Genomic DNA, 55126 nt, shown 5'->3' on the forward strand with positions numbered 1-55126 from the left:
GAAAGATCCAGGACGGCGACAAGCTCGCCGGACGACACGGCAACAAGGGTGTGGTTGGCAAGATCCTCCCCCAGGAGGATATGCCCTTCCTGCCCGACGGAACCCCCGTGGACTTCATCCTGAACACCCACGGTGTGCCGCGCCGTATGAACATCGGTCAGGTCCTGGAGACCCACCTCGGTTGGCTGGCCTCGGCCGGTTGGTCGGTCGACCCCGAGGATCCGAAGAACGCCGAGCTCGTCTCGACCCTGCCGAAGGACCTCTATGAGGTGCCCGCGGGATCCCTGACCGCTACCCCGGTGTTCGACGGTGCCTCCAATGAGGAGCTGGCCGGTCTGCTGGCCAACTCCCGACCGAACCGCGACGGCGACGTCATGGTCAACGACGACGGCAAGGCCACCCTCATCGACGGCCGCTCCGGCGAACCCTACCCGTACCCGGTCTCCATCGGTTACATGTACATGCTGAAGCTTCACCACCTGGTGGACGAGAAGATCCACGCCCGTTCAACCGGCCCGTACTCCATGATCACCCAGCAGCCGCTCGGTGGTAAGGCGCAGTTCGGTGGACAGCGTTTCGGTGAGATGGAGGTGTGGGCGATGCAGGCATACGGTGCCGCCTACACCCTGCAGGAACTCCTGACCATCAAGTCCGATGACGTCGTCGGACGAGTCAAGGTGTACGAAGCCATCGTCAAGGGTGAGAACATCCCGGATCCGGGTATCCCCGAGTCCTTCAAGGTTCTGCTCAAAGAGCTGCAGTCGCTGTGCCTCAACGTGGAGGTCCTCTCCGCAGACGGTACCCCGATGGAGCTCGCCGGCGACGATGACGAATTCGACCAGGCGGGTGCCTCCCTCGGCATCAACCTTTCCAGGGATGAGCGTTCCGACGCTGACACCGCATAACAGACCGCTACAACCCACAAGCTCAAGTATTCAAGCCATACATCCTTCGGACGCCCGTACGGGCGGTACCGGAGGGAAAGGGAGTTTTACGTGCTCGACGTAAACGTCTTCGATGAGCTCCGCATCGGCCTGGCCACCGCCGACGACATCCGTCGTTGGTCCAAGGGCGAGGTCAAGAAGCCGGAGACCATCAACTACCGAACCCTGAAGCCGGAAAAGGACGGTCTGTTCTGCGAGCGCATCTTCGGTCCCACCCGCGACTGGGAGTGCGCCTGCGGCAAGTACAAGCGCGTCCGTTACAAGGGCATCATCTGTGAGCGCTGCGGCGTCGAGGTGACCAAGTCCAAGGTTCGCCGTGAGCGCATGGGCCACATTGAGCTCGCCGCCCCGGTGACCCATATCTGGTACTTCAAGGGTGTTCCTTCCCGCCTGGGCTACCTGCTGGACCTGGCGCCCAAGGACCTCGATCTGATCATCTACTTCGGTGCGAACATCATCACCGGTGTCGATGAGGAGGCCCGCCACAGCGATCAGTCGACTCTCGAGGCGGACATGCTTCTGGAGAAGAAGGACGTCGAGGCCGACGCGGAGTCCGAGATCGCCGAGCGCGCTGAGAAGCTCGAGGAGGATCTCGCGGAACTCGAGGCCGCCGGTGCCAAGGCCGATGCCCGCCGCAAGGTGCAGAACGCCGCGGACAAGGAGATGCAGCACATCCGCGAGCGTGCGCAGCGTGAGATCGACCGCCTCGACGAGGTCTGGCAGACCTTCATCAAGCTTGCCCCCAAGCAGATGATCCGCGATGAGAAGCTCTACGACGAGCTTGTCGACCGCTACGAGGACTACTTCACCGGCGGCATGGGTGCCGAGGCCATCGAGACCCTGATCCGTGGCTTCGACCTCGATGCCGAGGCCGAGGAACTCCGCGTGATCATCAACGAGGGCAAGGGTCAGAAGAAGATGCGCGCCCTCAAGCGCCTCAAGGTTGTCGCGGCCTTCCAGCGTTCGGGCAATGATCCGGCCGGCATGGTGCTCAACGCCGTGCCTGTGATCCCGCCGGAGCTGCGCCCGATGGTCCAGCTCGACGGTGGCCGTTTCGCCACCTCGGATCTCAACGATCTCTACCGTCGTGTGATCAACCGCAACAACCGTCTCAAGCGCATGATCGAACTCGGTGCCCCCGAGATCATCGTGAACAACGAGAAGCGCATGCTGCAGGAGTCCGTTGACGCGCTCTTCGACAACGGTCGCCGTGGCCGTCCGGTCACCGGACCGGGCAACCGTCCGCTGAAGTCCCTGTCCGACCTCCTGAAGGGCAAGCAGGGTCGATTCCGCCAGAACCTCCTGGGTAAGCGTGTCGACTACTCGGGTCGTTCGGTGATCATCGTCGGTCCGCAGCTGCGTCTGCACGAGTGCGGTCTGCCCAAGCTGATGGCTCTGGAGCTGTTCAAGCCCTTCGTGATGAAGCGACTGGTGGAAAACGAGTACGCCCAGAACATCAAGTCCGCCAAGCGCATGGTGGAGCGGCAGCGTCCCGAGGTGTGGGATGTCCTCGAGGAGGCCATCTCCGAGCACCCCGTGATGCTCAACCGTGCACCCACCCTGCACCGTCTGGGTATCCAGGCCTTCGAGCCCGTGCTCGTCGAGGGTAAGGCCATTCAGCTGCACCCCCTGGCCTGTGAGGCCTTCAACGCCGACTTCGACGGCGACCAGATGGCCGTCCACCTGCCCCTGTCGGCGGAGGCCCAGGCCGAGGCGAGGGTTCTGATGCTCGCATCGAACAACATCCTCTCCCCGGCGTCGGGTAAGCCCCTGGCCATGCCCCGTCTGGACATGGTCACCGGGCTCTACTACCTGACCCTGGAGAAGGGGCGTGAGGAGTTCGGCGGCCAGGGTGCCTTCGAGGAGGCCACCGACAGTGCACCGGAGAAGGGCGTCTACTCATCCCTCGCCGAGGCCATCATGGCCTACGACCGTGGGGTCCTCGGACTCCAGGCACCGGTTCACATCCGTTTGAACCATCTGCGTCCCCCGACCGATCTCGAGGCCGAGCTGTTCCCGGAGGGCTGGAACCAGGGTGAGACCTGGCTCGCGCACACCACCCTCGGTCGCGTGATGTTCAACGAGCTGCTGCCGTGGAACTACCCCTACCTTGAGGGCGTCATGGTCCGTAAGGGCGGTGGCTCCAACAAGATCATGCTCGGTGACGTGGTCAATGACCTCGCGGCGAAGTATCCGATGATCACCGTCGCCCAGACGATGGACAAGATGAAGGACGCCGGCTTCTACTGGGCCACCCGTTCCGGAGTCACCATCGCCATGTCCGACGTGCTGGTTCTCCCCAACAAGGAGGAGATCCTGGATCGCTACGAGGTCGCGGCGAGCCAGATTGAGAACAAGTACGGCAGGGGTAAGTTGACCGGCCGTGAGCGCTATGACCGTCTGGTCGAGCTCTGGAAGGACGCCACCGACGAGGTCGGCGAGGCTGTGGAGAACCTCTACCCCGATGACAACCCGATCCCGATGATCGTGAAGTCGGGTGCCGCGGGTAACATGCGCCAGATCTGGACGCTGGCGGGTATGAAGGGCATGGTGGTGAACTCGAAGGGTGACTACATCACCCGACCGATCAAAACCTCCTTCCGTGAGGGACTGACGGTGCTCGAGTACTTCAATAACTCCCACGGTTCCCGCAAGGGCCTGGCCGATACCGCTCTGCGTACCGCGGACTCGGGCTACCTGACCCGCCGACTCGTCGACGTGGCGCAGGATGTCATCGTCCGTGTCGAGGACTGCGGTACCCGCCAGGGTGTCCGCGTCCCGGTTGCGGCCGAGGTCCTGGATTCCACCGGAGCGGTGTCCGGCTACACCCGCCACGAGTTGATCGAGACCTCGGTCTCCGGTCGTGTTCTCGCAGGCGATGCCACCGACGCCGCGGGCAACCTCCTTCTGTCCGCAGGTACGGATCTCAATGAGCTCAACATCGATCTGCTCGTCGACGCCGGCGTCAGGGATGTCAAGGTTCGTTCGGTGCTGACCTGCCAGACCCCGACAGGTGTCTGCGCGAAGTGCTACGGCAAGTCCATGGCGTCGGGCAAGCAGGTTGACATCGGAGAGGCTGTGGGCATCGTCGCCGCACAGTCGATCGGTGAGCCCGGCACCCAGCTGACGATGCGTACCTTCCACCAGGGTGGTGTCGGTGGTGACATCACCGGCGGTCTGCCCCGTGTGCAGGAGCTCTTCGAGGCGCGTGTTCCCAAGAACCGTGCACCGATTGCGTCCGTCGACGGTACCGTCCACCTCGACGACGAGGGCAACTTCTACACCCTGACCATCGTTCCCGATGATGGTTCGGACAACGTGGTCTATGAGAAGCTGTCCAAGCGTCAGGGCCTGGCATCGGTGCGGGTGCCCATGGAGTCGAACCCGGGTGCGTTTATCGAGCGCACGCTGTCCGAGGGAGACCATGTCACCGTGGGCATGCGACTGCTCCGTGGCGCCGCGGATCCGCACGACGTGCTCGAGATCCTCGGACGCCGCGGTGTCGAGCAGCACCTCATCGATGAGGTGCAGGCCGTCTACCGGGCACAGGGTGTGGCCATCCACGATAAGCACATCGAGATCATCATTCGACAGATGCTGCGTCGCGGTACCGTCATCGAATCCGGTTCCACCGAGTTCCTTCCGGGCACCCTGGTGGATCTCTCCGAGGCGAAGCTGGCAAACTCCGAGGCAATCGGAGCGGGCGGCCAGCCCGCGGAGCTGCGTTCGGAGATCATGGGTATCACCAAGGCTTCGCTGGCGACCGAGTCGTGGCTCTCGGCGGCCTCCTTCCAGGAGACCACCCGAGTGCTCACAGACGCCGCCATCAACAAGCGCTCCGACAAGCTGATCGGCCTGAAGGAGAACGTGATCATCGGTAAGCTGATCCCGGCCGGTACCGGAATCTCCCGTTACCGCAACATCTCGATCAAGCCCACCGAGGCGGCCCGCAACGCCGCCTACTCGATCCCGACCTTCGGTGAGTCGATCTATGGTGACGACGGCTTCGGTGAATTCACCGGCGCCTCCGTCCCGCTGGACGAGGCCTACTAGAAAATGGTGGTCCTTCTCCGGTTCTGAGCAACTGGTCTGCTGGAAGCACAGGGCCCGGCGCCTTTCCTTGAAAAAGGAAGGTGCCGGGCCCTGTGCCATGTCCGGAACGTTGCTGTTCCGTCTGTGGAACACCACCTAGGTGACCTGGAGATAGTTTCCGTAGGAGTCGACGCCGCGGGCGTTCTGGATCACCAGTTCATGGCCACGCTCGGCTACCTCGGCGCGCAGCCGGGAAAGATGCCGGTCCACGATGCCACCGGGCCACACGGTGGTGCGGACCTGCACCGCCACCCCCGAGGAGCCGATGATATCGAGTGTTTCCCAGGCCGCGAGCGCGGCCCGCGGGGTGCATCCCGCGACGCCCGGCATGTCCCCGGGCAGTCCCTTGATATCCAGGCCGATCCAGTCCGGCCTGGTGTCGGCGGTCTCGAGCAGCCCACGCATTCTCCGTGGTGCATAGCCACAAGTATGCAGGCCGACACTGAAACCGTGGTCGTGCGCGGCCGCGATCGCGGCCGGCAGGGCGGCGTGTGCGAGCGGCTCACCTCCGGTGATGACCAGGGCGTCGATAAGCTGTCTTCGTCTTTCCATCAGCTCAAGGGCCCGGGACATGGTCGATTCCCCCTCCCCGAATTCCTGGAGGCCGGGGTTGTGGCAGTAGACGCACCTCCACGGGCACCCCTGTGTGAACACGCTGACGGTCAGCCGGCCCGGCCAGTCGGTGGCGGAGAACGGGATGATTCCGGCCAGGGGCAGGTCATTGCACGAGGGACTCCGAGAAATACCTGCGTTCATGGAACTCACCCCTCTTACCGGTGTTGAAACTGGATACCGGGCGGAAATACCCCATGACGCGGGTCCACATCTCGGTCGGGGAGCCGCAGTGCGGGCACAGCGGGTGTTCACCCGAGAGGTATCCGTGGGCGGGACAGATGGAAAAGGTCGGGGTGATCGTGATGTAGGGGATACGAAAGTTTTCCAACGCCCGGCGCACGAGGCGGGCACAGCTCTCCCCGGAACTCAGCGCCGCACCCATGTAGAGGTGCAGCACCGTGCCTCCGGTGTACTTGCCCTGCAGGTTCTCCTGCGCGAACAGCGCCTCGAAGGGGTCCGGGGTGTGGGCCACCGGAAGTTGGGAGGAGTTGGTGTAGTACGGCTCCTCCGCGCTTCCGGCCTGCAGGATCCCCGGATGGCGGGCGCGATCCTCCCGCGCGAAGCGGTAGGTTGCGCTTTCCGCCGGCGTTGCCTCGAGGTTGTAGAGGTGCCCGGTCTCCTCCTGCGCCGTGACCAGCAGTGAGTTGACATGGTCGAGCAGGCCGGCGACCAGCTCGTTGCCCCTGGGATCGCTGAGATCGAAGGCATCCCCGCTGAAATTCCGCACCATCTCGTTGCACCCGTTGACCCCTACCGTGGAGAAGTGGTTCTCCAATCCGGGGAGCCACCGTCTTGTGTAGGGATAGAGGCCCTTGTCCAGCAGCTTCTCGACGCACGACCTTCGTCGTTCCAGGGTGTCCACGGCAAGTGCGGTCAGGTGCGTGGCGGCGCGGAGCAAGCCCGCCTCATCCCCGGGGTTGAGGTACCCCAGCCGGGCGCAGTTGAGGGTGACCACCCCGATCGACCCGGTCTGCTCCGCGGAGCCGAAGAGTCCGTTGCCACGCCGTAGCAGCTCTCTGAGATCGAGCTGGAGCCGGCAACACATCGAGCGGATCATTCCCGGGTCCAGATCCGAGTTGAGGAAGTTCTGGAAGTAGGGCAGGCCGTACCTTGCGGTCATGGTGAACAGGGAGCGGGCGTTGGGGGAGTCCCAGTCGAAATCATCGGTGATGTTGTAGGTGGGAATGGGGAAGGTGAACGGCCGGCCCACGGCGTCCCCGCGGGACATCACGGCGATGAACGCCGCGTTTATCATCTCCATCTCCTTGCCCAGGTCCCCGTAGGTGAAACTGACCGGTTCACCGCCGATGAAGGGAACCTGGTCGCGGAGATCACCGGGGCACGACCAGTCGAAGGTGAGATTGGTGAAGGGTGTCTGGGTGCCCCACCTGGAGGGGACGTTGAGGTTGAAGATCAGTTCCTGGAGGAGCTGCTCCACCTGGTGATAGTCGAGGCCGTCCAGTCGGACGAAGGGCGCCATGTAGGTGTCGAAGCTGGAGAACGCCTGGGCACCGGCCCATTCATTCTGCAGGGTGCCAAGGAAGTTGACGATCTGCCCGCACGCCGTGGAGAAATGCCTCGGCGGGCCGGAGGAGATGGCTCCGGCCACGCCACCGAAGCCCTCCTCCAGCAGTTGGCGCAGCGACCAGCCGGCGCAGTAACCGGCGAGCATGTCCAGGTCGTGGATGTGGATGTCGCCGTTGCGGTGCGCCGCCCCCGCCTCATCGCTGAAAATGTGGTCGAGCCAGTAGTTGGCCATCACCTTGCCGGAGGTGTTGAGGATCATTCCCCCGAGTGAATAGTCCTGATTGGCGTTGGCGTTGACGCGCCAATCGGAGCGCTCGAGATACTCGTCTATGGTGTGGGCCGGATCGAGAAGATGTGCCATGCGTTCGACCATAGCTTTTAATTACATATTTGTAAGCATGATCCTATTGTCTGAAGAATCACAACATATGGCGGGAACTTACCCACAGTCACCCATATCTGGTGTTCCAGCATCGTAGGGCAGTGGGGATCGCTGTCCCGCGGAAGCCACGGGAAGTGATGTCCGACAAGCGGTTGTGTGAAAAGACTCTGCCCACCAGTTTTCAACGCCACCTCCCGATCAGGCGGAGGCCGCCGGGATGCGGGGTTGGTCGGGGCGGCGCGGGTGCCGGATCATTCGAAGAGGGCGCCAGGGACCCGCCCGGCGGTGGCACACCGCGGGTGGACCCACCACAGCCTAGTTGTAGTCCCTGGGCCTGGTCACCACCGATACCCCGCCCATCAGTGCCACGCCGCTGACCTGAACGGTGGGCGCATCGGCGGGAAGGCTCCCGGGCTGGACCGTGGCGGTCTTATCCACCGACGCCTCGAAGGCGCCCATGATCCCGACCCCATCACAGCGCACCCTCACGCCCTCCGGCACAATGATCTCGATACCGCCCATCAGGGCGAAAGCGGTGATGCGGATCTCCCCGCTTTCAAAGGTCGCCTCCCGCAGATCGATGACGTTGCCCCCCATCACGGTGATGGAGGAGTGGCTGCTCGGACACAGCCAGTTACCGGCTCTCGTTGCACCGCCCATCAGCGACAGCGACAACCCGGAACCGCCGGGCTGTCCGGTGATGCGTGAGCGGATCAGGGCCACGGCCCCCGAGGCGGTGCCCGCTCCGGGTGTTGCGGTTCCAGGTGTTGCGGTTCCGGGGGCCTGCAGGGCGAAGTGGCTCGGCGATGCGTCGAGCCTGACATCGGCGATGAGATCCTGCAGCTCATCCATGAACCGCGCGGAATAGGCGAGGGTGGATCGTTCCTCGAACTCGACGAGGGTGAGCTGACCGCGCGACAGCGCCGCGCTCAGCTCGCCGACCGTCGCGTTGCGCAGGTCATCCGTTGCACGCTTCCGGGGGGCACCTGCCCCGACTGTATCTGACATGATCCCCATCGTAGAGGAGTCGGACGGGTCGGCGTTTTGGAGTTCGGGGGCGGAGACTGGTAGTGTCCGTTAACGAGTCCCACTTACGTAGTTGGGAATTGACGGCCACCTCGCCTGCACGCGCTGGTACCGCCCCTGGGAATCCGGGATGCGGTGGCGCATGTGAGCTTCGGGTAGGTGTCTGTGACGTGCGGCAGGGCCCCGGAAAAGAGCCCCTATTTTTGCGCGTCCAGGTACTTTTTCCCGTATCGCGCGCCATCGAAGAACTCATTTCGTGTTCGCCTCTCGGGGCGTTACGCGGCCGATTTTACAGAACAACTCCGAAATAAGGATGGTTCATGCCAACTATTCAGCAGCTGGTCCGCAAGGGCCGCCACGATAAGTCCGCCAAGGTGGCTACCGCGGCACTGAAGGGATCCCCTCAGCGCCGTGGCGTGTGCACCCGTGTGTACACCACCACCCCCAAGAAGCCGAACTCCGCTCTGCGTAAGGTCGCCCGTGTGCGCCTGACCTCGGGCATCGAGGTTTCCGCCTACATTCCGGGTGAGGGCCACAACCTGCAGGAGCACTCGATGGTGCTCGTCCGCGGTGGTCGAGTCAAGGACCTCCCGGGTGTCCGTTACAAGATCATTCGTGGCGCACTCGACACCCAGGGTGTCAAGGACCGCAAGCAGGCCCGTTCGCGCTACGGCGCCAAGAGGGGATAAGAAGAATGCGTAAATCAGCAGCTCCCAAGCGTCCCGTCGTCAAGGATCCGGTATACGATTCCGAGCTCGTGACCCAGCTCGTGAACAAGATCCTCCTCGATGGCAAGAAGTCCACCGCCGAGCGCATCGTCTACGGTGCCCTCGAGATCTGCCGCGAGAAGACCGGCACCGAGCCGGTCGGCACCCTCGAAAAGGCTCTGGGCAACGTTCGCCCAGACCTTGAGGTCCGCTCCCGCCGTGTCGGTGGCGCCACCTACCAGGTGCCCGTCGAGGTTCGCCCGAACCGCGCAACCACCCTGGCCCTGCGTTGGCTCGTGAGCTTCACCCGCCAGCGTCGCGAGAACACCATGACCGAGCGCCTCGCGAACGAGATCATGGATGCCTCCAACGGCCTCGGTGCTTCGGTGAAGCGCCGCGAGGACACCCACAAGATGGCAGAGGCCAACCGCGCCTTCGCCCACTACCGCTGGTAGTTCCAAACGACATGAATGCCCATTCGCCAGTTTCACTTGCATGTTCGCACGATCGATCACCCAGCGATCCCGCGGTGCCGGAGTGGAAAGCGGCGGCTGGGCATTTGGTCTCACAGGCAGCGTACGTGACCCGGTGCTCCTTTCAGACTGCAGCTTCGCGGGCAGTGTGTTACACAGGACTGCCAGGGGTGGCTGACAGAGCAGCCACTGCCAGCTACGCTACTTAATGGCAAAATGTAACGAGAGAAATATCCGTCGGTGTCTCATCGCGCCCCGGGCAGCTCCGACCACGGTCGGGATAGTGCCGAGGGTTCCGATAGGCACCACAACCAACAAGTTGGGGTACCACTGTGGCACAAGAAGTGCTTAAGGACCTGAAGAAGGTCCGCAACATCGGCATCATGGCCCATATCGATGCCGGTAAGACCACGACCACCGAGAGAATCCTCTTCTACACCGGCATCAACCGTAAGGTCGGTGAGACCCACGACGGTGCATCCACCACCGACTGGATGGAGCAGGAGAAGGAACGCGGCATCACCATCACCTCCGCCGCGGTGACCTGTTTCTGGCATGAGAACCAGATCAACATCATTGACACCCCCGGTCACGTCGACTTCACCGTCGAGGTTGAGCGCTCCCTCCGCGTGCTCGACGGCGCAGTCGCCGTCTTCGACGGCAAGGAAGGCGTCGAGCCACAGTCCGAGCAGGTGTGGCGCCAGGCAGCCAAGTATGACGTCCCCCGTATCTGCTTCGTCAACAAAATGGACAAGCTCGGTGCTGATTTCTACTTCACCGTGGGCACCATCGAGGACCGCCTCGGCGCGAAGCCGCTGGTCATGCAGCTGCCCATCGGCGCAGAGGATGAGTTCGACGGTGTCGTCGACCTTCTGCAGATGCGCGCGCTGACCTGGCGCGGAGTCACCCCGATCGGTACCGAGGCCACCGTCGAGGAGATCCCAGCCGACCTTCTCGAGCGCGCCGAGGAGTACCGCGAGAAGCTCCTGGAGACCGTTGCGGAATCCGACGAGGAACTGATGGAGAAGTACTTCGGTGGCGAGGAACTCACCATCGACGAGATCAAGGGCGCCATCCGCAAGATGGTCATCAACTCCGAGATCTACCCCGTCTTCTGTGGCACCGCGTACAAGAACAAGGGTGTTCAGCCTCTGCTCGACGCCGTCATCGATTTCCTGCCCAACCCGCTGGACATCGGCGAGGTCCACGGTGTGAGCATGTCCGACGAGACCGTCGAGCTCAGCCGCAAGCCCTCCGATGACGAGCCGCTGTCCGCACTCGCGTTCAAGATCGCGGCACACCCCTTCTTCGGCAAGCTGACCTTCGTTCGCGTCTACTCCGGCAAGGTCGAGCCGGGCGAGCAGGTGCTCAACTCCACCAAGAACAAGAAGGAGCGCATCGGCAAGCTCTTCCAGATGCACGCCAACAAGGAGAATCCTGTTGACATCGCGCACGCCGGTAACATCTACGCCTTCATCGGTCTGAAGGACACCACCACCGGTGACACCCTGTGCTCCATCTCCGATCCGATCATCCTGGAGTCCATGGACTTCCCGGATCCGGTCATCGAGGTCGCCATCGAGCCCAAGACCAAGTCCGACCAGGAAAAGCTCGGCGTGGCCATCCAGAAGCTCGCCGAGGAGGACCCGACCTTCACCGTCCACCTGGACGATGAGTCCGGTCAGACCGTCATCGGCGGCATGGGTGAGCTCCACCTCGACGTCCTCGTCGACCGCATGCGTCGTGAGTACAAGGTCGAGGCCAACGTCGGTGAGCCGCAGGTCGCCTACCGTGAGACGATCCGCAAGCCCGTCGAGCACCTCGACTACACCCACAAGAAGCAGACCGGTGGTTCGGGTCAGTTCGCGAAGGTGATCATCTCCATCGAGCCCTACGCACCCGCACCCGAGGATCTTGAAGAGGGCGAATCCGCCACCTACAAGTTCGTCAACGCCGTCACCGGTGGCCGCGTGCCGAGGGAGTACATCCCCTCCGTCGACGCAGGTATCCAGGACGCCATGCAGTACGGCTTCCTCGCGGGCTTCCCGCTGGTCAACGTCAAGGCCACCCTGGAGGACGGCGCCTACCACGACGTCGACTCCTCGGAAATGGCCTTCAAGATCGCCGGTTCGCAGGCGTTCAAGGAAGCAGTGGCCAAGGCGAAGCCGGTCCTGCTGGAGCCGATCATGTCCGTCGAGATCACCACGCCCGAAGAGTACATGGGTGAGGTCATCGGCGACGTGAACTCCCGCCGTGGCCAGATCGTGTCCATGGAGGATCGCGCCGGCGCCAAGCTGGTCAAGGCCAAGGTGCCGCTGTCGCAGATGTTCGGCTACGTCGGTGACCTGCGCTCCAAGACCCAGGGACGTGCCAACTACTCCATGGTCTTCGATTCCTACGCGGAGGTCCCCTCCAGCGTTGCGGCGGATGTCATCGCCGAGCGCAACGGAACGGCCTCCTAGGTTTTCCCAGGGAGTCCGCCCCCACCGCGCCCGTGCCCGGTGGGAACCGCATCCCGTGTCTCCTCCGTGTCAGTCGGAGCAGGGGGTGTGCGGGGTGGCGGCCCGCTGGATGCATCCGCGCGAAGCGGGTGCCTCCAGCTGGCCGTTACCCCGCGAATGTCCACAGGGTAACTGGTAGTTTGATAATGAACGCCGGTGCCCCTAGGATCATGTAACTGGCACATTTTGTAATGAACCTGAACCGTTTTCAATCAGTCTCCCGGGCTGGTCGCGCGGTGAGGGCAAAACCAATTCGTGGCTGCGAAAGTCGTAGCCACCACGAAGTCCAGGAGGACATACAGTGGCAAAGGCGAAGTTCGAGCGTACCAAGCCCCACGTAAACATCGGCACCATCGGTCACGTTGACCACGGCAAGACCACCACCACCGCGGCTATCACCAAGGTTCTGGCTGACGCCTTCCCGGATCTCAATGAGGCTTTCGCCTTCGACGCCATCGATAAGGCTCCCGAGGAGAAGGAGCGTGGCATCACGATCAACATCTCCCACGTGGAGTACCAGACCGAGAAGCGCCACTACGCACACGTCGATGCCCCGGGCCACGCCGACTACATCAAGAACATGATCACCGGCGCCGCTCAGATGGACGGTGCAATCCTCGTGGTCGCCGCCACCGACGGCCCGATGCCGCAGACCCGTGAGCACGTTCTGCTTGCTCGCCAGGTCGGCGTCCCCTACATCCTCGTTGCCCTGAACAAGTGCGACATGGTTGATGATGAGGAAATCATCGAGCTCGTCGAGATGGAGGTTCGTGAGCTTCTCGCTGAGCAGGACTACGACGAGGACGCCCCGATCGTTCACATCTCCGCACTCAAGGCTCTCGAGGGCGACGAGAAGTGGGCAAAGCAGATCCTGGAGCTCATGCAGGCCTGCGATGACAACATCCCGGATCCGGTTCGTGAGACCGACAAGCCCTTCCTCATGCCCATCGAGGACATCTTCACCATCACCGGCCGCGGCACCGTCGTCACCGGTCGTGTCGAGCGCGGCAGCCTGAACGTCAACGATGACGTTGAGATCATCGGTATCAAGGAAAAGTCCACCGCCACCACCGTCACCGGTATCGAGATGTTCCGCAAGCTCCTCGATTCCGCTGAGGCCGGCGACAACTGTGGTCTGCTCCTCCGTGGCATCAAGCGCGAGGACGTTGAGCGCGGCCAGGTTATCGTCAAGCCCGGCGCCTACACCCCCCACACCGAATTCGAGGGTTCCGTCTACGTCCTGGGCAAGGACGAGGGCGGCCGCCACACCCCGTTCTTCGACAACTACCGTCCTCAGTTCTACTTCCGCACCACCGACGTTACCGGTGTTGTGAAGCTGCCCGAGGGCACCGAGATGGTTATGCCCGGCGACAACGTCGACATGACCGTCACCCTGATTCAGCCCGTTGCCATGGATGAGGGCCTGCGCTTCGCTATCCGCGAGGGCTCCCGCACCGTTGGCGCCGGCCGCGTCACCAAGATCATCAAGTAATGATCTGATGAGGACGGCGTCGGGACAGTCTGAACACTGAACCGCCGCCTTCCCCCCTTGAAGGGCCCGGAGAAGAAATTCTCCGGGCCCTTTTTCGTGTCTGCCCGCGTCGCCGCCAGCCGAAGGCGTGGTTTAGAGTTGAGTTCCATGAAAGATCCCACCCGAATCCCGTTCGTCATCGCGGAGCTGCAGGCCACCTGGGAGGGGCAGCCCGATGTCTCCCTGAGCACCCTTTTCGGGATGCTGGCGAACCGCGGGATCGGTTGGGGGTCTGAGGACGAGGAACTCGTGGCCGCCCTGCGGGAGATGCGTGGCCGGAACCCCGCCATGATCTCAGGGTATTCGCGTCTGGCCGCCCCGACACCCGTTCAGGCCGTCACGGCCAGGTACGTCATCGACACGATCTCCCCGCAGCACCGGATCACCATTGATCCTTTCCGCGTCTGCGTCCGGGGCGTCGATGGCTCGGGTGAGCCGCTCCAGCCGGGGGTCTGGCCCTATAGTCGGGTCAGAAGGGCTGCGGTGGGTTCACCGCTGCTCCTGATCGATTCCGAGGGAATTGATCACCGCCTCGGCGTGGTCACCGCGATTACCATGGTCGATGAGCACCCCACGGAAAGCATCGACTCCCTCGAGCCGATGCGGCGCCCGGAAATCGGGGACAGGGTGTTCCACATCTCCTTCAGCGATGGCGCCTGCGCACTACTGGACCACGGGTTGACCAGGTTCACGGTGGATCGGCGCCGAATTGATCGCCGGATCCGACCGTGGGACAGGCTAATCAGGTTGAGCGTGGGGACGACGCTGCTCATGGAGACGGCCGGGCGGCGATGGGAACTCGGCGAGGTCACCCGGATCATCAGCCTCGAGTATCCCTGATCCCCGAACGTGCCGCCTGCAGCACGGTTTTCGGCCCTGGCGTCGACACGCATCCGGTGCGCACCCCGCCGTGGCGCAGGTGGTTCTAGTCCAGTCTGGCGAGGTGGATTCTGAATACGGTGTCAAGGTCCAGGTCCCCGACGGCCGAGCGAATATCGGACTCCGCCTGTTCGATGGCGGGAATCAGACCGGCGACGTCTACCGTGCCCTGGGCGTGGATGGTCAGCTCCATCGTCGGGCGACCGCGGTCAACCCACACCCGGTGGGAGACGCTGTTGATGTGGGTGAAGGGATCATCGAGGGTCTCAGCCACCGCCCGGGCGATCTGGTTGACGTTGTAGGCGATCAGGCCCTGCGCTGTCGACGCGTCGGAAACCACCCGCGAGATGCGGTGGCGGCGCAGGTTCGCCGTGATGATCGCCGTGGCGGCGAAAATGGATACGATGACCACCGCGAGCGCGGCGAGGACGAACCAGTCCTGGTCATAGGCGCTCAACCACAGTTGATTGTTGATCCGGTCGGCCAGCCGTTGGGAGTGCGGCTCATTGAAGAACAGTCCGATCGACCACGCACCACCGAGCAGCGCGACGATCCCGAGCAGTGCGACGATCAGGCGGTCGATTGAGGAGAGAAGCCGGCTCATCGCGCACCACCTTCGCGCCGCGGCGAGCCCAGGGTCACGCTGACGGTCGGAGCCGGTGAGATCAGGGTACCCAGGGGTTCGACCGCCTCCAGGACTCGGCGACTGAGCTCGGGGTCGGTGGTGTCGCCGTAGACGGTGACCGTGATCTGGCGGGTGCGCACCACCGTCCGCGCGGTGGCGACACCCGGGACCCCCTCTGCGGCCGCGGTGAACATGCGCATCAGATCCAGGGGGCGCATGTACACCGGAACCCGGGAACTGATTCGCCGGTGGGTGCGGGTGCGGGGGCGGACGGAGATGTAGAGCAGGACAAGGCCGAGAACGGCCGAGGCGCATCCCAGCGGAAACATCCAGTACTGGTAGCGGGCATTGCCGATGATCTCGAGCACCGGCTCCACCCAGCTCTCCAGGGCGGTGGTGTCGGAGCCGAGAATGTAGAGCTCCCGCGCACCCATACAGGATACTGCGAGCAGCGCGACCCCGGCCAGGAGCGCCACCCACTTGGCAAGCGGGGTGGCGCGCGGTTCCCTGACCGCGGAATCCTCCGATCCTGTCATGGATTCACACCACCCTTCCCGGGACGGTGACAATGGGCCGAAGCCGGGGCGGCGGGGGCGCGGTGATGGAACGGACGGGATGCGGGTGCACCACGATCGGCGTCAGATCCCTGCTCGGTGCGGTGTCAACGGGGATGGAGGGCCCGGCCTCGATTACCGTGAGCCGACGCAGACGCGGAAGCCGGGGGCGGGCGTCGATGAGTGCGCGGGTCACCCTGGTGTCGGAGGGCACGACGGGTCCGACCACGACATTGACACGCAGTGCGGTGATCCCGGTCATCGCCCCAACCCAGTCGATGACCGCGGTGCGCACCGCCACCGCGACGTCGGTGACCGGTGCTGGCCATGAGACGGCGATGAAAGCCTCGATACTCGCGGTCCGGCCGTCCTCATCGATCTGCACGTCGCACCTGGGATAGCTCCTGCCCGCGATGCGCGAGGAACCGCGGGACATCCCGACGACGCCGGGAACGCTCGCCGTGGCGGCTGCGACGATTCTGTTCACGGCCCGCTCGGAGATCCTGATGCGGCCGGGACGGCGGGGTGCCTCCATCTATCTGCGCCCCCGCCCCGTGGCGTCGAAAAGCAGGCGCAGATCGATGCGGCCGTCGAGCTGCGCGCCGACCAGGCCGCCGACCCCGCCGAAAACCAGAGCGAACATCAAACCGATCCACCCGCCGAGAATGATGGCGAATGCCAGCGCCAGGCCGACGGCCAGTCCGACAACCGTGTAACTACTCATCACTGCCCTCCTGAAAAAATAACATCAACCGGCAACGCACATTGCTTGACGACGACCGACCTGGCACTGTCGGCCACGGTGACCAGCGGGGTCGGGGGAGAGGTGTGCAGCAGCGCCCGGAGATCCGCGATCAGATGCACCTCAACCCGCTCCGGCACCCCGCTGTGCGGGTCGCGAACCAGTTTCAATCCGTGGACCCGCTCAAAGGGGTAGTAGAGCGCAACCTCGCCGAAGGCGCCCCCGGACATGCCGGCGATGCCGGGAATGGCAAGGAGCCCGGCCACGATCCTGCGGGCCGCACCGAAAGGGAGGATGTCCACGGCGGTATCCATGGCAGGCTACTGGACCCGGGGGATGGAATCCGTCTCGGGCGACGCCGGCGGGAGCTCGACGTCCTCCTCGCCCAGGTCCAGGTGGACATCGTGGACGGTGACGTTGACCTCGGTGACCTCGAGGCCGGTCATCCTCTCAATGGCGAGGATGATATTGCGCCGGATCGCCTCCGCGAGCTCGTGGATGGCCACGCCGTACTCCGCGACGATCGCCACATCCACCGCCGCCTGACGCTCACCGACCTCCACGGTCACGCCCTGCTGGACATTGGGCGATCCGCTGAAGGAACCACGAATGGCACCGACCACACGGGCTGTGCCACCGCCGAGCGAGTACACCCCCGAGACCTCACGGGCGGCCAGGCCCGCGATCTTGGACACCACGACATCCTCGATGACGGTGCGTCCGTGTGCGGTCTGGAGGGACGAACCATCCGTGAACTGCACGGGATTGCCCTCGGGGTGGTCACCTGGGTGCTGGTTGTCGGACATTGATGCTCTCCTTGTCGTCGGTGAACAGCTTTTAAGGTCAATGGTAGGCCACAAGCGTGACGGTGGTTGCGGAACAGCGGGTGGCCACGGGGACCACCGGGGCCGCCGGTTGTCTTCAGCGAAGGTTTGTGGTTTACTGTTCAGGTTGCCTCAACATGGCGTTAGTTTGCGTGCCCGTACACCTGAGAAGATGGACGGTTGCCACGGAAGCTGTATGACGATCGATGGTGGGGCGAACATGACACCTTCATTGGGGTCGAGGAGGGAGACCGATTCAACCCCGTAGAGGTATCCACTGAAGTCGGGTGACCGGCGAAGGCGGAACCGGAGAAGGGGCATGGCAAATAAACAGCGGCAGTTACGTTAGGGCCACGCAATCAGCACCGGTCCCTTCCGATTTCCTGAATCACGTGCGGCGCCTTTATTTGTCCAGCGCCCGTGATCCATGTCAGAGACATTGACAGTCAGGTTAAACACTGGCGTTGCGCCCGAGCCCCGAGCCCGGACAACGTTATAGAGAAAGAATGAAGCGAATTCCCACCGCTCTCCGAAATGGAAGATGTGGGACGAGCGAGGAAGAGGATTAGCGTGGCGGGACAAAAGATCCGCATTAGGCTCAAGGCCTACGACCACGAGGCGATTGATGCGTCTGCACGCAAGATCGTCGAGACGGTCACCCGCACGGGTGCCCGAGTCGTTGGACCGGTGCCTTTGCCCACCGAAAAGAACGTGTACGCCGTTATTCGTTCTCCCCATAAGTACAAGGACTCTCGCGAGCACTTCGAGATGCGCACCCACAAGCGCCTGATCGACATCCTCGACCCGACGCCGAAGACGGTTGATGCCCTCATGCGCATCGATCTTCCGGCCAGCGTCGATGTGAATATTCAGTGATCGACGTAGAACTTGGCAGCGGAGAATAAATAATGAGTGAAAACGAGATCAAGGGCATTCTGGGCACCAAGCTCGGCATGACTCAGATCTTCGACGAGGAGAACCGAGTTATCCCGGTGACCGTCGTCGAAGCTGGACCGTGCGTGGTATCCCAGATTCGTACCATTGAAACCGATGGCTACAACGCCATCCAGATCGCCTATGGCGATATTGACCCCCGTAAGGTGAACCAGCCCCAGGCCGGACACTTCCAGAAGGCAGGCGTTACCCCCCGCCGCCACGTCGCCGAGATCCGTATGGACGACATCTCCGGCTACGAGGTTGGACAGGATGTGACCGTGGAGATCTTCAACGACGTTAAGTTCGTTGATGTCACCGGTACCTCCAAGGGTAAGGGCTACGCCGGCGCCATGAAGCGCCACGGCTTCGCCGGACAGGGCGCAGGCCACGGTAACCAGGCAGCACACCGCCGCGTCGGTGGCATCGGTGCTGCCTCGACCCCCGGTCGTGTGTTCAAGGGCAAGCGTATGGCCGGCCGTATGGGTAATGACCGCGTCACCACCCAGAACCTCAAGGTTCAGAAGATTGACGCCGATGCCAACCTCATCCTGATCAAGGGTGCGATCCCGGGCAACCGTGGCGGCATCGTTACCGTTAAGACCGCAGTGAAGGGCGGTGCACACGCATGACGAATCTGAAGCTGGATGTCCACACCGCCGACGGCAAGACCGACGGTTCCGTTGACCTGCCCGCCGAGATTTTCGACCGTGAGGTCTCCGTCGCACTGCTGCACCAGGTTGTCATCGCACAGCTTGCAGCAGCTCGACAGGGCACCCACTCCACCAAGACCCGCGCCGAGGTGCGTGGCGGCGGCCGCAAGCCGTTCCGCCAGAAGGGAACCGGTCGCGCCCGTCAGGGTTCGATCCGCGCCCCGCACTTCACCGGTGGTGGCATCTCGCACGGCCCCAAGCCGCGTGACTACTCTCAGCGCACCCCCAAGAAGATGAAGGCCGCCGCTCTCTGCGGTGCCCTGTCCGATCGTGCACGCAACGATCGTATCCACGTCATCTCCGAACTGGTGCCGGGCCAGACCCCCTCGACCAAGTCCGCAAAGGCTTTCATCGAGCGTCTGTCCGAGCGTAAGTCCATCCTGCTCGTCCTGGGCCGCGAGGATATCAACGCACACAAGAGCGCCAACAACCTGCCCGGCGTCCACATCCTGGTCGCCGATCAGCTGAACACCTATGACGTCCTCAACTCCGATGACATCGTGTTCTCCGTTGAAGCTCTCCACACCTTCATCAACCGTGCCACCGGTGCGGTAAAGGAGGAAGAGAACTAAATGGCTACCATCGCCAACCCACGCGACATCATCATCGCACCGGTCGTCTCTGAGAAGTCCTACGGCCTCATGGAGCAGAACGTCTACACGTTCTTCGTCTCCACCGACGCCAACAAGACTCAGATCAAGATTGCTGTCGAAGAGATCTTCGGCGTCAAGGTTGCTTCCGTGAACACCGTCAACCGCCAGGGCAAGCGCAAGCGCACCCGGTCCGGCTTCGGTGTCCGTAAGGCCACCAAGCGCGCCTATGTCACTCTTCGTGAGGGCAGCGACTCCATCGACATCTTCAACGGTTCCGTCGCTTAAGACGTCGATAGAAAAGGACACATTATGGCTATTCGTAAGTACAAGCCGACAACCCCGGGTCGCCGCCAGAGCTCCGTTTCCATGTTCTCGGAGATCACCCGTTCGACCCCTGAGAAGTCACTTCTGCGCCCCCTGTCCAAGACCGGCGGACGCAACTCTCACGGTCACATCACCACCCGTCACCGCGGTGGTGGACACAAGCGCCGCTACCGCGTCATCGACTTCCGTCGCAATGACAAGGACGGCATCCTGGCCAAGGTCGCGCACATCGAGTACGACCCGAACCGCACCGCCAACATCGCCCTGTTGCACTACTACGACGGCGAGAAGCGCTACATCGTTGCGCCGAAGGGCCTGAAGCAGGGAACCATCATTGAGTCCGGCGCCACCGCCGACATCAAGGTGGGCAACAACCTGCCGCTGCGCAACATCCCGACCGGTACCACCATCCACAACGTGGAGCTGAAGCCGGGCGCCGGAGCAAAGCTGGCCCGTTCCGCAGGTGCCTCCGTGCAGCTGCTGGGTAAGGAAGGCGCCTACGCCGTCCTGCGTATGCCCTCCACCGAGATCCGTCGCGTGGACATCCGTTGCCGCGCAACCGTCGGTGAGGTCGGCAACGCCGATCAGATCAACATCCGTTGGGGCAAGGCCGGCCGTATGCGCTGGAAGGGCTGGCGCCCGACCGTCCGTGGTGTCGTGATGAACCCGGTCGATCACCCGCACGGCGGCGGTGAAGGCAAGACCTCCGGTGGTCGCCACCCGGTCTCGCCGTGGGGCCAGAAGGAAGGCCGCACCCGCAAGCCGAAGCGTTACAGCGATGACATGATCGTCCGTCGCCGTCGCGCCAACAAGAACAAGAAGCGCTAAGAGGAGGTAACGAAGAATGCCACGCAGCCTTAAAAAGGGCCCGTTCGTCGATGAGCACCTCCTCAACAAGGTCGATGCTCAGAACGAAAAGGGAACCAAGCAGGTCATCAAGACCTGGTCCCGCCGTTCCACCATTCTCCCCGATTTCATCGGCCACACCTTTGCCGTCCACGATGGACGCAAGCATGTGCCGGTGTTCGTGGATGATGCCATGGTCGGCCACAAGCTGGGCGAGTTCGCCCCGACCAAGACCTTCAAGGGTCACATCAAGGACGATAAGAAGGGACGCCGCTAACGATGAGTGAGAACATCACCTCCGCACGCGCGACCGCCCGCTACGTCCGCGTTTCCCCGATGAAGGCACGTCGCGTCATCGACCTCGTCCGCGGCAAGTCCGTGTCCGAGGCACTGTCCATCCTCAAGTACGCTCCGCAGGCCGCTTCCGAGCCGGTCGCCAAGGTCGTTGCTTCCGCAGCCGCCAATGCTGAGAACAACTTCGGCCTGGATCCCCGCTCGCTGGTCATCTCCGAGGCTTACGCCGACGAGGGCCCGACCATGAAGCGATTCCAGCCCCGCGCTCAGGGACGTGCTTTCCAGATCCGTAAGCGCAGCAGCCACATCACCGTGGTCGTTGAGAGCCAGAAGGAAGGAGCCAACTAGTGGGCCAGAAGATCCACCCCCACGGCCTCCGATTGGGCATCACTTCCGACTGGAAGTCCCATTGGTACGCCGACAAGTCCTACGCCGACTACGTCGCCGAGGACATCAAGATCCGTGATTTCCTGTCAAAGGGCCTCGACCGCGCCGGCATCGCCGACGTTGTCATCGAGCGCACCCGCGACCGGGTTCGCGTTGATATCCACACCGCACGCCCGGGTATTGTCATCGGACGTCGTGGCGCCGAGGCCGACCGCATCCGCCGCGAGCTGGAGAAGCTCACCGAGAAGCAGGTCAACCTCAACATCCTCGAGGTCAAGAACATTGACGCCAACGCCCAGCTGGTGGCACAGTCCATCGCCGAGCAGCTGACCAACCGCGTGGCCTTCCGCCGCGCGATGCGAAAGGCCATCCAGTCCGCGATGCGCCAGCCGCAGGTCAAGGGCATCAAGGTTGTGTGCTCGGGTCGTCTCGGCGGTGCCGAGATGTCCCGCACCGAGCGCTACCACGAGGGTCGCGTTCCGCTGCACACCCTCCGCGCCGAGATCGACTACGGCACCTACGAGGCCCACACCACCTTCGGACGCATTGGCGTCAAGGTGTGGATCTACAAGGGTGACGTCGTCGGTGGCCGTCGCGAGAGCGAGATCAATGCACCCGCCGAGCGCCGTGGCCGCGGTGACCGCAACGCACGTCCGCGTCGTGGTGGTCAGCGTCGTCAGCGTGCTGAGCAGAAGCAGGAGGGCTAAACATGCTTATCCCTAAGCGCGTTAAGTACCGTCGCCAGCACCGCCCCACCCGTAGCGGTATCTCCAAGGGCGGCAACCGCATCACCTTCGGTGAGTACGGCATCCAGGCTCTCGAGCCGGCCTACATCACCAACCGTCAGATCGAGTCCGCACGTATCGCCATCAACCGCCACGTCAAGCGCGGTGGCAAGGTGTGGATCAACATCTTCCCGGACCGCCCCCTGACCCAGAAGCCGCTTGGCGTGCGTATGGGTTCCGGTAAGGGCCCGGTGGAGAAGTGGGTCGCCAACATCAAGCCGGGCCGTATTCTCTTCGAGATGAGCTACCCGGATGAAGCAACGGCTCTCGAGGCTCTGCGCCGCGCCGGCCAGAAGCTTCCCTGCAAGGTCCGTATCGTCAAGAGGGAGGATCAGCTCTGATGGCTATCGGTACCCCCGCACATGAGTTCCGTGAACTCAACGAGGAAGAACTGGTCACCCGCCTCTCCGAGGCCAAGGAAGAACTGTTCAACCTGCGTTTCCAGCTGGCCACCGGCCAGCTGACCAACAACCGCCGCCTGCGCACGGTCAAGCGCGACATCGCCCGCATCTACACTGTTATTCGCGAGCGCGAGCTGGGCCTGTCCGTCGTTCCGGGAGCTGAGGCTTAATTATGAGTGAGGCAATCGTGGACAACAAGGAACAGGGCGCCCGCAAGGTTCGCACCGGCTACGTGGTTTCCGACAAGATGTCGAAGACCATCGTCGTCGAGCTTGAGGACCGCAAGCAGCACGCCCTCTACGGCAAGATCATGCGTTCCTCCACCAAGGTGAAGGCACATGACGAGAACAATGAAGCCGGAATCGGCGACTTTGTTCGTATCGAGGAGACCCGTCCGCTTTCCAAGGACAAGCACTTCCGTCTCGTTGACATCATCGAGAAGGCCAAGTAGCGCCATTCCCCGACATTCAACCCCATGCACCGGTGCATTCCGGAGCATGGGGTTGTCTGCGTCAGCTACAGCAGGTACAGACGCATGTGACCGTCGACCGTGTCTGGCAGCTGCCCGCGGGCGGAGAGCCCGTCGTCATAGAAGAAGGTGAACCGGTAATGCTCGGTGACACCCTCGGCCGTGGCGCCCCCGGCATGCCCGAAGACGACGTCGATGTCACCGTCCCCCGACCGAGAAACCGCGGTGACCTCCCGCATCTCGAAGGGGGCCGGATTGGTGATGAGCTCGCCGTTGTGGAAGAGCACGACGGCCTCCGCCATCGATGAACCGGTTCCGGCGGGACCCTGCCCGCTGCCGTTGCTGCCCTCGATGACCACATAGCTCAGATCCGCGCAGGAATCATATCCGTTGTCCTTGATCTGAAAGTAGATGTAGTCGTCCGGTTCGGCGATGACATCCCCGGGGCCGGCCCCCAGGGTGCCAAGTGGGATCCGGCCCTGTTCGAGAAAGCGCCCGAATGCCGAGTCGGCCGGATTGTTGTTGCAGGTCGCGGACGGGTTGGTCGGTGCGGTCCCCGGTTCCGAGGTATCCGAAAGGGTGGGGGACGGCGTCCCGCGTCCATCGGAGCCGCCGCGGGTCTCGGTCACTGTCAACGTCGGTGGCACGTCTCCGTCTGATGAACCACCGTTGGTGGCGGAACATCCACCGAGTAGGAGGGCCGTGGCGGCGATCAGGGTGCCGCGGGCCCAGAGTCTGTTGACCATGGAAGGTCTCCTTACATGTCTCTGCTGGCATCCATGCTAACGGCCTTCGGCGTTTTGGTCATCGCAGTGGACGTGTGGTTAGATGTATAAGTTGTCTGTGTAGGTCGGGCGTAGGTGATGCTTTTCCGAATCACCCTCCCGAGACCCTTCGACCCGCGTTCGAGCGGAGTTCGTCGCCTGGTTCAATCCAGTGTATTCGGGCCAACGTTGTACAAAGACCACGTGTGTTCGGGACGGAAATCCAGCACACATTAATCCAGGTCAGGAGACCAGTAGTGATTCAGCAGGAATCGCGTCTGAAGATCGCCGACAACACCGGTGCACGGGAGATTCTGTGCATCCGGGTTCTCGGTGGATCCACCCGACGTTTTGCTGGCATTGGTGATGTCATCGTCGCCACTGTCAAGGAAGCAACCCCAGGCGGAAACGTGAAGTCCGGCGAGATCGTCAAGGCTGTCATCGTTCGCACCAAGAAGGAGACCCGTCGCGCTGACGGTTCCTACATCGCCTTCGACGAGAACGCTGCCGTTATCATCAAGAACGACAACGAGCCCCGCGGTACCCGTATCTTCGGACCGGTCGCTCGTGAGCTTCGTGAAAAGAAGTTCATGAAGATCGTTTCTCTCGCACCGGAGGTGATTTAAGTATGAAGGTCCACAAGGGCGATATGGTTCTGGTCATCTCCGGCCCCGACAAGGGAGCCAAGGGTAAGGTCATCGCGGCTTTCCCCAAGACCGACAAGGTCCTCGTAGAGGGCGTCAACCGCATCAAGAAGCACGTTGCTAACTCTGCACCCGAGCGTGGTGCCGAGTCCGGCGGAATCGTGACCCAGGAAGCCCCGATCCATGTCTCCAACGTCATGGTCATCGATTCGGACGGAAACGCCACCCGCGTCGGTTTCCGATTCGATGAGAACGGCAAGAAGGTCCGCGTCTCGCGTCGTAACGGGAAGGACATCTAATGACTGAGAACTACACCCCCCGTCTGAAGACCCGTTATCAGGAAGAGATCCGCACCAAGCTGCAGGATGAGTTCTCCTTCGCCAACGTGATGCAGATTCCCGGCATCACCAAGATTGTTGTCAACATGGGCGTCGGCGATGCTGCCCGCGACTCCAAGCTGATCAACGGAGCAATCGAGGACCTGACCGCGATCACCGGCCAGAAGCCGCAGCTGCGTCGCGCGAAGAAGTCCATCGCGAACTTCAAGCTCCGCGAGGGCATGCCGATCGGCGCGAAGGTGACCCTCCGTGGCGACCGCATGTGGGAGTTCCTGGACCGTCTGCTGACCGTGGCCCTGCCGCGTATCCGCGACTTCCGTGGCCTCTCCGACCAGCAGTTCGACGGCCACGGTAACTACACCTTCGGCTTGACCGAGCAGACCATGTTCTACGAAATCGACGTGGACAAGATCGATCGTCCCCGTGGTATGGACATCACCGTTGTCACCACCGCCGTGAACGACGATGAGGGTCGTGCCCTGCTGCTGCAGCTCGGCTTCCCCTTCAAGGGCGAGGACGGCTCCCGCCAGCAGGTCTAAGCACCTGTGTCCGACAAAAGATCCGCCATCCGGTCAGGATGGCGGATTTTTTCATCCCCCGGGATCTGCTAGAACTCCTCGTAGATGGCGGGGTCCTGGTTCTTGATGCGCCCGTCCGGGCGCCCGAGGCCGGTGATTGCCGCGACGTCGGCGTCGTCAAGCGTGATCGTGACGGCTTCCAGGTTGCTGCGCTGGCGCTGCGGGTTGGTCGAACGGGGGATCGGGACGATCCCGCGCGCGTGGTGCCAGGCCAGGACGATCTCGCCGGGGCCGACACCGTATTTCTTTCCGATCTCCCCGAGCAGGGGTTCGCTGAGCAGCCCGCGACCGCTGCCGAGCGGACTCCATGCCTCGGTGGCGATGCCGTGTTCGCGGTGCCATTCAACCAGGTCCACCTGCGGGAAATGGGGATGGAGCTCGACCTGGTTGACGGCGGGGAGTTCGCCGGTCTCGGCCCGCAGCCTGTCAATGTGCTCCGGGAGGAAGTTGGACACCCCGATGTTGCGGACCAGGCCGCGTTCGCGTGCGTCGATCAGCGCCTTCCACGCCTCGACGTAGAGTCCCTTGCGGGGGTTGGGCCAGTGGATGAGCAGCAGATCGAGATGGTCGAGTCCGAGGCGGTAGAGGCTTTCCTCGATATGTGTCCGGGCGAGGTCGAACTCCTGGTACCGACCGGGTAGCTTGCTGGTGACCATCAGCTCCTCGCGGGGCACGCCGGACGTGCGGACCGCGAGGCCCACCGCCCCTTCGTTCTCGTAGTTGTATGCGGTGTCGATCAGGCGGTAGCCGGTGTGGATCGCGGAGGTGATGGCCTCGACCCCGGCCGCACCGTCGAGGTGGACCGTGCCGAAACCGATGGGGGGAAGGGAAATCTGTGTGTGAACCATGACCGCCAGGGTAGTCACGGACGTCCCGGCCGTGCAGAGGCCGCCTCAGCTCAGATCACCATCCGGGGTCCGTGCCAACTCTCCTGCATAGTGGTTGAACCTGCCTCCGCGGAGAAATCCGGCGAGGAAGATGCCCGCCTCCCTGGCCGCGTCGATGGCGAGCGACGTTGCGGCCGACACCGCCACCACGCCGGAGATCCCGGCCATCGCAGCCTTCTGCACCAGCTCGAATGAGGCCCTGGAACTCATCAAGAGGATGGTGCCCTCCAGGGATGCCGCATCCCGCATGAGCATGTGCCCGATTGCCTTGTCCGCGGCGTTGTGGCGTCCCACATCCTCACGTACGACCAGCAATTCTCCATCGATGGTGGCTATCCCGGCCGCGTGCACCCCGCCCGTGCGGTCGAACAGCTTCTGGTGCGCGCGTAGTTTTCCCGGCAGCGTGATGATCATCCGCGGATCGGGCTGGATCGGCGCACCCGGACGCGTTCTTTTGTGCAGGATCTGATCGATGGAGGTGGTGCCGCAGATACCGCAGGCGGAGGAGGTGGGCAGGTTCCTCCGGATCGACAACAGGTTCAGTTCGCTCAGCGGACCTGCAGGGGTGACCTCGACCTCGAGGACATTGTAGGTGTTCGCGCCGTCGGGTCCGGTGGCACCGGCGCAGTAGCGCGCCGTGGACACCTCCGCCGCCTCCCCGATCACGCCCTCGGAGAGCAGCAGTCCGTGGACGAGTTCGATATCGTGCCCCGGTGTCCGCATCGTGGTGGTAAGCGCGGTGCCGTTGACACGGATCTCCAGGGGTTCCTCCACGGCTACGGTATCGGCGCGGGAGTCAACGCCGACCGCCTCATCATCCACGACCACCCGGGCCACACGGAGGTTCTGCGTGATTCTTCCCATGGGTTCAGGACTCCGGTGCCCTCTGCGCGACCATCTCCCGTACCCGGGTGGCGCGCGCGATCACCCCGGGGGCCAGCTCCCGCTTATCGACGCCGCCCGCCGCTGCGACACCGACCAGAAAGGCGGTCAACGGTGCACCCGGCCGGGAGGGGCCGTGGGCGACATCGCGGGTGAGTTCGAGCAGCGCGGGCACTACATCATCGAGCAGGCCCGGATCGATCCCGAACTCGGAGCAGACCTTCACCAGCCATTCATTCATGTGGTACATCTTCTCCGCCTCGCCGTGTCCGCTCACCCGGGTCTCCTTCATGATTCGACTGTGCTCCCAGCACCGATGCCGACCAGCCTACTTTCGTGCACGCGTGCCCCTGGGCTCCAGACGGACGAGCACCGATTTGGACACCGGCGTGTTGGACTTTTCGGCAACACTGTCCAGTGGCACCAGAACGTTGGCCTCGGGGAAGTAGGTGGTCACGCAGTCACGAGCGGTATCGTATTCCACCACGCGGAAGTTGGGGGCGCGGCGTTCCCCGTCCTCGAAGACGGAGACGATGTCCACCAGATCGCCGTCGCGAAGGCCACGTTGCCGGCAGTCCGCCGGATTGACAAAGACCACGCGCCGGCCGTTGCGCACCCCGCGGTAGCGGTCATCGAGCCCATAGATCGTGGAGTTGTACTGATCGTGGGAGCGCACGGTGTTCATCAGGAAATAGCCCTCCGGCAGATCGATGACGCTGGTGTCGTTGACGGTGAGCCGTGCGCGTCCCGTCGGGGTGTTGAAGATCCGTTCACGGGGCCCGTTGGGCAGGAGGAATCCTCCCGGGTTCTCGATGCGCCTGTTGAAGTCATGGAAGCCGGGGATCGTCGCCTCGATGTGATCACGGATGACGGAGTAGTCATCGATCATCGGCTGCCAGAAGTCATCGCCGAAGGTCTCGCGACCGATGGAACCGATGATCTCACATTCCGATTTCAGGTTGAGATCCCTGTTGGCCGTGCGCCTGCCGGTGGAGGCGTGCACAGCACCTGCGGAATCCTCCACGGTCACGCTCTGGATCCCCGATTTCCTCCGGTCCAGATCGGTTCGGGCCAGGACGGGCAATATCAGGGATTTCTCCCCCGGCCATGCGTGGGAGCCGTTGGGCTTCGTGGACAGGTGGACCGTGAGCTCATTGGTTTCCATTGCCTTCTCCACGGCGGAGGTGTCCGAGGAAACGCGCACCAGGTTCCCACCGAGAGAGAGGAAGAACCTCGTTTTCCCCTCGCGCATGGCGCGGAGGGCATTGACGGTGTCATATCCGTGCCTGCGCGGGACATCGAAGCCGAACTCCTTCTCGAGCGCGCGGAGGAAGGGCTCCGGCATCTTCTCCCAGATGCCCATGGTGCGATCGCCCTGGACGTTGGAGTGCCCGCGCAGGGGAGCGGTCCCGGCACCGGGTTTGCCGATGTTTCCGGTCAGCAGCAGGAAATTGACCATTTCCCGGATGGTGTACACGGCGTTCCTGTGCTGGGTGACCCCGAGAGTCCAGGAGACCACCACCGTGTCGGCGTTTTCCACCATGTCCGCGGCCCGTCGGATATCCGCGGCCTCCAGTCCGCAGCCGCGGAGCAGGAGATCATCATCGAGGCCGTTGAGGTGTTCGATGGTTTCCTCGACTCCGGAGCAGAACCTCTCCAGGAAGGCGTGGTCGAGGAGGTCCCGGCGGATGATCTCCTTGTTCAGTGCCTGGAAGAATGCACGGTCGCCGTCGAGACGCACCTGCAGGTAAGCGTCGGCGAGCTTCTCTGAGATGTTGAGTGCGCCCTTGATGGACTGCGGTTCACGGAATTTCATCAGCCCTGTCTCCGGCAGGGGATTGAGTACCAGGATCCTACCGCCGTTGTCCTTGAGTTCCTTGAAGGCGGTGAGAGCGCGTGGATGGTTCGTACCCGGGTTCTGCCCGACGGAGATCAGCAGATCGGTGTTGTAGAAATCCTCCATCACCACGGACCCCTTGCCCAACCCGAGGGTTTCCGTCAGCGCGGTCCCGGTTGACTCGTGGCACATGTTGCCGCAGTCGGGCAGGTTGTTGGTGCCCAGGCGCCGTGCGAGCAGCTGCAGCATGTAGGCGGGTTCGTTGGGGGCCCGTCCGGAGGTGTAGAACACGGCCTCATCAGGCTCGATCTCCCTGAGCTTGCCGGAAATCAGTTCAAGGGCCTTCTCCCAGCTCACGGGTCGGTAGTGGGCGTCCCCGGAGGAACGATCATAGAGTAGGGGCCCGGTGATCCGGCCCTGGCCGCCCAGCCAGTGGTCCGTCTTCTCCCGCAGCTGGTGGATGGAATGCTCCGCCCAGAACTCCGCGGTGGCCCGGCTCGGGGTGGTTTCCTCAGCGACGGCCTTGGCGCCGTTCTCGCAGAATTCCACGATTCCCAGGTTGTGGGTGGACGGCTCCGGCCACGCACAGCCGGGGCAGTCGATGCCACCGGGCTTGTTCATGGTGATCAAGGGGAGCAGCCCGCGGTTGGGGAGTGCGAACTGAAGGGCGTGGAGGACTCCCGGAATTCCCGCTGCGGAGGTGATCCGCCTGCCCACATCGGGGTCATCGAAGGCGTTGGCAACGGGATTGACCGCGGAGAACTCTTCGGAATACCTGGACATACCCTACAGTGTATGCCAGATCACATTCCGGGAGGTCCGTTGGAACCGGTACCTCCGAAATCCCCGGATCGGGTTCTCATATCTGCCGCCCTCGCGTTCAATCACCCGCCGCGAGGTGAGATGCCCGCCGCGAGGCGGGATTGCCCTCGCTGCCCGTCAGCGGCACCTCGTCGATGCCCATTCCGTGGGCCAGGTCGATTCCGCGGCGAAGGGCCACGCCCGCCACGCCACGGTAGAGTGCGCCGGGGTGAACCGCCAGGAACCTGAGAAGTCCGGGTTCGTCGATGATTCAGAGGAAGGTGGAGTGGACGAAGCCCTCGGGCGGGTCCACCGAGAGGTCGGCCCACCGCCTTCAGTCCAGCCGGTTGTCATCGAATGCGCGACGGGTGGGGGTCGGTATCTCTCCGGGGGGTGTCCCTATGTTTTTGTCAAGGGATAGGCCCTGTATTCAGGAAAGCATTTCGGGGGTAGCTCCCGATTCTGATGATGGGCGTGGTTGAGCAGCTGGCCGGCGTACTCGCGTCGACCAGCTGATCGTGGTGAAGGTGGGCTACGCAGCAACTCTGGCGGGGATCTCCCTAAAGAACTCGGCCCGGGTCAACATTGCGTAGATGACGTTGCACCGGCGTCTGGCCAGGCACATCACTGCAGCGTTATGTCGTTTACCCTCGGCCCGTTTCCGCTCGTAGTAGGTCTTGGATGGTTCATGGAACCGGATCGATGCGAATGCCGAGTAGAACAGGGCGTTTTTCAACCGTTTGTTACCGGATCTGGCCGGGAACTCACCTCGGATGGACGTGCCGGATCTTCGTGTCACCGGGGCGATCCCCGCATACGCTGCCAGGTGGCCGGCTGACCGAAAGTCGGAGCAGTCGCCGACAGCGAGGAGAATGTTGGAGGCGGTCTTGATGCCAATTCCCGGCATGGATATCAAGACCTGGTGAAGAGGGAATTCAGCCAACAGTTCCTCTACTTGATCAGCAATGGTTTTCCGCTGTTCCAGCAGGGCTTTGATGTTGGTCGCCAGCTGCGGGATCACCACCTCAGCGGCAGTGGTGCCAGGTACGGCGACGGTCTGGGCTTTGCGTCCGTCGAAGATCGCGTCGACCAGCTTCGTGGGGTCTTTCTTCGATCGGTTGGCCATCCAGGTGTGTACCCGCTGGTAACCGGCCTTCTTCAACCTTGTTGGCCCGCCGTAGTGGATGAGCATGTCCAGCACCAGAGGTCGGGTGATGATGCTGCCCGGTAGGGCTCGTTCCAGACTCGGGTAGATCTGGGTCAGCACGCTACGCAGCCGGTTGATGGTGCGGGTGGCGTCCTTGGCGATGTCGTCATCGAACCCGGACAGCATCTTCAGCGCTGAGAGGACTTCGTTGTCCCGGTCCACGGCCCGCAGGGTATGCGGCATCGTCCGGGCGGTATCAGCGATGATGAATGCGTCCCGCCGGTCGGTCTTCGACCGGCCGGGGTGCAAGTCCGCGGCTTTGCGCATCGCCAGGCCGGGTAGATAGCCGACGAAGCAGCCAGCGTCCCGGGCCACGGCGATGGGCAGGGCACCGATGGTGTTGGGCTGGTCGACGACCACCAGGACGGTGCCGCAGGCTTGGAGGTCGGTGAAGACCTTGCGAAGCTGATCCTCGTCCTGGGGCAGGGGTTTGTCGTAGATGATCTCGCCTGTGGCTAGCATGGCGCAGGCGTGGTGGGCGGTTTTGCCGACGTCTAATCCGATGGTGACGTCGATGGTGCCGGTGGTCATGGCCGGCCTCCTTGTGGTGTCGGAGCAACAGTGACAGGTCAAACCTCGTCGCTGGTGTCTCGACATCCGATGCTGGCACCCACGTTACAAAAGAGAACTGAGTCGAGTGACTCGTCCGTGTCCCTATCAGCAGTCAACGGGTGTCCTGGTAGCCCGGCGACAACACCCCCCGGATCATGGTAACTACAGGGGAAATAAGCCATACCGGGCCCAGCGACTATCCCCATTATGGGGACACCATCAAAGTAACGGGGTCGTTGCCCGATCCGTCGATCGGGCCCGTTCCGAATTCACGCAGGCAACCGGCGCGGGCCTCGAATCCCGACGGGTCGGGCTCAATCAGATCGATCATCCCATGAACATACATTTCCCCGGCCCGGGCCGGCGGAACCCGGGTGTGTGGAGCACAGCCCGGCGCTGATTGTGTATTGGGTGATTTACCGTGTACTCTTTTCGCTTGGACTTTGTTTCGTGTGGATTTCCGCCGGGTTACCGGCGCATTAATTTCTCAGGACAGCAGTTCAAGTAATCTTAAAACCTCAACTTTGTTGTAGGCCCCCCGCCACAGTTGGCGATCCGAGTGGGAAATGGCAGCGAGCAAACCGACTATTGAGTTCGGTGGGCGTGAAGTGGCCAGAAATCACACGGTTAACGCTCCAGGTGGGTAGGGAACCCCAACGAGAAAGGCATCAGGTCACATTCATGACCATGACTGATCCCATCGCCGACATGTTGTCGCGCGTGCGCAATGCAAACCATGCGCACCATGACACCGTGTCCATGCCCTCCTCCAAGATCAAGGCCAACATCGCCGAGATCCTCAAGCAGGAGGGCTACATCGCTGACTTCAAGGTCGAGGATGCCAGGGTCGGCAAGACCCTGACCCTCGAGCTGAAGTACAGCTCCACCCGCGTCCGCTCCATCGCTGGTCTGCGTCGCGTTTCCAAGCCGGGTCTTCGCGTGTACGCCAAGTCCACCAACCTGCCGCAGGTCCTCGGCGGCCTGGGCGTGGCAATCATCTCCACGTCCCATGGACTGCTCACGGACCGTCAGGCTACCGAGAAGGGTGTAGGCGGAGAAGTCCTCGCCTACGTCTGGTAAGGGAGGATTGACCAACTATGTCACGTATCGGTAAGAACCCGATTGCCATTCCCGCCGGCGTCGAGACCAAGATCGACGGCCAGTTCATTGAGGTCAAGGGTCCCAAGGGAACCCTGAGCCGCACCCTGCCCGCTCCGATCACCGTCGCCGTCGAGGACGGTCACCTGCTCGTTGCGCGTCCGGATGACCACCGCGTCAACCGTTCCCTGCATGGCCTGTCCCGTTCCCTGGTCAACAACATGGTTGTTGGCGTCACCGAGGGATACACCATCAAGATGGAAATCTTCGGTGTGGGCTACCGTGTTGCACTGAAGGGCAAGAACTTCGAGTTCTCCCTCGGTTACTCCCACCCGGTGCTGATCGAGGCTCCGGAAGGCATCACCTTCGCGGTTGATGGCAACACCAAGCTCTCGGTGGCTGGTATCGACAAGCAACAGGTTGGGCAGATTGCAGCTGTGATTCGCCGCCTGCGCAAGGATGATCCTTACAAGGGTAAGGGCATTCGCTACGAGGGTGAGCAGATCCGCCGCAAGGTCGGAAAGACGGGTAAGTAAGCAATGAGCAACACTGAAAATAAGCAGAAGCGCGTCTCCGTGGGTAAGGACATCGCGACTCGTCGTCGCGTGGCCCGTGCCCGCCGTCACTTCCGCATTCGCAAGAACCTCCGCGGAACCCCCGAGGCTCCCCGTTTGGTTGTCCACCGCACCTCCCGCCACATGCACGTCCAGGTGATCGACGATGTCGCCGGTCACACCCTGGTTGCCGCCTCCTCCATGGAGCCGGAAGTGCGTGCCGTCGAAGGTGACAAGAAGGCCAAGGGTGCAAAGGTCGGCCAGCTGGTCGCCGAGCGCGCCAAGGCAGCCGGCATCGAGGCGGTCGTCTTCGACCGCGCCGGCTACAAGTACCACGGCCGCGTCGCAGCACTCGCCGATGCCGCTCGTGAAGGTGGTCTGAAGTTCTAATGATGACCATTTCCAAGAACATCAACGGAAGGATTGCGTAATGCCGGGACGTGAACGGCGTGACGGCGGTCGATCCGCCGACGACAACAAGTCGAATGATCGCAACGATCGTCGTGGCGGCAACCGCCGCGATGACCGTCGGGGTCAGCAGCAGGACGAGCGCTCACAGTACATCGAGCGTGTCGTCACCATCAATCGTGTTTCCAAGGTCGTCAAGGGTGGTCGTCGCTTCAGCTTCACCGCTCTCGTGATCGTCGGAGACGGCCAGGGAATGGTCGGTGTCGGTTACGGCAAGGCCAAGGAAGTTCCCGCCGCGATTCAGAAGGGTGCAGAAGAGGCTCGCAAGAACTTCTTCCGCGTCCCCATGGTCGGTGGCACCATCACCCACCCGGTACAGGGTGAGGCCGCGGCGGGCATCGTCATGCTCAAGCCCGCGGCTCCCGGTACCGGTGTCATCGCCGGCGGCGCTGCCCGCCCGGTGCTCGAGTGTGCCGGCGTGCAGGACATCCTGTCCAAGTCCCTGGGATCTGACAATGCCATCAACGTCGTCCACGCAACCGTGGACGGCCTGAAGCAGCTGGTCCGCCCCGAAGAGGTCGCTGCCCGTCGTGGCAAGTCGATCGAGGAGGTCGCTCCGGCCCGTATTCTGCGCGCACGCGCAGGTCAGGAGGCGTAGGAAATGGCGCTGAAGATTACCCAGATCAAAGGCACTGTGGGCACCAAGCCCAAGCATCGCGACAATCTTCGTTCCCTCGGTCTGAAGCGTATCCGCCACAGCGTGGTTCGTCCCGACACCCCTGAGGTGCGCGGAATGATCCTCGCGGTACGCCACCTGATCGTCGTCGAAGAAGTGGCGGGGGAGTAGGTAAGACATGAGCGATCCAATCAAGCTCCACGATCTGCGTCCGGCCAAGGGCGCAAACAAGGCCAAGACCCGTGTTGGTCGAGGCGAGGCCTCCAAGGGTAAGACCGCTGGTCGCGGCACCAAGGGTACCAAGGCCCGCAAGCAGGTTTCTGCAGCGTTCGAGGGTGGCCAGATGCCCCTTCACATGCGTCTGCCGAAGCTCAAGGGCTTCAAGAACCCCAACAAGGTTGACTACCAGGTGGTCAACGTTGCAGATCTCGAGGCAGCGTTCCCCCAGGGTGGCGACATCGCAATTGCCGATATCGTCGCTGCTGGACTGGTGCGCAAGAACGAGCTCGTCAAGGTTCTGGGCAACGGTGAACTGGGCGTCAAGCTCAACGTCACCGCGAACAAGTTCTCCGGCTCAGCCAAGGAAAAAATCGAAGCCGCCGGCGGCTCCGTGACCGTGGCCTAACTGTAGTTCCCACCCGAGCATGACCCCCATCCCGGATCACCGGGGTGGGGGTCTTCTGCGTCTCCGACGACGGATTGTCATAGGTAAGGCTAATTAGTCTCGGTGAATATCACACTTCTTTGAATTGACGAACCGCGGGCCGGAGGGCACAATGAACGGTGGCACGGGGTTGATGCGCAGATGCGGATGCCGATTCCGATTCCGTGGGCCCGGCTCTCGCCGACAGGCGGCCCGCCTTAAGGAACCGGATGGACAGGTGGGGTGGCACATGGTCACGGCCGCGATGCGCGGTCATCCACCGGTGCGCCCTGACACCCCGGCGGCCACCTGCGGGAGAACCCCTTGCAAAGGGAATAATTTACGTTGAGGAAGGTTTGGATATGGCAATTCTTACTGTGGGAGACACATTCCCCGAGTTTCATCTGACGGCACTGAAGGGCGGGGACCTCCACGACGTCAACGCCCAGCAGCCGGAGGACTACTTCGAGGAGGTCTCCCTGGACAGCTACCCCAGGAAGTGGAAGATCATCTTTTTCTACCCGAAGGACTTCACCTTCGTCTGCCCGACGGAGATCGCCGCCTTCGGCAAGCTCAACGAGGAGTTCGAGGACCGCGACACCCAGGTGCTCGGCGGCTCCACCGACAACGAGTTCGCTCACTTCAACTGGCGTGCGACCCACCCCGAGCTCAAGGGAGTCCCCTTCCCCATGTTCGCCGACGTCCGCCACGACCTGATCCGCGCGCTGGGTGTGGAAAACGCTGACGGCGTGGCCGACCGCGCTACCTTCATCGTTGATCCCGACAACGTGATCCAGTTCGTCTCGGTGACCCCCGACGCCGTCGGGCGCAATGTCGATGAGGTGCTCCGGGTTCTCGATGCACTCCAGTCCGAGGAGGTCTGTGCGTGCAACTGGCAGGCCAACGACCCCACCAAGGTGATCAACAAGCTTGACGTGGTCCAGGAGGCGCTTGTTTAATGTCGATCGACAACCTGCGCTCGGGTCTTCCGGGATACGCCAAGGATCTCAAACTCAACCTCGGCTCGCTGACCCGCTCGACGGAACTGAGCGAGCAGCAGCTGTGGGGCACCTTCCTCGCCGCCGCAGCCGCCACCCGGAGCGACACCGTGTTCTCCGAGATCTCCGAGGAGGCGAAGGGTCACCTGTCTGAGGAGGCGGTCGAGGCCGCCCTCGGTGCCGCCTCGGTCATGGCGATGAACAACGTCGCCTACCGCGCACGGGCCTGGCTCGGAGAGGACTACACCCAGGTGAAGATGGGGCTGCGCATGAACTTCATCGCCAACCCCGGTGTGGACAAGGTTGATTTCGAGCTGTGGTCGCTCGCGGTGTCCACGATCAACGGGTGCGAGCACTGCACCATCGCCCATGAGAAGGTTGTCCGCGAGGCCGGCCTGACCCGCGAGCAGGTCTTCGAGGCCGTCAAGGTCGCCGCCACCGTTCAGGGTGTGGCCCAGGCCGTCGAGATCGAGAGCGTCCGGTAGGGCCGCCGCGCCACCGGAGCCTACTCTAAAGTCACGTCCCCCGCCCCGCCCCTATGAAGGGGCGGGGCGGGGGACGCTGGCGTTTCCCCGGTGCCCGTGCCCGCGGCCGGCACCGTCCCGATTGAGATCAAGATCACCGGAGGAGGGCACCACGGTGCCCTGAATCTAAGGGGGACGGTTCCCGCTGCTGCGCGGTTTCCCCTTGACAGTGGGCGTCGACAAGCAGCCGGTGCCGGTCCGTGCAGCGGGGTGGGGACGGTGGGGCCGGACCGGATCTATGTGCAAACTGGGAGAAGCTGGTAGGGTTATCCCGTCGAATACTTAGTTGCATCTGTGCTGCCCTGACCGGGGCCACAGGCAAAGGGAATAACATCCGGTACCGCCCCTGGAGAACTGCTTCCGGGGGTGGACCGTCCAGGAGGATATGTGTCCGCCATTATCCAGGCTTTCAAGGACGCCGATCTTCGCAAGAAGATACTTTTCACTATTGCGATGATTATCGTGTTCCGCATTGGAGCTCAAATCCCATCACCGGGAGTTGATTATGCATCCATCAGCGGTCGTTTGCGCAGCCTGACAGAGGATCAGTCGAGCGTCTACTCGCTGATCAACCTTTTCTCCGGTGGTGCACTGCTGCAGCTGTCCATCTTCGCGATCGGCATCATGCCCTACATCACGGCCTCCATCATCGTGCAGCTGCTCACCGTGGTCATTCCACACTTCGAGGAGCTGAAGAAGGAGGGGCAGTCCGGGCAGACCAAGATGATGCAGTACACCAGGTACCTCACGGTCGCACTGGCGCTCCTGCAGTCCGCGGGCATCGTGGCGCTCGCCGACCGTGAGCAGCTGCTCGGGGCGGGTGTCCAGGTGCTCAACGCCGACCGCAACATCTTCGACCTGATCCTGCTGGTGATCACCATGACCGCAGGTGCGGTGCTGGTGATGTGGTTCGGTGAGCTAATCACGGAGAAGGGCGTGGGCAACGGCATGTCCCTGCTGATCTTCGCCGGTATCGCCACGCGCCTGCCCACCGACGGCATGAGCATCCTCGGCAACTCGGGAGGCGTGGTCTTCGCCCTGGTGCTGGTCTCGGTCCTGATCCTGGTCATCGGCGTTGTCTTCGTCGAACAGGGGCAGCGGCGGATTCCGGTGCAGTACGCCAAGCGCATGGTGGGACGCCGCCAGTACGGTGGATCATCGACCTATCTGCCGCTCAAGGTCAACCAGGCCGGCGTCATCCCGGTGATCTTCGCATCCTCGCTGATCTACATGCCCGTCCTGATCACGCAGATCGTCACCTCCGGATCACTCGAGGTCAGCGACAACTGGTGGCAGCGCAACGTCATCGCGCATCTGCAGACACCATCGTCCTGGCAGTACATCGTCGCCTATTTCGCGCTGACCATCTTCTTCTCCTATTTTTACGTCTCGGTCCAGTACGATCCGGCCGAGCAGGCGGACAACATGAAGAAGTACGGCGGGTTCATCCCCGGCATCCGCCCCGGCCGGCCGACCGCGGCCTACCTGGGATTTGTGATGAACAGGCTGCTGTTCGTCGGTTCCCTCTACCTGGCTGTCATCGCCGTGCTGCCGAATATTATGCTGGACCTAGGCGTTGACGCCGGTTCCGCAGGTGCCACCCCGTTCGGCGGCACCGCAATCCTGATTCTTGTGTCTGTCGCGCTGACCACGGTCAAGCAGATCGAGAGCCAGCTCCTGCAAAGCAACTACGAAGGACTCCTCAAATAATGCGACTCGTACTCCTTGGACCCCCCGGTGCCGGCAAGGGCACCCAGGCCGTCATTCTCTCCGAGAAGCTCGGCATCCCGCACATCTCCACCGGCGACCTCTTCCGCGCCAACATCGGCGAGGGCACCCCGCTCGGAGTCGAGGCCAAGCAGTACATCGACGCGGGAAAGCTCGTTCCCACCGATGTCACCGCCCGCATGGTGCAGGCTCGCCTGGCCGAGCCCGACGCCGCCGAGGGATTCCTTCTCGACGGTTTCCCCCGGACGGTGGAGCAGGCGGACATTCTCGCCGCACTGCTGGCCGAATCCGGTCACAGCCTCGACGGCGTGATCAACTACGTAGTCTCCGAGGACGTGGTGGTCGAGCGCATGCTCTCCCGCGGCCGCGCCGACGACAACGAGGAGACCATCCGCACCCGGCTCGGCGTCTACCGGGATGAGACCGCCCCGCTGATCAGCTACTACGGCGACCGCATCATCAACATCGAGGCGGAGGGCAGCGTCGAGGACATCAGCGCACGCACCCTCGCAGCCCTGGGCAGATAGCACCACGATGCCTATCGACGCCACGGGCGTCAAGCACCACGGCCGGTGACCGCGTTCCACAACGCGGTCACCGGCCGCACATTTTCCAGTGCAACCACCTAAGGAGGAGGAACACCCGTCATGGGATTCCGGAAGAAGTCAAAAACCGTGGCCGCGAAGACACCGCGTGAGCTCGATGAGATGCAGGCGGCCGGAGAGATCGTCGGACGGGCGCTTCAGGCCGTCAGGGAGCAGGCGAGGGCGGGAATGACCACCCTGGATCTCGACGCCATCGCCGAGGATGTGATCCGCAGCGCCGGCGCCCAGCCGACCTTCAAGGGCTACCAGGGTTTCCCCGGCTCCATTTGTGCCTCCGTCAATGAGGTGATCGTCCACGGCATCCCCTCGGATGAGACCGTGCTCGCCGAGGGCGACCTCGTCTCCATCGACTGCGGCGCGACCCTCAACGGATGGGTCGGGGACTCTGCGTGGACCTTTGGCATCGGTGAGATCGACGAGGACGTCCGTGCACTCAACGATGCCACCGAGTGGGTTCTCGCCGAGGGCCTCAAGGCGATGGTTCCGGGCAACCGCCTGACCGATGTTTCCCACGCCCTCGAGAGCGCCACGCGCAGGGCGGAGCAGAAGTTCGGCGTAGACCTCGGCATCGTGGACGGTTACGGTGGGCACGGCATCGGACACGCCATGCACGAGGAACCCTATCTCGCCAATGAGGGGCGCCCGGGAAAGGGACCGATCATCCAGGAGGGATCCGTTCTCGCCATTGAACCCATGCTCACCCTCGGCACCGTCGACTCCGCGGTGCTCGAGGATGACTGGACGGTGGTCACCCTCGACGGTTCCTGGGCCTCGCACTGGGAACACACCGTGGCCGCCACCGCAGGGGGGCCGCGTATCCTCACCCCCCGCCGATAGCGTTCTCCGGTCATTGTTGCCGGGGTTTTCCGAGCGCGCAAAGGTTTGCGGTGATTGGTGCCAACCGGAATGGACCGGCCCGGCCGATAGCGGATGTGGTGTTCAGGTTCCCCTCAGCGGGAATCGGGTTATATACTTTGCCACTATGCACAATTCTTCCCGTACCCGCAGCGCGCTCGGAGCCAGGCGCCGGACCATCGGAATCGTCGCCGCACTGACCGCAGCGATCTCCGTCCTGGTTCCCGCGACCGCCTCCGCCCAGGAGATCGTCCCGGGTTCCTCGGACATCAATTCGCAGATCCAGCAGGCGTTCAACTCAGGTCTGGCGCAGTCCCGCGAGGATGCGTGGAATATCCGCAACAACCTCCGTGCGCAGGTGGCCTACCTCGGCGCCGGGGCCCTGCCACTCAATGATGCCATCGACAACACCGTGGAGGTCATCTTCCCCGGGCTGATTCAGCAGAAGCTGGACCAGCAGCGTGCGGCGGAGGCGGCCATCGCCGAGCAGCACGCAGCGCAACAACGCGCCCAGGAGGAGGCCACCCGGGCCGCCCGCTTCGACCGTGGCAGCTGCCCCGTCACCGCCGACGTGTGTGTGGACATCGACGGTGGCCGCTCCTGGCTGCAGTCGGGCGGAGAGGTGGTCTACGGTGCGGTACCGGTGTCCTCCGGTGGAAGGGGCCAGGAGACCCCGCGCGGAAGTTTCACCATCAACCGCAAGGTCAAGGATGAGATCTCGCATGAGTTCGGCAACGCGCCGATGCCCTATGCCATGTACTTCACCTACAACGGCCACGCGTTCCATCAGGGCAATGTCGCCACCACCTCCGCGGGATGCGTCCGACTGAGCCAGCAGGATGCCATCCACTACTTCAACAACGTCGACATCGGGGACACGGTCTACATCTACTAGATCCACCGGTAGCTGACTCCGCGCGGACGCGGGATCCCCGACGACGGGGATCCCGCGTCCCGTACTCTTTCAAGGGGACTCCACCCAAGTGTCCCTGTTGCCCGACGGCATCACATTTGGTATTGGCGCGCTGTACGTGTAATCTTTGTCGATGGTGTATACGCAGTTCGCGTAGTCACCGAATTTTGCAGTGGTAAAACTTAGGGGCCGCCCACCATCGCGGCCCCGGGAATGTGGAGGATATGGCTAAGGAAGGCGCAATTGAGGTCGAGGGTCGCATCGTCGAACCCCTGCCGAATGCAATGTTCCGAGTCGAGCTCGACAATGGGCACAAGGTTCTTGCCCACATCAGTGGGAAGATGCGTCAGCACTACATCCGTATCCTTCCTGAGGACCGCGTGGTTGTGGAGCTCTCGCCCTACGATCTCACCCGCGGTCGCATCGTCTACCGCTACAAGTAAGACATCACACGCCTCCATATATCAGGGCGCTTCCGGGACATCCGGTGGTGCTGACACACCTCCAGGCAACGATGGCTGGAGCCTTACGAATCACAACCCACAGCCCGGTTTCCGTCCGGGCGAAGCGTTGCGTGGTGAGGACGAATATGGGGAAAACCATCGCAACAACCGGAAAGGTTACTGCCATATGGCACGTCTAGCTGGTGTTGATCTCCCGCGTAACAAGCGCATGGAGGTCGCTCTCACCTACATCTACGGTATCGGCCCCGCCCGATCCAAGCAGCTGCTCGAAGAGACCGGCATCTCTCCCGACCTGCGCACCGACAACCTCACGGATGAGCAGATCGCTTCTCTCCGCGATGTCATCGAAGGTACCTGGAAGGTCGAGGGTGACCTCCGCCGCCAGGTCCAGGCCGACATCCGCCGCAAGATCGAAATCGGTTGCTACCAGGGTCTGCGTCACCGTCGTGGCCTGCCCGTTCGTGGTCAGCGCACCAAGACCAATGCGCGTACGCGCAAGGGCCCGAAGAAGACGATCGCCGGAAAGAAGAAGTAGAACATGCCTCCAAAAGCACGCTCAGGCGCGCGCCGTACCGGCCGTCGCGTCGTAAAGAAGAATGTGGCCCAGGGCCACGCATACATCAAGTCCACCTTTAACAACACCATCGTGTCGATCACCGATCCGAGCGGCGCAGTTATCTCCTGGGCTTCCTCCGGACACGTCGGATTCAAGGGCTCACGCAAGTCCACGCCCTTCGCCGCACAGATGGCCGCCGAGAACGCTGCCCGCAAGGCAATGGATCACGGCATGAAGAAGGTTGACGTCTTCGTCAAGGGTCCGGGTTCGGGCCGGGAAACTGCTATCCGTTCCCTCCAGGCCGCCGGCCTCGAGGTCAACTCGATCTCCGACGTGACGCCCCAGCCCCACAACGGCTGCCGTCCGCCGAAGCGTCGTCGCGTTTAATAGGGAAGGAAAGGTAATTACACATGGCTCGTTATACCGGCCCAGCAACCCGTAAATCCCGTCGCCTGCGCGTCGACCTCATCGGCGGAGACATGGCCTTCGAGCGTCGTCCCTACCCCCCGGGGCAGGCTGGCCGCGCACGCATCAAGGAGTCCGAGTACCTGCTCCAGCTCCAGGAGAAGCAGAAGGCCCGTTTCATCTACGGCGTGATGGAGAAGCAGTTCCGTCGCTACTACGCCGAGGCGAACCGTCGTCCGGGCAAGACCGGTGACAACCTCATCGTCATGCTCGAGACCCGCCTCGACAACGTGGTGTACCGTGCGGGTCTCGCCCGCACCCGTCGCCAGGCACGTCAGCTGGTCTCCCACGGTCACTTCACCGTCAACGGCAAGGCAGTCGACGTCCCCTCCTTCCGCGTCTCCCAGTACGACATCATCGATGTCCGCCAGAAGTCGCAGAAGATGAACTGGTTCGAAGAGGCACAGGACAGCCTCATCGACGCCATCGTTCCGGCCTGGCTGCAGGTCGTTCCGTCCACCCTGCGCATTCTCGTGCACCAGCTGCCCGAGCGCGCCCAGATCGACGTGCCGCTGCAGGAGCAGCTCATCGTCGAGCTTTACTCGAAGTAGTTCCGTGGTGCCCGGGTACCGCACCCGGGCAGAACGGGAGATCTTCCCGCATCATCATCCTTTCCGCTCTATCGACGTCAAATAGCGGACGTCAACCAAGGAGAGTTCCATGCTCATTTCACAGCGACCCACCCTGACCGAGGAATTCGTCGACGCATCGCGTTCCAAGTTCGTCATCGAACCTCTGGAGCCGGGTTTCGGCTACACCCTCGGCAATTCACTGCGCCGGACCCTGCTGTCATCCATCCCGGGTGCGGCAGTGACCAGCGTGAAGATCGATGGTGTCCTCCACGAGTTCACCACCATCAACGGTGTCAAGGAGGATGTCTCCGACATCATCCTCAACATCAAGGGTCTGGTGCTGTCCTCCGACTCCGACGAGCCGGTTGTCATGCACCTGGTCAAGGAGGGCGCCGGGGCCGTCACAGCCGGTGACATCCAGCCCCCGGCCGGCGTGGAGATCCACAACCCGGATCTGCACATCGCCACCCTGAATGAGACCGCCAAGCTGGAAATCGAGCTCATCGTCGAGCGCGGACGCGGCTACGTCCCCGCAACCATGACCGCCACCGGTGGTGAGATCGGCCGGATCCCGGTTGATCAGATCTACTCCCCGGTCCTGAAGGTCAGCTACAAGGTCGAGGCGACCCGCGTCGAGCAGCGCACCGACTTCGACAAGCTGATCATCGACGTTGAGACCAAGAACTCCATCACCGCCCGTGACGCCCTGGCGTCGGCAGGCAAGACCCTGGTTGAGCTGTTCGGTCTCGCCCGCGAGCTGAACACCGCTGCCGAAGGCATCGAGATCGGACCCTCCCCGCAGGAGACCGAGTACATCGCCGCCTACAGCATGCCGATCGAGGATCTGGACTTCTCCGTTCGTTCCTACAACTGCCTCAAGCGCGAGGACATCCACACCGTGGGTGAGCTCGCGGAGCGCGCCGAGTCCGATTTGCTGGATATCCGCAACTTCGGGCAGAAGTCGATCAATGAGGTAAAGATCAAGCTCGCAGGCCTGGGCCTGACGCTGAAGGATGCTCCCGAGGACTTCGATCCCTCCACCCTTGAAGGCTATGACGCCGAGACTGGTGGGTACATCGATGTTGAGCCGGAAGATTCCGAGTAAGTCGCTATAGGCCCTCAGGGCCGCGCTCACAACATAAGTACACGAGGAGTACACAATGCCTACCCCAAAGAAGGGCGCCCGTCTCGGCGGTTCCGCAAGCCACCAGAAGAAGATTCTTTCCAATCTGGCCGCTTCGCTGTTCGAGCACGGCGCAATCAAGACCACCGATGCCAAGGCAAAGGCTCTGCGTCCCTACGCTGAGAAGCTGATCACCAAGGCAAAGGCCGGAACCGTCGCGGATCGTCGCAACGTTCTGGCACTGGTTCCGAACAAGGAGGTCGTCGCCCACCTGTTCAACGAACTCGCACCGAAGTTCGAGAACCGCGCCGGTGGTTACACCCGCATCATCAAGCTGGAGAACCGCAAGGGCGACAACGCCCCCATGTCCCAGATCTCGCTGGTTCTCGAGGAGACCGTCTCCGCGGAGGCATCCCGCGCAACCCGTGCCGCAGCGTCGAAGAAGGCCGCTGAGGAAGCACCTGTTGAGGATGTAGTCGAGGAGACCGCAACCGAGGAGGAGGCCCCCGTCGAGGAGGCAGCCACCGAGGAGTCACCGGTCGAGGAATCAACCGAGGAGAAGACCGAGGAGAAGTAGTTTCTCCCTGGTCCCACTCCACCTGAGCGCCCCGCACCGTCAACCGGTGCGGGGCGTTTTGCCTCGGGCCCCCGTCCGGGGGCGGCACCCGGGACCGCCCTGCCAACCACGCCCCGCGCCGGCGCGTTCCGGAGGCGCGGTTGGAAACAAAGAGCCGGTGGGGCACCGGCGAACACCGAAGGGATGGAGAAGCGTTCAATGGCTGTGGAGGACAAGATACGCCTGCGGCTCGACCTCGCCTACGACGGCACCGATTTTCACGGATGGGCCAAGCAGGGCAGCAGTGATCTGCGCACCGTGCAGAAGGTGCTCGAGGACACTCTGGCGCTGGTGCTGCGGGAGACTGTTGAGCTGAGCGTCGCGGGCCGCACCGACGCCGGGGTGCACGCGGCGGGGCAGGTCGCGCATGTGGACGTACCGCGGGCCGCGCTCGAGCAGCGCAGCATCGACGGTGACCCCGCACGCCTGGTCCGCCGGCTGGCGCGGCTGCTTCCCGACGACGTGCGCGTCGACACGGTGTCGCAGGCCCCGCCGGGTTTCGATGCGCGCTTCTCCGCCCTGCGCCGCCACTACGTCTACCGCGTGTGCACGCATCCGGCGGGGCCGCTGCCGACGCGGATCCGGGACACCGCCACCTGGCCGAAACCCGTCGATATCCAGGCGGCGCAGGCGGCGGCGGATGCGCTCGTCGGTCTGCACGATTTCGTTGCCTTCTGCAGGGCCAAACCGAATGCGACGACGGTCCGCGACCTCCAGGAGTTCACCTGGTCCGATGTCTCCACACCGACCGAACCCCAGTTGTACGAGGCGCACGTGGTCGCAGACGCCTTCTGCTGGTCGATGGTGCGGTCCCTGGTCGGGTCCTGCCTTGCGGTCGGTGAGGGCCGCCGCGGCTCCGGGTTCACACGGGAGCTTCTCGACGCAACGACCCGCAGCCCCCGGGTCCCGGTGGCCGCGGCCAGGGGACTGTCACTGACGGCGGTGGACTATCCCGATGACGATGGGCTCCTGGTACGGGCCGTGATGACCCGTGCCAAGAGGGAGATACCCGCGAGCCTCCGGCTCGGGGAGTTCCCACGCGGCTAAACTCTATGCGGTGGCATTCGTGCCAGAGCAAGACCGAGTGGAGAAAGCGAACAGGAAAGTGGTGACACGACCCGAATGCTGACGACAGTGTTGATCGCCGTGGCTGTATTCAGCGTTCCCGGATTCATCGTCTCATGGATCTCCGGGTTGAAGACACCGTGGGCGCTTGCGGCCTCCATTCCCGTGTCCTTCGGCATCTTCGGACTCGCCGCATGGATCCTGGGCATGATGGATCTGCGCTTCGACGTCCGTTCCGTCGCCGTGTGCACCGCCGCCGTGGCCGTACTGGGTTTCCTGTGGCGACTCGGCTTCCTTGCGGTGGCGGTCCTGCGCCGCAGGGGACGACCCGCGGCGGCCACCACGGCCGTGGCTGAGGAACCGATCAACCAGCTACCGGAATTCGGGGAGCCACTGACTGCGGATCCGCACCCCGGAGACGTTGAGCCGGAGGACCGCACGCCCCGACCCCCGTGGTGGATGAGGCTCTACGGCTCCACGCGGAACGGTGGGCTGCTGGATCCGCGGTGGCTGCTGCCCGCGGCGGGGTCCATCACGGGGGCATGGTTGATCATCGACCGCGCCCTGGAACTCCTCGAGGGCACCACCCACGGCCTGGCGGACATCTACGGGGGATGGGACGTGCACTGGCACGCCTCCATGGTCCGGTTCATCGATGAAACCGGGATCGCCTCCGCAACCCGGATGGGCGAGCTGCGCAACATTGAAACCGATCAGGAAATGTTCTACCCCAGTGCCTGGCACGCGGGAGCATGGCTGGTGTCCGATATCGCCGGCATCACCCCCATCGAGGCCACGAACCTCACCGGCATCGTGCTCTCCGGGCTGCTTCTTCCGCTCGGGGTGGCGCTGATCGCCTGGCGGATGATCAACAACCGTGGACTGACCGCACAGATCGGGGCGGGATTCGCCGGTCTCGCAGTGATCGCCTCCCCGGTGCTGTTCTGGATCGGCAACTACGTCGGAGCCTGGCCCTACGTGGCCGCCATCGGTTCCTCGGGCATAGTCCTGGCGCTGTTCATGTCCACCCCCGCGGTCCCGGTGCGGGTATTCGCCGCAGTTTTCGCCTTCATCGGTATGTTCCAGCTGCACCCCTCCGCCGTCACCATCGTGGTGATGGTTCTCATCCTGTGGTGGTTGTGCCAGCTGCTGTGGTTCCCCAGCCGCAGGGCGGATTCCTTCGGACGCGGAGTGCTCAACCGGCTGCGTGACGTGGGCATCCTGGGATTCACCGGCGTCGTCGGCATGGTGCTGGTGCTTCCGCAGGTGCTCTCGGGATCCGAACAGACCGAGGAGGTGCTGTCCTACTCCGCGCTCGAGGATGTCACCAGGGAGGAATCCTGGATCAAGGCTGTACTGATGGAGACCCGTCACACCGACGCCTTCGGTGACATGGACATCACCTGGCTGCTGGTGTTCGCGGTGATCGGTGGCGTGGTGGCTCTGCTCTGGCGGGGCAACCTCTGGGCTCCGCTTTTCTACCTCGCCTCGGTGGCACTGACGGTGAACTCCCTCAAGCCCTTCGACGAACCCTGGGGGGACTGGCTCAACATCATCGGCGGGTTGCACTATTCCACGGCGCACCGCCTGGTCATGCCGGTGGCGATGTTCACCTTCGCGGCCGCCGGCATCGGACTCGCAGCGGTGATCCGACTCATCGCCCTGGGGCCGATCCGGAAGTTCGCGGGCGTGTCCAACGTGGTGTCCGTGGTGCTGGCGCTGATCGTGGCGGTCCCCGTCCAGGCCTGGGCGCGTGATCTCGTCGATGAGGGATCGGAGTTCTCCATCACCGCCCCGCACGACGGGCGCATGGTCAATGATGCCGACCTCGCCGCCTGGGACTGGCTCAGCCAGCAGCCAGGGGGGCGGACCAAGCTGATCATGGGCGATCCGGCCGACGGGCACGGATGGATGTATGCCTACAACGGCCTGCATTCTGTCAACCGCCACTACACCTGGCCCGATGCGGGCCCGGATACCGCGACCTACCTGCTCTACTGGTGGCCGCAGCTGCTCGGGGCGGGGATGCCGGGGGATCCGGATCAGGAGAACCCTGTCGACCGCGGGGCGAGGGATCTCGATGTCGGTTTCTTCGTGCTCTCACCGGGAAGTTTCTGGGCCTTCCAGGAACCCAACCTCCCGATGCTCGAGGGGCTGTGGACGACTCCCGGGGTTACCCCGGTTTATCAGCACGAGCAGGTGACGATCTTCGCCATCAATGACGCCTTCACCGACGCTGAGCTCAACCAGATGCGTGCGGAGGGCAACTCGCCGAATCCCCTGCCGCCGGTACCGACCAGGGGCGAGCTGGGGATCGCGGAAACCCGGGAGGAGATCGACCAGCCCGTCTTCCACCGCCCGGGTGACGGCCTCGGCGAGGCCCTGTCGCTCCTTCGCCCCGCCCAGCCGTGGCCGGAGGATGCGCCCTTCTAGGTCGTGTTATGAAAGTCGTTTGAGTCGGCAATTGATGTCCACGCCTTGCGGGGGAAGGACCTGGCCCGTTCATGGCGTTCTTCCAGCCATCGAGGCTGCACATCTTCTGTGGCATTCAACAGCTTCCAATAAGCTATTTATGATCATGCAAAAGGCTGCTTTAGCGCTGTCCCCTGAAAAGAAGACAGAGTGATCCTTTGAGGCCGAAGGGTCCATGCACTGTGCTTGTAATATCCATACTTCCCGCTGTACCCACTGTTAGTGCATCCGCGCAACAGGCAAATACCGAACCACTCACTGAACTGGTCCACGGAGTAATGGAGTCTTCGGTCCCCGATCGGGTATTTGAAAGATTGAACACCGAAGACAAAGAGGCGTTTTTAACAGCAATGAAACCAACAGCGGTAACGTCGCCCCCAGAAGAGCCCCATTTCACAACGTTTTCAACAAACGGTTGTTGGAACCAGACGGCTCGGCAGGACGACCGAAGCAACTTTGGGTTTGTTGCCTACCGGATGTATGTTTCCAGCCACTGATGGGCAAATAATGGCCGAATGACCTTTCACTCAATCACTGGCTCAAGTGGTGAGTTTGTATCACCTGGCGGGGACATCCCGTCAGCGGCAGCCGATCCGGATGTGGTGCCCGATTCCGTCGATCAGGTCACGCAGCCGGTGGCGATACGGCCGACCCTGGCGTGTAGGTGCTGGTAGCAGCGGTTCAAGCATATTCCATTGGGTGCCGGTGAGGTCGTGGCGGATTTCAACGTTCAAGGGTCGGCGAGAAGCACTCCTGGGGCAGTGGAAATTGTTGGTACATCCTTCGCTATCGCAGTAGTTGCCTAATGTGGTGTCACCGCCACACCCTTCGGCACAGACTGTTCATAACCGGCGCCGGGGGATGACCTTTTCCGCCGAACCTTAATTAGACTGCGCCGGGCGGGGAACGGTTCCCGGGTACGGACGAAAAGCCATTCTTCTCACAGCCCCGCGACAATGGCCCCTGACCTGCACTAAGGTCAGGGGCTATCGGCTACGGGGAGGGGGTGGACACATGAGCAAGGGAATCCTCATGCCCACCACGGCACCGCAGGTCTCCGGGCACCGCTTCCTGCTCCGCCGCATCGAGCATGGTCTGGTTATGGGGGACGTCCGGATGATCCATGATCCCCTGGGCAGGCGGCGGCGCGCACTGGTCTTCGGCGCAGTGGCCTGCTCCCTGGTGGCGGTGGGGGCGCTTGCGCTCGCCCTCTTCCGCCCCGCGGTCGATCCCGGGGAGGCGGCACTGATCCGCGCCGATTCCGGGGCGCTGTTCGTGCGACTGGATTCCGGGGTGCATCCGGTGAGCAACCTCGCCTCGGCCCGCCTCGCCCTCGGCGAGGCACTTGAACCAGTCGCCGCCAGTGATTCCGTCATCGCAGGAATGGAGCGCGGCGTGCCCGTCGGGCTTGCCGACGCCCCGGCGATCATCGATCCCGCACCCCGGCCGGCCGCACCGTGGCGGGCCTGCCAGGACGTGGACTCCGGTGAGCTGCACGTGGTGGCTGGCGGCGCGCAGGCCCCGCGGCTCGGTGAGGGGGAGGCGCTGCTGGGGGCGTCGAGAAGCGGCGACGGGGGGATCGATGAGCATCTGATCACCGCCACCGGGCGCACGGCGCTGCCCGCGGCGGATTCGGAGCAGGGACGGATCATCCGCAGGAACCTCGAGATCACCCCGGCCACCCCGCGCCTGCACATCCAGCCAGACATGCTCAACACCGTCCCAGAGCTGCCCGCCTTCTCCCTGCCCGATCCGCTGCCCGAGGTCATCGGCGCCGATTCCCGCGCCTGGATCGGTGCCGATGGTGCGATTGCCCCGATCACCGCGGTTCAGCACGGGATCCTTCTTGATGCGGGTGCACCGTGGCGGGAGGAACCGCGCCGGGCGCTCGGCGGCTACCCCGAGGCCGACGGCTCCTGGCTGAGACTGCCCTCCGCCGTCCCACGGTGGATGCCTGTCGCGGGCACCACCGTGTGCTCCGACGGTGAGGGGATCTCCCTGGGCGGGGCCCTCCCCGCCGGAGTGGAGCTCTCCGGGCGGAGCGCGGCCCGCAGCTTCCACACCGATGCCGCCGGGGCGGTGGGCGTGGACAGCGGGCACGGCTACCATGTCGTCGCCGATACCGGGCTGATTCACCCGGTTCCAGACACCGGCAGTCTCTCCGCGCTGGGCATCGAGGTGCTCCAGCAGGCGCCCTGGTCGATTCTCCGACTCCTTCCGGTCGGCAGTCCGCTGTCGGCGGAGACCGCACGCACTCCGATGTACTGAAGTAACCTGGATGAGCATGAGTGCATTGCATGGTCTGGCGAACAGGGTTCTCAACACTGTGGCACCACTGACGCACAACCTGCCCATCGGCCGTGGCCTGGAGGCCAGACAGGTACCACCGAAGGGCTGGTACGAACACTGGCGGGCGGTCGCGGCACTCCGGGAATCCTTCCGGCGCATCCCACCGGGACACCGCGTCCGGCTGGCGAAGAAGACCTCCAACCTCTTCCGCGGCCGGTCCACGGCGGGGGCGGGACTGGATGTATCCGGGCTGGACGGTGTCATCGCGGTGGATCCGGTGGAACGGACCGCCGACGTCCAGGGCATGTGCACCTATGAGGATCTCGTGGACTGCACCCTCGCCCACGGGCTGCTGCCCCTGGTGGTCCCGCAGCTGAAGACGATCACCCTGGGCGGAGCGGTGACGGGGATGGGGGTGGAATCGACCAGCTTCCGCAATGGTCTGCCCCATGAATCGGTACTGGAGATGGACATCCTCACCGGTACCGGGGAGATCGTGACCTGCTCGCCGGAACTCAACGCGGATCTCTTCCGCGGCTTCCCCAACAGCTACGGCTCCCTCGGCTACGCGGTCCGCCTGAAGATCTCCCTTGAGCCCGCCCCCGAGTTCGTTGAGCTGCGCCACGTCCGTTTCGATGACCTGGACTCACTGTCGCGGGTCCTCGATCAGGTTGCAGTGGACCGGGAGTACGCGGGCGAGGAGGTCGACTACCTCGACGGCGTCGCCTTCTCCCCTGAGGAGTCCTACCTGGTGATGGGGCGGGGGACCGCGGAGCCTGGCCCGGCCAGTGACTACACAGGCGAGACGATCTACTACCGGTCCATTCAGCATCCCGCGGGGATCCTCCGTGACAGGTTGGCCATCCGGGACTACATCTGGCGCTGGGACACCGACTGGTTCTGGTGCTCACGGGCCTTCGGCGCACAGAATCCCGAGATCCGTCGGCTGTGGCCGCGGGCGCTGCTGCGTTCCAGTTTCTACTGGAGGATCATCGGGTGGGACCGGCGCTTCGACATCGCCGACCGGATCGAGGCGAGGAAGGGCCGACCCGCAAGGGAGAGGGTGGTCCAGGACGTCGAGGTGACCAGCAGCAGACTGGTGGAGTTCCTGGAATGGTTCTTCAGCTCCTGCGAGATCGAGCCGCTGTGGCTGTGCCCGATCAGGCTGCGGGATTCCGATACCGGACTCACCCGCCGCGGCGAGCTGCTGACCACCGCGGACTCGCTTGCCGACGGCGCGGGTGAGCACCCCTGGCCGCTGTACCCGCTGACCGCGGGTGTGACGTGGGTGAACATCGGCTTCTGGTCCTCGGTCCCGGTGGACCTGCTCGGCCCCGATGCCCCGGAGGGTGCCTTCAACAGGGCAATTGAGCACCGCATCGCCGAGCTCGGGGGCCACAAGTCCCTCTATTCGGAGGCGTTCTACACCCCGGAGGATTTCCGGAAGCTCTACGGAGGGCGGATTCCGGAACGCCTGAAGGAGCACTGGGACCCCGGGGGACGTTTCCCCGGACTGTATGAAAAGACTGTGAAGGGAGCCTAAACTCGGATTCGTTGGCAGTTCAACGGATGTCCAAGAAAGTTATTCCGAGTTAGAGAAGTAAGGAAAAACAACGATGAGTAACGCCCTTGCGCTGGACCTCATGACGGTCGGGGAGATCGTGGAAGCAGTCACCACCCCACCGATCCCGTTCCATATCACCGCCTTCGACGGCAGTTCCACCGGGCCGGAGGATGCACGCTACCGCCTGCATGTGGCCAACAAGGAAGCGGTCGCCTACGTGGCCACCGCCCCTGGCGATCTCGGGCTGACACGCGCCTACCTCATGGGTGATCTCATCGTCGAGGGCGAGCACCCCGGTCACCCCTATGGAATCTTCGATGCCCTCAAGGAGTTCTACTCCTGCTTCTCCAAGCCGGATGCGGGGACGATCTTAAAGATCATGCGTTCGCTGCGGCACATGGACGCCCTGAAGTTCCAGGCGATCCCGAGCATGGAGCAGGCACCCGCCTGGCGCAAGGCACTGATCAACGGGTTGGCGTCCAGGCATTCGAAGCAACGCGACAAGAACTCCGTCAGCTACCACTATGACGTGGGCAATGATTTCTATTCCCTGTTTCTCGGTCCGACCATGACCTACACCTGCGCCTACTATCCCACCCCGGATTCGAGTCTGGAGGAGGCGCAGGAGAACAAGCACCGCCTCATCTTCGAAAAGCTCAGGCTCAAAAAGGGCGATACGCTCCTCGACGTCGGCTGCGGCTGGGGTGGCATGGTCCGCTACGCGGCGCGCCGTGGCGTCAGGACCATCGGTGTCACCCTCTCCGAGCAGCAGTATGAGTGGGCGCGGGATGAGATCAGGCGGGAGGGGCTGGACAATCTCGCCGAGGTCCGCTGCATGGACTACCGCGATGTTCCCGAAACGGGCTTCGACGCCATTTCCGCGATCGGCATCATCGAGCACGTCGGTGTGGCCAACTATCCCGACTACTTCGAGCTGCTCAATGCAAAACTGAAGACGGGCGGCCTGATGCTCAACCACAGCATCACCTACCCTGACAACCGCCCCAGGCGCGCCGGGGCCTTCATCGACCGCTATATCTTCCCCGACGGTGAGCTGACCGGCTCGGGCACCGTGATAAGGCACATGCAGGACAACGGCTTCGAGGTTCTCCACGAGGAGAACCTGCGCTTCGATTACCAGCGGACCCTCCACGACTGGTGCGAGAACCTCAAACGCGACTGGCCGGAGGCCGTCAGCCTCGCCGGCGAACCCACAGCCAGGCTCTTCGGGCTCTACATGGCCGGTTCCGAGTGGGGCTTCGAGCACAACGTCGTGCAGCTGCACCAGGTGCTCGGGGTCAAGGTCGATGAGAACGGCAGCCGCGGCGATGTCCCGGAACGCATGTGGTGGACGGTGTAGATGAAGGTGTGGACGGTGTGGCCGAGCTCCCCGGAACCGGGCTAGACTTGAACTTTGGCAACTTCCCATCCCACCCATCCGCAGGATAGTCAAATGTGTGCTTCCATAAGCGAATCCCCGGCCCCGGCGACTCCGGGGCGGTGCTGACGCATGAGTTCCATGAGGGAGATGGTCGCCGACCGTATCGAGCGGCTGCAGGAGGCCCACGAGCGGTCCAAGCGGAAGAAGTACGGTTTCCTCGTGCGCCCGGGGACTCTCATCGTCGGGTGGGTGGTCACCATCATCGGGCTGATCACCATCCCGCTCCCGGGTCAGGGCTGGTTGACCACCTTCATCGGGGTGGGCATCCTCTCGCTGGAGCTGCACTGGGCGAAACGGCTTCTCGGCTGGGGTGTGCACCAGTACGACCGCTTCTTCGCGTGGTACGCCACCAAGAGCTTCCGGTTCCGGATGGTCACCGTCGCCCTCATGCTGGTGGTGATCTGGATCGTGTTCATGGCGGTCTTCTACGGCATGTGGCACGCCGGGACGCTGCCATGGGCCGATGAATTCTTCCAGTGGCTCGGTGTGAGTCGCTGACCTCCGCGGACACCGGGCGGGGTCAGGCCGGTGTGGACCGACTGACCGGTGCCCGCCGCTGCGGGGGGATCCGGTGCCCCATCGACCAGCCACCGATCAGGGCGGCGAGGATCAACAATGTGCCCAGGGCGCCCAGCAACAGCAGGGCCCGGTCCCGACCGGAGGCATCGACGGTCGCTGGTGGGGCGGGCCGCACGGGGTGCTCCTCCGGCAGTTCGTCCGCGGGCACATGGGTCAGGGCGAGGTAGGGGTCCACAGCGCCGATGGAAGGGTCGACGCTTCCGGTGATCCGCCTCCTGATCTCCGCGGAGGGAAGCTGCGGATGCCTTTCGATCAGCAGGGCGGCGGTACCGGCGACGACGGGCGCGGCGAAGCTGGTCCCCTCGAAGGGGCTGGAACCGGAGGCGGTGCGCATCGCCTGGGAGAAGCCCGCATCGCGGGGGCTGAGACCGGCCGGAACGCGGCCAGGCGCGGAGACACCCGGTGCGGGGGCGGGCAGGGAGTACCCGGCGATGGTGTGGCTGTCACTGCTGGCGGCGACGGCAAGCACCGTGGGCGCATGGGCGGGGTAGACGATGGATCCGGCGGGGCAGTGGTTGCTGAGATTGCCCGCCGCGGAGACCACGACCACCCCGGACTCCTCCGCGCGGATCAGGGCACTGTCAATGGCCGTGCCCGCAATGTCGCCCGCGCGTTCGGGCGGGATGCAGGATACGACGGAGACATTGACAACCCTCGCCCCGTGGTCGATGGCGCGGTGTATCGAATCGGCGAGGCTGCCGAGGGTGCCGATTCCGGTGTCGGGTCCCGTGCGGACCTGGGAGGTGGTCTGTTTGATGGCGATGATCTCGGATCCCGGTGCTATCCCGATGTGCTCGTCGCCATCGCCGTCATAGGGCCATCCGTTTCCGTTTTTCGCACGTGCGGCGATGATACCGGCGACGATGGTGCCGTGGCCGTCGCAGTCGATGAGCTCCCCGGGGGTGTTCGCGGCGGAGTGGGCGCCCACGAGATCTCCCCCGGGAAAGGGGGCGGGCAGCCGCGGGTGCGGGGCGACACCGGTATCGACCACGGCAACCTTCACCCCGGCCCCCGTGGCGATGGCGTGGGCCAGCGGCAGGGACCCCCGGAGCTGTTCATGCGGCCGGGCGGTGCGGGGATCCACCGCTACCGGTGCCGGGCACTCCGGGACCCCGGCGGTCTGCGCGGAAACCGGGTGCGCAACCGCGAGGAGGATGCAGGTGCCGATAACGGGCAGGCGGCGGCGCATCAGCGATCACTCGCCGAGGGCGATGTTCAGGCCCCTGAGCAGGCCGAAGATATTCAAAAGATGCAGCGCCAG

Annotated in this window: 63 protein-coding genes (2 of these 63 cut by a window edge); 45 read left to right on the top strand and 18 right to left on the bottom strand. The window is 63.4% G+C overall.

Annotated elements, in window-relative coordinates; translation table 11 throughout:
- On the top strand, nt 1–905 hold the final stretch of the coding sequence (gene rpoB, locus B7E02_RS04175) for a DNA-directed RNA polymerase subunit beta (RefSeq protein ID WP_080793358.1). Its footprint begins 2593 nt before the window's first position; 905 of the gene's 3498 nt are visible here — the last part of the coding sequence; its start codon lies beyond the left edge, outside the window; the stop codon is at nt 903–905.
- A 90-nt stretch (nt 906–995) separates the two neighbouring features.
- Complete coding sequence (locus B7E02_RS04180) at nt 996–4997, top strand: DNA-directed RNA polymerase subunit beta' (RefSeq protein WP_080793359.1); 4002 nt, start codon at nt 996–998, stop codon at nt 4995–4997.
- Nucleotides 4998–5132: 135 nt separating this feature from the next.
- Here B7E02_RS04180 and B7E02_RS04185 read toward each other — a convergent pair whose 3' ends face one another.
- From B7E02_RS04185 to B7E02_RS04195, 3 genes are all read right to left on the bottom strand, one after another.
- Nucleotides 5133–5792, bottom strand: coding sequence for an anaerobic ribonucleoside-triphosphate reductase activating protein (locus tag B7E02_RS04185; RefSeq protein WP_080793362.1), 660 nt, complete (start codon nt 5790–5792; stop codon nt 5133–5135).
- Complete coding sequence (locus B7E02_RS04190) at nt 5755–7539, bottom strand: ribonucleoside triphosphate reductase (protein ID WP_080794429.1); 1785 nt, start codon at nt 7537–7539, stop codon at nt 5755–5757. The genes B7E02_RS04185 and B7E02_RS04190 overlap by 38 nt, the downstream gene beginning before the upstream one ends.
- A gap of 336 nt (nt 7540–7875) precedes the next feature.
- The gene (locus B7E02_RS04195; RefSeq protein ID WP_080793365.1) at nt 7876–8568 is read right to left on the bottom strand and encodes a DUF1707 SHOCT-like domain-containing protein; all 693 of its coding nucleotides are present in this window, start codon (nt 8566–8568) and stop codon (nt 7876–7878) included.
- A gap of 338 nt (nt 8569–8906) precedes the next feature.
- On the opposite strand from B7E02_RS04195, the gene rpsL reads away from it, so the two are divergent.
- The 5 genes from rpsL (at nt 8907) to B7E02_RS04220 (ending at nt 14638) form a co-directional block, all read left to right on the top strand.
- A complete protein-coding gene (gene rpsL, locus B7E02_RS04200) occupies nt 8907–9275 on the top strand; it encodes a 30S ribosomal protein S12 (protein ID WP_080793367.1) in 369 nt (122 codons plus the stop codon).
- Between the two features lie 5 nt (nt 9276–9280).
- Nucleotides 9281–9748: a 30S ribosomal protein S7 gene (gene rpsG / locus B7E02_RS04205; protein WP_080793369.1), complete on the top strand. Its 468-nt coding sequence runs from the start codon at nt 9281–9283 to the stop codon at nt 9746–9748.
- A gap of 350 nt (nt 9749–10098) precedes the next feature.
- On the top strand, nt 10099–12228 hold the full coding sequence (gene fusA, locus B7E02_RS04210; RefSeq protein WP_080793371.1) for an elongation factor G: 2130 nt from the start codon (nt 10099–10101) through the stop codon (nt 12226–12228).
- A 340-nt stretch (nt 12229–12568) separates the two neighbouring features.
- Nucleotides 12569–13759, top strand: coding sequence for an elongation factor Tu (gene tuf / locus B7E02_RS04215; RefSeq protein ID WP_080793373.1), 1191 nt, complete (start codon nt 12569–12571; stop codon nt 13757–13759).
- 147 nt (nt 13760–13906) lie between these two features.
- Entirely contained in the window at nt 13907–14638 is a 732-nt protein-coding gene (locus B7E02_RS04220; RefSeq protein WP_080793375.1) for a hypothetical protein, read from the top strand.
- Nucleotides 14639–14723: 85 nt separating this feature from the next.
- Here B7E02_RS04220 and B7E02_RS04225 read toward each other — a convergent pair whose 3' ends face one another.
- Genes B7E02_RS04225 through B7E02_RS04250 form a run of 6 tightly spaced genes read right to left on the bottom strand, consistent with a single transcriptional unit; the run spans nt 14724 to nt 17404 of the window.
- A complete protein-coding gene (locus B7E02_RS04225; protein WP_080793377.1) occupies nt 14724–15281 on the bottom strand; it encodes an Asp23/Gls24 family envelope stress response protein in 558 nt (185 codons plus the stop codon).
- Nucleotides 15278–15838 carry a DUF6286 domain-containing protein gene (locus tag B7E02_RS04230; RefSeq protein ID WP_080793380.1) on the bottom strand — a complete coding sequence of 187 codons (561 nt, stop codon included), beginning with the start codon at nt 15836–15838 and terminating at the stop codon, nt 15278–15280. Before B7E02_RS04230 ends, B7E02_RS04225 begins: the two co-directional genes overlap by 4 nt.
- Before the next feature lie 4 nt (nt 15839–15842).
- Nucleotides 15843–16391, bottom strand: a complete 549-nt coding sequence (locus B7E02_RS04235; RefSeq protein ID WP_080793382.1) for an Asp23/Gls24 family envelope stress response protein — start codon at nt 16389–16391, stop codon at nt 15843–15845.
- Nucleotides 16392–16580: a hypothetical protein gene (locus B7E02_RS04240; RefSeq protein ID WP_080793384.1), complete on the bottom strand. Its 189-nt coding sequence runs from the start codon at nt 16578–16580 to the stop codon at nt 16392–16394.
- Nucleotides 16580–16912 (bottom strand): hypothetical protein, encoded by a 333-nt coding sequence (locus B7E02_RS04245; protein WP_080793386.1) that lies wholly within the window; start codon nt 16910–16912, stop codon nt 16580–16582. The genes B7E02_RS04240 and B7E02_RS04245 overlap by 1 nt, the downstream gene beginning before the upstream one ends.
- Before the next feature lie 6 nt (nt 16913–16918).
- Nucleotides 16919–17404, bottom strand: a complete 486-nt coding sequence (locus tag B7E02_RS04250; protein WP_080793390.1) for an Asp23/Gls24 family envelope stress response protein — start codon at nt 17402–17404, stop codon at nt 16919–16921.
- Nucleotides 17405–17992: 588 nt separating this feature from the next.
- On the opposite strand from B7E02_RS04250, the gene rpsJ reads away from it, so the two are divergent.
- From rpsJ to rpsQ, 11 genes are read left to right on the top strand one after another with little or no spacing between them, the layout of a single operon-like run.
- The gene (gene rpsJ, locus B7E02_RS04255; RefSeq protein WP_003854291.1) at nt 17993–18298 is read left to right on the top strand and encodes a 30S ribosomal protein S10; all 306 of its coding nucleotides are present in this window, start codon (nt 17993–17995) and stop codon (nt 18296–18298) included.
- Nucleotides 18299–18330: 32 nt separating this feature from the next.
- Nucleotides 18331–18987, top strand: a complete 657-nt coding sequence (gene rplC / locus B7E02_RS04260; protein WP_080793392.1) for a 50S ribosomal protein L3 — start codon at nt 18331–18333, stop codon at nt 18985–18987.
- Nucleotides 18984–19640 (top strand): 50S ribosomal protein L4, encoded by a 657-nt coding sequence (gene rplD, locus B7E02_RS04265; RefSeq protein ID WP_080793394.1) that lies wholly within the window; start codon nt 18984–18986, stop codon nt 19638–19640. Before rplC ends, rplD begins: the two co-directional genes overlap by 4 nt.
- Nucleotides 19641–19946, top strand: a complete 306-nt coding sequence (gene rplW / locus B7E02_RS04270; RefSeq protein ID WP_080793395.1) for a 50S ribosomal protein L23 — start codon at nt 19641–19643, stop codon at nt 19944–19946.
- A 24-nt stretch (nt 19947–19970) separates the two neighbouring features.
- Nucleotides 19971–20813 (top strand): 50S ribosomal protein L2, encoded by an 843-nt coding sequence (gene rplB, locus B7E02_RS04275; protein ID WP_080793397.1) that lies wholly within the window; start codon nt 19971–19973, stop codon nt 20811–20813.
- Nucleotides 20814–20829: 16 nt separating this feature from the next.
- Nucleotides 20830–21108 (top strand): 30S ribosomal protein S19, encoded by a 279-nt coding sequence (rpsS, locus tag B7E02_RS04280; protein ID WP_015650392.1) that lies wholly within the window; start codon nt 20830–20832, stop codon nt 21106–21108.
- 2 nt (nt 21109–21110) lie between these two features.
- Nucleotides 21111–21473, top strand: a complete 363-nt coding sequence (gene rplV, locus B7E02_RS04285) for a 50S ribosomal protein L22 (RefSeq protein WP_080793398.1) — start codon at nt 21111–21113, stop codon at nt 21471–21473.
- On the top strand, nt 21473–22219 hold the full coding sequence (gene rpsC / locus B7E02_RS04290; protein ID WP_080793399.1) for a 30S ribosomal protein S3: 747 nt from the start codon (nt 21473–21475) through the stop codon (nt 22217–22219). The genes rplV and rpsC overlap by 1 nt, the downstream gene beginning before the upstream one ends.
- A 2-nt stretch (nt 22220–22221) precedes the next feature.
- Nucleotides 22222–22638 carry a 50S ribosomal protein L16 gene (gene rplP / locus B7E02_RS04295; protein WP_080793400.1) on the top strand — a complete coding sequence of 139 codons (417 nt, stop codon included), beginning with the start codon at nt 22222–22224 and terminating at the stop codon, nt 22636–22638.
- Nucleotides 22638–22868: a 50S ribosomal protein L29 gene (gene rpmC / locus B7E02_RS04300; RefSeq protein ID WP_080793401.1), complete on the top strand. Its 231-nt coding sequence runs from the start codon at nt 22638–22640 to the stop codon at nt 22866–22868. Before rplP ends, rpmC begins: the two co-directional genes overlap by 1 nt.
- A gap of 2 nt (nt 22869–22870) precedes the next feature.
- Complete coding sequence (gene rpsQ, locus B7E02_RS04305) at nt 22871–23149, top strand: 30S ribosomal protein S17 (protein ID WP_080793402.1); 279 nt, start codon at nt 22871–22873, stop codon at nt 23147–23149.
- Nucleotides 23150–23214: 65 nt separating this feature from the next.
- Here the strand turns inward: rpsQ and B7E02_RS04310 are convergent, their stop codons facing one another.
- The gene (locus B7E02_RS04310; protein WP_080793403.1) at nt 23215–23913 is read right to left on the bottom strand and encodes an LppP/LprE family lipoprotein; all 699 of its coding nucleotides are present in this window, start codon (nt 23911–23913) and stop codon (nt 23215–23217) included.
- Between the two features lie 275 nt (nt 23914–24188).
- Between B7E02_RS04310 and rplN the strand changes: the two genes are divergently transcribed.
- Genes rplN through rplE form a run of 3 tightly spaced genes read left to right on the top strand, consistent with a single transcriptional unit; the run spans nt 24189 to nt 25452 of the window.
- Nucleotides 24189–24557: a 50S ribosomal protein L14 gene (rplN, locus tag B7E02_RS04315; RefSeq protein WP_080793404.1), complete on the top strand. Its 369-nt coding sequence runs from the start codon at nt 24189–24191 to the stop codon at nt 24555–24557.
- A 2-nt stretch (nt 24558–24559) separates the two neighbouring features.
- Nucleotides 24560–24874 carry a 50S ribosomal protein L24 gene (gene rplX, locus B7E02_RS04320; protein WP_080793406.1) on the top strand — a complete coding sequence of 105 codons (315 nt, stop codon included), beginning with the start codon at nt 24560–24562 and terminating at the stop codon, nt 24872–24874.
- Complete coding sequence (gene rplE, locus B7E02_RS04325) at nt 24874–25452, top strand: 50S ribosomal protein L5 (RefSeq protein WP_080793407.1); 579 nt, start codon at nt 24874–24876, stop codon at nt 25450–25452. Before rplX ends, rplE begins: the two co-directional genes overlap by 1 nt.
- A gap of 68 nt (nt 25453–25520) precedes the next feature.
- On the opposite strand, the gene B7E02_RS04330 is transcribed toward rplE, so the two are convergent.
- From B7E02_RS04330 to B7E02_RS04350, 6 genes are all read right to left on the bottom strand, one after another.
- The gene (locus B7E02_RS04330; protein WP_080794431.1) at nt 25521–26339 is read right to left on the bottom strand and encodes an aldo/keto reductase; all 819 of its coding nucleotides are present in this window, start codon (nt 26337–26339) and stop codon (nt 25521–25523) included.
- A 45-nt stretch (nt 26340–26384) separates the two neighbouring features.
- On the bottom strand, nt 26385–27242 hold the full coding sequence (fdhD, locus tag B7E02_RS04335) for a formate dehydrogenase accessory sulfurtransferase FdhD (protein ID WP_080793409.1): 858 nt from the start codon (nt 27240–27242) through the stop codon (nt 26385–26387).
- A gap of 4 nt (nt 27243–27246) precedes the next feature.
- The gene (locus B7E02_RS04340) at nt 27247–27552 is read right to left on the bottom strand and encodes a DUF6457 domain-containing protein (RefSeq protein ID WP_080793411.1); all 306 of its coding nucleotides are present in this window, start codon (nt 27550–27552) and stop codon (nt 27247–27249) included.
- A gap of 36 nt (nt 27553–27588) precedes the next feature.
- Nucleotides 27589–29880, bottom strand: a complete 2292-nt coding sequence (locus B7E02_RS04345; protein WP_080793413.1) for an FdhF/YdeP family oxidoreductase — start codon at nt 29878–29880, stop codon at nt 27589–27591.
- 97 nt (nt 29881–29977) lie between these two features.
- Nucleotides 29978–30106: a hypothetical protein gene (locus tag B7E02_RS14735; protein WP_281248226.1), complete on the bottom strand. Its 129-nt coding sequence runs from the start codon at nt 30104–30106 to the stop codon at nt 29978–29980.
- Between the two features lie 324 nt (nt 30107–30430).
- Nucleotides 30431–31636 carry an IS110 family RNA-guided transposase gene (locus B7E02_RS04350; RefSeq protein WP_080793415.1) on the bottom strand — a complete coding sequence of 402 codons (1206 nt, stop codon included), beginning with the start codon at nt 31634–31636 and terminating at the stop codon, nt 30431–30433.
- Nucleotides 31637–32338: 702 nt separating this feature from the next.
- Here B7E02_RS04350 and rpsH point away from each other — a divergent pair.
- The 24 genes from rpsH to B7E02_RS04475 all read left to right on the top strand — a co-directional run bounded on the left by rpsH (nt 32339) and on the right by B7E02_RS04475 (nt 53784).
- Nucleotides 32339–32737: a 30S ribosomal protein S8 gene (gene rpsH, locus B7E02_RS04355; RefSeq protein WP_080793416.1), complete on the top strand. Its 399-nt coding sequence runs from the start codon at nt 32339–32341 to the stop codon at nt 32735–32737.
- A 17-nt stretch (nt 32738–32754) separates the two neighbouring features.
- Nucleotides 32755–33291, top strand: coding sequence for a 50S ribosomal protein L6 (rplF, locus tag B7E02_RS04360; RefSeq protein WP_080793417.1), 537 nt, complete (start codon nt 32755–32757; stop codon nt 33289–33291).
- A 3-nt stretch (nt 33292–33294) separates the two neighbouring features.
- Entirely contained in the window at nt 33295–33699 is a 405-nt protein-coding gene (rplR, locus tag B7E02_RS04365) for a 50S ribosomal protein L18 (protein WP_080793419.1), read from the top strand.
- Between the two features lie 40 nt (nt 33700–33739).
- Nucleotides 33740–34375 (top strand): 30S ribosomal protein S5, encoded by a 636-nt coding sequence (gene rpsE, locus B7E02_RS04370; RefSeq protein WP_080793421.1) that lies wholly within the window; start codon nt 33740–33742, stop codon nt 34373–34375.
- Between the two features lie 3 nt (nt 34376–34378).
- Complete coding sequence (rpmD, locus tag B7E02_RS04375; RefSeq protein ID WP_080793422.1) at nt 34379–34564, top strand: 50S ribosomal protein L30; 186 nt, start codon at nt 34379–34381, stop codon at nt 34562–34564.
- A gap of 7 nt (nt 34565–34571) precedes the next feature.
- On the top strand, nt 34572–35018 hold the full coding sequence (gene rplO, locus B7E02_RS04380; protein ID WP_080793424.1) for a 50S ribosomal protein L15: 447 nt from the start codon (nt 34572–34574) through the stop codon (nt 35016–35018).
- Nucleotides 35019–35398: 380 nt separating this feature from the next.
- A complete protein-coding gene (locus B7E02_RS04385) occupies nt 35399–35995 on the top strand; it encodes a peroxiredoxin (protein WP_080793426.1) in 597 nt (198 codons plus the stop codon).
- Nucleotides 35995–36519 (top strand): alkylhydroperoxidase, AhpD family, encoded by a 525-nt coding sequence (gene ahpD / locus B7E02_RS04390; RefSeq protein WP_080793427.1) that lies wholly within the window; start codon nt 35995–35997, stop codon nt 36517–36519. Before B7E02_RS04385 ends, ahpD begins: the two co-directional genes overlap by 1 nt.
- A 426-nt stretch (nt 36520–36945) precedes the next feature.
- Nucleotides 36946–38268, top strand: coding sequence for a preprotein translocase subunit SecY (gene secY, locus B7E02_RS04395; protein WP_080793429.1), 1323 nt, complete (start codon nt 36946–36948; stop codon nt 38266–38268).
- Complete coding sequence (locus tag B7E02_RS04400; RefSeq protein WP_080793430.1) at nt 38268–38813, top strand: adenylate kinase; 546 nt, start codon at nt 38268–38270, stop codon at nt 38811–38813. The genes secY and B7E02_RS04400 overlap by 1 nt, the downstream gene beginning before the upstream one ends.
- Nucleotides 38814–38933: 120 nt before the next feature.
- Nucleotides 38934–39728, top strand: coding sequence for a type I methionyl aminopeptidase (map, locus tag B7E02_RS04405; protein ID WP_080793432.1), 795 nt, complete (start codon nt 38934–38936; stop codon nt 39726–39728).
- A gap of 145 nt (nt 39729–39873) precedes the next feature.
- On the top strand, nt 39874–40641 hold the full coding sequence (locus B7E02_RS04410; RefSeq protein WP_080793434.1) for a L,D-transpeptidase: 768 nt from the start codon (nt 39874–39876) through the stop codon (nt 40639–40641).
- A gap of 242 nt (nt 40642–40883) precedes the next feature.
- Entirely contained in the window at nt 40884–41102 is a 219-nt protein-coding gene (infA, locus tag B7E02_RS04415) for a translation initiation factor IF-1 (protein ID WP_003854422.1), read from the top strand.
- A gap of 187 nt (nt 41103–41289) precedes the next feature.
- The gene (gene rpsM, locus B7E02_RS04420; protein WP_080793436.1) at nt 41290–41658 is read left to right on the top strand and encodes a 30S ribosomal protein S13; all 369 of its coding nucleotides are present in this window, start codon (nt 41290–41292) and stop codon (nt 41656–41658) included.
- A gap of 3 nt (nt 41659–41661) precedes the next feature.
- A complete protein-coding gene (gene rpsK, locus B7E02_RS04425; RefSeq protein ID WP_080793438.1) occupies nt 41662–42066 on the top strand; it encodes a 30S ribosomal protein S11 in 405 nt (134 codons plus the stop codon).
- Between the two features lie 23 nt (nt 42067–42089).
- Nucleotides 42090–42695 (top strand): 30S ribosomal protein S4, encoded by a 606-nt coding sequence (rpsD, locus tag B7E02_RS04430; RefSeq protein ID WP_080793439.1) that lies wholly within the window; start codon nt 42090–42092, stop codon nt 42693–42695.
- A gap of 109 nt (nt 42696–42804) precedes the next feature.
- Nucleotides 42805–43821, top strand: coding sequence for a DNA-directed RNA polymerase subunit alpha (locus tag B7E02_RS04435; RefSeq protein ID WP_080793441.1), 1017 nt, complete (start codon nt 42805–42807; stop codon nt 43819–43821).
- A 55-nt stretch (nt 43822–43876) separates the two neighbouring features.
- Entirely contained in the window at nt 43877–44416 is a 540-nt protein-coding gene (gene rplQ, locus B7E02_RS04440) for a 50S ribosomal protein L17 (protein WP_080793443.1), read from the top strand.
- A 198-nt stretch (nt 44417–44614) separates the two neighbouring features.
- Complete coding sequence (gene truA / locus B7E02_RS04445) at nt 44615–45502, top strand: tRNA pseudouridine(38-40) synthase TruA (protein WP_143336639.1); 888 nt, start codon at nt 44615–44617, stop codon at nt 45500–45502.
- A gap of 75 nt (nt 45503–45577) precedes the next feature.
- Entirely contained in the window at nt 45578–47953 is a 2376-nt protein-coding gene (locus B7E02_RS04450) for a DUF6541 family protein (RefSeq protein WP_245802157.1), read from the top strand.
- 1053 nt (nt 47954–49006) lie between these two features.
- Nucleotides 49007–50260, top strand: a complete 1254-nt coding sequence (gene eccB, locus B7E02_RS04460) for a type VII secretion protein EccB (protein ID WP_080793450.1) — start codon at nt 49007–49009, stop codon at nt 50258–50260.
- Between the two features lie 16 nt (nt 50261–50276).
- Complete coding sequence (locus tag B7E02_RS04465; RefSeq protein WP_080794432.1) at nt 50277–51824, top strand: FAD-binding protein; 1548 nt, start codon at nt 50277–50279, stop codon at nt 51822–51824.
- A 73-nt stretch (nt 51825–51897) separates the two neighbouring features.
- Entirely contained in the window at nt 51898–53205 is a 1308-nt protein-coding gene (locus tag B7E02_RS04470; RefSeq protein WP_080793452.1) for an SAM-dependent methyltransferase, read from the top strand.
- A 150-nt stretch (nt 53206–53355) separates the two neighbouring features.
- Nucleotides 53356–53784, top strand: coding sequence for a TIGR02611 family protein (locus tag B7E02_RS04475; RefSeq protein ID WP_080793454.1), 429 nt, complete (start codon nt 53356–53358; stop codon nt 53782–53784).
- 22 nt (nt 53785–53806) lie between these two features.
- Here B7E02_RS04475 and mycP read toward each other — a convergent pair whose 3' ends face one another.
- Both mycP and eccD read right to left on the bottom strand, forming a co-directional pair.
- Nucleotides 53807–55054 carry a type VII secretion-associated serine protease mycosin gene (gene mycP / locus B7E02_RS04480; protein ID WP_080793456.1) on the bottom strand — a complete coding sequence of 416 codons (1248 nt, stop codon included), beginning with the start codon at nt 55052–55054 and terminating at the stop codon, nt 53807–53809.
- 6 nt (nt 55055–55060) lie between these two features.
- On the bottom strand, nt 55061–55126 hold the final stretch of the coding sequence (eccD, locus tag B7E02_RS04485) for a type VII secretion integral membrane protein EccD (RefSeq protein ID WP_245802158.1). It continues 1284 nt past the right edge of the window; 66 of the gene's 1350 nt are visible here — the last part of the coding sequence; its start codon lies beyond the right edge, outside the window — the gene reads right to left on this strand; it ends in the stop codon at nt 55061–55063.

The sequence above is a fragment of the Corynebacterium pacaense genome (assembly GCF_900169525.1).
Classification (GTDB): Bacteria; Actinomycetota; Actinomycetes; order Mycobacteriales; family Mycobacteriaceae; genus Corynebacterium; species Corynebacterium pacaense.

Excerpts from the sequence above, each read along its gene's own strand:
- rplD (WP_080793394.1), top strand. The coding sequence starts at position 18,984 with ATGACGAATCTGAAGCTGGATGTCCACACCGCCGACGGCAAGACCGAC.
- B7E02_RS04220 (WP_080793375.1), top strand. The coding sequence starts at position 13,907 with ATGAAAGATCCCACCCGAATCCCGTTCGTCATCGCGGAGCTGCAGGCC.
- rplF (WP_080793417.1), top strand. The coding sequence starts at position 32,755 with ATGTCACGTATCGGTAAGAACCCGATTGCCATTCCCGCCGGCGTCGAG.
- rpsE (WP_080793421.1), top strand. The coding sequence starts at position 33,740 with ATGCCGGGACGTGAACGGCGTGACGGCGGTCGATCCGCCGACGACAAC.
- B7E02_RS04475 (WP_080793454.1), top strand. The coding sequence starts at position 53,356 with ATGAGTTCCATGAGGGAGATGGTCGCCGACCGTATCGAGCGGCTGCAG.
- map (WP_080793432.1), top strand. The coding sequence starts at position 38,934 with ATGGGATTCCGGAAGAAGTCAAAAACCGTGGCCGCGAAGACACCGCGT.
- B7E02_RS04410 (WP_080793434.1), top strand. The coding sequence starts at position 39,874 with ATGCACAATTCTTCCCGTACCCGCAGCGCGCTCGGAGCCAGGCGCCGG.
- B7E02_RS04190 (WP_080794429.1), bottom strand. The coding sequence starts at position 7,539 with ATGGCACATCTTCTCGATCCGGCCCACACCATAGACGAGTATCTCGAG.
- B7E02_RS04250 (WP_080793390.1), bottom strand. The coding sequence starts at position 17,404 with ATGTCCGACAACCAGCACCCAGGTGACCACCCCGAGGGCAATCCCGTG.
- B7E02_RS04225 (WP_080793377.1), bottom strand. The coding sequence starts at position 15,281 with ATGAGCCGGCTTCTCTCCTCAATCGACCGCCTGATCGTCGCACTGCTC.
- rplB (WP_080793397.1), top strand. The coding sequence starts at position 19,971 with ATGGCTATTCGTAAGTACAAGCCGACAACCCCGGGTCGCCGCCAGAGC.
- rpsS (WP_015650392.1), top strand. The coding sequence starts at position 20,830 with ATGCCACGCAGCCTTAAAAAGGGCCCGTTCGTCGATGAGCACCTCCTC.
- rpsQ (WP_080793402.1), top strand. The coding sequence starts at position 22,871 with ATGAGTGAGGCAATCGTGGACAACAAGGAACAGGGCGCCCGCAAGGTT.
- B7E02_RS04245 (WP_080793386.1), bottom strand. The coding sequence starts at position 16,912 with ATGGATACCGCCGTGGACATCCTCCCTTTCGGTGCGGCCCGCAGGATC.
- B7E02_RS04345 (WP_080793413.1), bottom strand. The coding sequence starts at position 29,880 with ATGTCCAGGTATTCCGAAGAGTTCTCCGCGGTCAATCCCGTTGCCAAC.
- rplW (WP_080793395.1), top strand. The coding sequence starts at position 19,641 with ATGGCTACCATCGCCAACCCACGCGACATCATCATCGCACCGGTCGTC.
- mycP (WP_080793456.1), bottom strand. The coding sequence starts at position 55,054 with ATGCGCCGCCGCCTGCCCGTTATCGGCACCTGCATCCTCCTCGCGGTT.
- eccB (WP_080793450.1), top strand. The coding sequence starts at position 49,007 with ATGAGCAAGGGAATCCTCATGCCCACCACGGCACCGCAGGTCTCCGGG.
- B7E02_RS04435 (WP_080793441.1), top strand. The coding sequence starts at position 42,805 with ATGCTCATTTCACAGCGACCCACCCTGACCGAGGAATTCGTCGACGCA.
- B7E02_RS04385 (WP_080793426.1), top strand. The coding sequence starts at position 35,399 with ATGGCAATTCTTACTGTGGGAGACACATTCCCCGAGTTTCATCTGACG.
- B7E02_RS04235 (WP_080793382.1), bottom strand. The coding sequence starts at position 16,391 with ATGGAGGCACCCCGCCGTCCCGGCCGCATCAGGATCTCCGAGCGGGCC.
- B7E02_RS04350 (WP_080793415.1), bottom strand. The coding sequence starts at position 31,636 with ATGACCACCGGCACCATCGACGTCACCATCGGATTAGACGTCGGCAAA.
- rpmC (WP_080793401.1), top strand. The coding sequence starts at position 22,638 with ATGGCTATCGGTACCCCCGCACATGAGTTCCGTGAACTCAACGAGGAA.
- B7E02_RS04400 (WP_080793430.1), top strand. The coding sequence starts at position 38,268 with ATGCGACTCGTACTCCTTGGACCCCCCGGTGCCGGCAAGGGCACCCAG.
- B7E02_RS04230 (WP_080793380.1), bottom strand. The coding sequence starts at position 15,838 with ATGACAGGATCGGAGGATTCCGCGGTCAGGGAACCGCGCGCCACCCCG.
- rplQ (WP_080793443.1), top strand. The coding sequence starts at position 43,877 with ATGCCTACCCCAAAGAAGGGCGCCCGTCTCGGCGGTTCCGCAAGCCAC.
- ahpD (WP_080793427.1), top strand. The coding sequence starts at position 35,995 with ATGTCGATCGACAACCTGCGCTCGGGTCTTCCGGGATACGCCAAGGAT.
- rpsD (WP_080793439.1), top strand. The coding sequence starts at position 42,090 with ATGGCTCGTTATACCGGCCCAGCAACCCGTAAATCCCGTCGCCTGCGC.
- rplC (WP_080793392.1), top strand. The coding sequence starts at position 18,331 with ATGAGTGAAAACGAGATCAAGGGCATTCTGGGCACCAAGCTCGGCATG.
- rpsL (WP_080793367.1), top strand. The coding sequence starts at position 8,907 with ATGCCAACTATTCAGCAGCTGGTCCGCAAGGGCCGCCACGATAAGTCC.
- rplV (WP_080793398.1), top strand. The coding sequence starts at position 21,111 with ATGAGTGAGAACATCACCTCCGCACGCGCGACCGCCCGCTACGTCCGC.
- B7E02_RS04330 (WP_080794431.1), bottom strand. The coding sequence starts at position 26,339 with ATGGTTCACACACAGATTTCCCTTCCCCCCATCGGTTTCGGCACGGTC.
- rplX (WP_080793406.1), top strand. The coding sequence starts at position 24,560 with ATGAAGGTCCACAAGGGCGATATGGTTCTGGTCATCTCCGGCCCCGAC.
- fdhD (WP_080793409.1), bottom strand. The coding sequence starts at position 27,242 with ATGGGAAGAATCACGCAGAACCTCCGTGTGGCCCGGGTGGTCGTGGAT.
- rpmD (WP_080793422.1), top strand. The coding sequence starts at position 34,379 with ATGGCGCTGAAGATTACCCAGATCAAAGGCACTGTGGGCACCAAGCCC.
- B7E02_RS04340 (WP_080793411.1), bottom strand. The coding sequence starts at position 27,552 with ATGAAGGAGACCCGGGTGAGCGGACACGGCGAGGCGGAGAAGATGTAC.
- rpsG (WP_080793369.1), top strand. The coding sequence starts at position 9,281 with ATGCGTAAATCAGCAGCTCCCAAGCGTCCCGTCGTCAAGGATCCGGTA.
- rpsK (WP_080793438.1), top strand. The coding sequence starts at position 41,662 with ATGCCTCCAAAAGCACGCTCAGGCGCGCGCCGTACCGGCCGTCGCGTC.
- rplR (WP_080793419.1), top strand. The coding sequence starts at position 33,295 with ATGAGCAACACTGAAAATAAGCAGAAGCGCGTCTCCGTGGGTAAGGAC.
- B7E02_RS04450 (WP_245802157.1), top strand. The coding sequence starts at position 45,578 with ATGCTGACGACAGTGTTGATCGCCGTGGCTGTATTCAGCGTTCCCGGA.
- rplE (WP_080793407.1), top strand. The coding sequence starts at position 24,874 with ATGACTGAGAACTACACCCCCCGTCTGAAGACCCGTTATCAGGAAGAG.
- B7E02_RS04310 (WP_080793403.1), bottom strand. The coding sequence starts at position 23,913 with ATGGTCAACAGACTCTGGGCCCGCGGCACCCTGATCGCCGCCACGGCC.
- rpsM (WP_080793436.1), top strand. The coding sequence starts at position 41,290 with ATGGCACGTCTAGCTGGTGTTGATCTCCCGCGTAACAAGCGCATGGAG.
- B7E02_RS04240 (WP_080793384.1), bottom strand. The coding sequence starts at position 16,580 with ATGAGTAGTTACACGGTTGTCGGACTGGCCGTCGGCCTGGCGCTGGCA.
- B7E02_RS04195 (WP_080793365.1), bottom strand. The coding sequence starts at position 8,568 with ATGTCAGATACAGTCGGGGCAGGTGCCCCCCGGAAGCGTGCAACGGAT.
- rplP (WP_080793400.1), top strand. The coding sequence starts at position 22,222 with ATGCTTATCCCTAAGCGCGTTAAGTACCGTCGCCAGCACCGCCCCACC.
- B7E02_RS04470 (WP_080793452.1), top strand. The coding sequence starts at position 51,898 with ATGAGTAACGCCCTTGCGCTGGACCTCATGACGGTCGGGGAGATCGTG.
- B7E02_RS04465 (WP_080794432.1), top strand. The coding sequence starts at position 50,277 with ATGAGTGCATTGCATGGTCTGGCGAACAGGGTTCTCAACACTGTGGCA.
- infA (WP_003854422.1), top strand. The coding sequence starts at position 40,884 with ATGGCTAAGGAAGGCGCAATTGAGGTCGAGGGTCGCATCGTCGAACCC.
- rpsH (WP_080793416.1), top strand. The coding sequence starts at position 32,339 with ATGACCATGACTGATCCCATCGCCGACATGTTGTCGCGCGTGCGCAAT.
- truA (WP_143336639.1), top strand. The coding sequence starts at position 44,615 with ATGGCTGTGGAGGACAAGATACGCCTGCGGCTCGACCTCGCCTACGAC.
- rplO (WP_080793424.1), top strand. The coding sequence starts at position 34,572 with ATGAGCGATCCAATCAAGCTCCACGATCTGCGTCCGGCCAAGGGCGCA.
- B7E02_RS04185 (WP_080793362.1), bottom strand. The coding sequence starts at position 5,792 with ATGAACGCAGGTATTTCTCGGAGTCCCTCGTGCAATGACCTGCCCCTG.